The 57671-nt window shown below is 37.8% G+C and carries 60 protein-coding genes, 1 tRNA gene and 1 pseudogene (1 of these 62 running past the window's edge); 51 read left to right on the forward strand and 11 right to left on the reverse strand.

Annotation, left to right across the window (positions count from 1 at the left end; translation table 11 throughout):
• Nucleotides 1-150, reverse strand: a 150-nt coding sequence (locus tag BLS20_RS14085; protein ID WP_143010197.1) for a winged helix-turn-helix transcriptional regulator, incomplete at its 3' end; no start/stop codon positions are given.
• A 170-nt stretch (nt 151-320) separates the two neighbouring features.
• On the opposite strand from BLS20_RS14085, the pseudogene tnpA reads away from it, so the two are divergent.
• The 7 genes and pseudogenes from tnpA to BLS20_RS00050 all read left to right on the forward strand — a co-directional run.
• Nucleotides 321-581, forward strand: a pseudogene (tnpA, locus tag BLS20_RS00020) (IS200/IS605 family transposase); the annotation flags it as partial.
• 204 nt (nt 582-785) lie between these two features.
• Nucleotides 786-2255, forward strand: coding sequence for a glycerophosphodiester phosphodiesterase family protein (locus BLS20_RS00025; RefSeq protein WP_090170611.1), 1470 nt, complete (start codon nt 786-788; stop codon nt 2253-2255).
• A gap of 348 nt (nt 2256-2603) precedes the next feature.
• A complete protein-coding gene (modA, locus tag BLS20_RS00030) occupies nt 2604-3512 on the forward strand; it encodes a molybdate ABC transporter substrate-binding protein (RefSeq protein ID WP_176762209.1) in 909 nt (302 codons plus the stop codon).
• A 94-nt stretch (nt 3513-3606) separates the two neighbouring features.
• Nucleotides 3607-4311 carry a molybdate ABC transporter permease subunit gene (modB, locus tag BLS20_RS00035; protein WP_090170613.1) on the forward strand — a complete coding sequence of 235 codons (705 nt, stop codon included), beginning with the start codon at nt 3607-3609 and terminating at the stop codon, nt 4309-4311.
• A gap of 13 nt (nt 4312-4324) precedes the next feature.
• Nucleotides 4325-5368 carry a sulfate/molybdate ABC transporter ATP-binding protein gene (locus tag BLS20_RS00040; RefSeq protein WP_090170615.1) on the forward strand — a complete coding sequence of 348 codons (1044 nt, stop codon included), beginning with the start codon at nt 4325-4327 and terminating at the stop codon, nt 5366-5368.
• A gap of 277 nt (nt 5369-5645) precedes the next feature.
• Entirely contained in the window at nt 5646-7052 is a 1407-nt protein-coding gene (locus BLS20_RS00045) for a hypothetical protein (protein WP_090170622.1), read from the forward strand.
• A gap of 121 nt (nt 7053-7173) precedes the next feature.
• Nucleotides 7174-7246, forward strand: a tRNA-Lys gene (locus BLS20_RS00050).
• A 136-nt stretch (nt 7247-7382) separates the two neighbouring features.
• On the opposite strand, the gene BLS20_RS00055 is transcribed toward BLS20_RS00050, so the two are convergent.
• Nucleotides 7383-8132 (reverse strand): GTP pyrophosphokinase, encoded by a 750-nt coding sequence (locus BLS20_RS00055; RefSeq protein WP_090170624.1) that lies wholly within the window; start codon nt 8130-8132, stop codon nt 7383-7385.
• 208 nt (nt 8133-8340) lie between these two features.
• Here BLS20_RS00055 and BLS20_RS00060 point away from each other — a divergent pair, with 208 nt between their 5' ends.
• Nucleotides 8341-9198 (forward strand): DegV family protein, encoded by an 858-nt coding sequence (locus tag BLS20_RS00060; RefSeq protein WP_090170626.1) that lies wholly within the window; start codon nt 8341-8343, stop codon nt 9196-9198.
• 66 nt (nt 9199-9264) lie between these two features.
• On the opposite strand, the gene trmB is transcribed toward BLS20_RS00060, so the two are convergent.
• Nucleotides 9265-9906 (reverse strand): tRNA (guanosine(46)-N7)-methyltransferase TrmB, encoded by a 642-nt coding sequence (gene trmB / locus BLS20_RS00065; RefSeq protein WP_090170629.1) that lies wholly within the window; start codon nt 9904-9906, stop codon nt 9265-9267.
• Nucleotides 9907-10065: 159 nt separating this feature from the next.
• Between trmB and BLS20_RS00070 the strand changes: the two genes are divergently transcribed.
• Nucleotides 10066-11412 (forward strand): D-alanyl-D-alanine carboxypeptidase family protein, encoded by a 1347-nt coding sequence (locus BLS20_RS00070; RefSeq protein ID WP_176762210.1) that lies wholly within the window; start codon nt 10066-10068, stop codon nt 11410-11412.
• A 155-nt stretch (nt 11413-11567) separates the two neighbouring features.
• Here the strand turns inward: BLS20_RS00070 and BLS20_RS00075 are convergent, their stop codons facing one another.
• Nucleotides 11568-12086 (reverse strand): hypothetical protein, encoded by a 519-nt coding sequence (locus tag BLS20_RS00075; protein WP_090170635.1) that lies wholly within the window; start codon nt 12084-12086, stop codon nt 11568-11570.
• A gap of 252 nt (nt 12087-12338) precedes the next feature.
• Between BLS20_RS00075 and BLS20_RS00080 the strand changes: the two genes are divergently transcribed.
• Entirely contained in the window at nt 12339-12956 is a 618-nt protein-coding gene (locus BLS20_RS00080; protein ID WP_090170636.1) for a type IV toxin-antitoxin system AbiEi family antitoxin domain-containing protein, read from the forward strand.
• A complete protein-coding gene (locus tag BLS20_RS00085) occupies nt 12953-13798 on the forward strand; it encodes a hypothetical protein (protein WP_090170639.1) in 846 nt (281 codons plus the stop codon). Before BLS20_RS00080 ends, BLS20_RS00085 begins: the two co-directional genes overlap by 4 nt.
• Before the next feature lie 54 nt (nt 13799-13852).
• Here BLS20_RS00085 and mobB read toward each other — a convergent pair whose 3' ends face one another.
• Nucleotides 13853-15004, reverse strand: coding sequence for a molybdopterin-guanine dinucleotide biosynthesis protein B (gene mobB / locus BLS20_RS00090; RefSeq protein ID WP_090170643.1), 1152 nt, complete (start codon nt 15002-15004; stop codon nt 13853-13855).
• An 85-nt stretch (nt 15005-15089) separates the two neighbouring features.
• Here mobB and BLS20_RS00095 point away from each other — a divergent pair, with 85 nt between their 5' ends.
• The 7 genes from BLS20_RS00095 (at nt 15090) to rsmI (ending at nt 21277) form a co-directional block, all read left to right on the forward strand.
• Nucleotides 15090-16526, forward strand: coding sequence for an aminotransferase class I/II-fold pyridoxal phosphate-dependent enzyme (locus BLS20_RS00095; RefSeq protein ID WP_176762211.1), 1437 nt, complete (start codon nt 15090-15092; stop codon nt 16524-16526).
• The gene (locus BLS20_RS00100) at nt 16519-17097 is read left to right on the forward strand and encodes a nucleoside/nucleotide kinase family protein (RefSeq protein ID WP_090170651.1); all 579 of its coding nucleotides are present in this window, start codon (nt 16519-16521) and stop codon (nt 17095-17097) included. The genes BLS20_RS00095 and BLS20_RS00100 overlap by 8 nt, the downstream gene beginning before the upstream one ends.
• Nucleotides 17098-17162: 65 nt before the next feature.
• Entirely contained in the window at nt 17163-17597 is a 435-nt protein-coding gene (locus BLS20_RS00105) for a YaaR family protein (protein WP_090170654.1), read from the forward strand.
• Nucleotides 17598-17610: 13 nt separating this feature from the next.
• Nucleotides 17611-18606: a DNA polymerase III subunit gene (locus tag BLS20_RS00110; protein WP_090170657.1), complete on the forward strand. Its 996-nt coding sequence runs from the start codon at nt 17611-17613 to the stop codon at nt 18604-18606.
• 36 nt (nt 18607-18642) lie between these two features.
• The gene (locus tag BLS20_RS00115; protein ID WP_090170660.1) at nt 18643-19677 is read left to right on the forward strand and encodes a PSP1 domain-containing protein; all 1035 of its coding nucleotides are present in this window, start codon (nt 18643-18645) and stop codon (nt 19675-19677) included.
• Nucleotides 19670-20419, forward strand: a complete 750-nt coding sequence (locus BLS20_RS00120; protein ID WP_090170663.1) for a tRNA1(Val) (adenine(37)-N6)-methyltransferase — start codon at nt 19670-19672, stop codon at nt 20417-20419. The genes BLS20_RS00115 and BLS20_RS00120 overlap by 8 nt, the downstream gene beginning before the upstream one ends.
• Nucleotides 20420-21277: a 16S rRNA (cytidine(1402)-2'-O)-methyltransferase gene (gene rsmI, locus BLS20_RS00125; protein WP_090170666.1), complete on the forward strand. Its 858-nt coding sequence runs from the start codon at nt 20420-20422 to the stop codon at nt 21275-21277.
• 11 nt (nt 21278-21288) lie between these two features.
• Here the strand turns inward: rsmI and BLS20_RS00130 are convergent, their stop codons facing one another.
• Nucleotides 21289-21744: a MarR family winged helix-turn-helix transcriptional regulator gene (locus BLS20_RS00130; protein ID WP_090170669.1), complete on the reverse strand. Its 456-nt coding sequence runs from the start codon at nt 21742-21744 to the stop codon at nt 21289-21291.
• A gap of 177 nt (nt 21745-21921) precedes the next feature.
• On the opposite strand from BLS20_RS00130, the gene BLS20_RS00135 reads away from it, so the two are divergent.
• The 8 genes from BLS20_RS00135 to dnaB all read left to right on the forward strand — a co-directional run bounded on the left by BLS20_RS00135 (nt 21922) and on the right by dnaB (nt 28258).
• Complete coding sequence (locus BLS20_RS00135; RefSeq protein WP_090170672.1) at nt 21922-22647, forward strand: NAD-dependent protein deacylase; 726 nt, start codon at nt 21922-21924, stop codon at nt 22645-22647.
• Between the two features lie 85 nt (nt 22648-22732).
• Nucleotides 22733-22921 (forward strand): DUF951 domain-containing protein, encoded by a 189-nt coding sequence (locus tag BLS20_RS00140; RefSeq protein WP_090170676.1) that lies wholly within the window; start codon nt 22733-22735, stop codon nt 22919-22921.
• A gap of 146 nt (nt 22922-23067) precedes the next feature.
• Nucleotides 23068-23358 (forward strand): 30S ribosomal protein S6, encoded by a 291-nt coding sequence (gene rpsF / locus BLS20_RS00145; RefSeq protein ID WP_090170679.1) that lies wholly within the window; start codon nt 23068-23070, stop codon nt 23356-23358.
• A gap of 71 nt (nt 23359-23429) precedes the next feature.
• Nucleotides 23430-23891: a single-stranded DNA-binding protein gene (locus BLS20_RS00150; protein WP_090170683.1), complete on the forward strand. Its 462-nt coding sequence runs from the start codon at nt 23430-23432 to the stop codon at nt 23889-23891.
• A 30-nt stretch (nt 23892-23921) separates the two neighbouring features.
• A complete protein-coding gene (gene rpsR / locus BLS20_RS00155; RefSeq protein ID WP_090170686.1) occupies nt 23922-24182 on the forward strand; it encodes a 30S ribosomal protein S18 in 261 nt (86 codons plus the stop codon).
• Between the two features lie 197 nt (nt 24183-24379).
• Nucleotides 24380-26452, forward strand: coding sequence for a DHH family phosphoesterase (locus BLS20_RS00160; protein WP_090170689.1), 2073 nt, complete (start codon nt 24380-24382; stop codon nt 26450-26452).
• A 14-nt stretch (nt 26453-26466) separates the two neighbouring features.
• Nucleotides 26467-26916, forward strand: a complete 450-nt coding sequence (gene rplI, locus BLS20_RS00165) for a 50S ribosomal protein L9 (RefSeq protein WP_090170692.1) — start codon at nt 26467-26469, stop codon at nt 26914-26916.
• Between the two features lie 10 nt (nt 26917-26926).
• Complete coding sequence (gene dnaB / locus BLS20_RS00170) at nt 26927-28258, forward strand: replicative DNA helicase (protein WP_090170695.1); 1332 nt, start codon at nt 26927-26929, stop codon at nt 28256-28258.
• Between the two features lie 135 nt (nt 28259-28393).
• Here dnaB and BLS20_RS00175 read toward each other — a convergent pair whose 3' ends face one another.
• Nucleotides 28394-28564: a DUF362 domain-containing protein gene (locus BLS20_RS00175; RefSeq protein ID WP_090170698.1), complete on the reverse strand. Its 171-nt coding sequence runs from the start codon at nt 28562-28564 to the stop codon at nt 28394-28396.
• Nucleotides 28565-28817: 253 nt separating this feature from the next.
• On the opposite strand from BLS20_RS00175, the gene BLS20_RS00180 reads away from it, so the two are divergent.
• Entirely contained in the window at nt 28818-29021 is a 204-nt protein-coding gene (locus BLS20_RS00180) for a DUF1858 domain-containing protein (protein ID WP_090170702.1), read from the forward strand.
• Nucleotides 29022-29163: 142 nt separating this feature from the next.
• Here BLS20_RS00180 and BLS20_RS00185 read toward each other — a convergent pair whose 3' ends face one another.
• Nucleotides 29164-29958 carry an adaptor protein MecA gene (locus BLS20_RS00185; RefSeq protein WP_090170705.1) on the reverse strand — a complete coding sequence of 265 codons (795 nt, stop codon included), beginning with the start codon at nt 29956-29958 and terminating at the stop codon, nt 29164-29166.
• 258 nt (nt 29959-30216) lie between these two features.
• Here BLS20_RS00185 and BLS20_RS00190 point away from each other — a divergent pair, with 258 nt between their 5' ends.
• The 10 genes from BLS20_RS00190 to BLS20_RS00235 all read left to right on the forward strand — a co-directional run bounded on the left by BLS20_RS00190 (nt 30217) and on the right by BLS20_RS00235 (nt 41893).
• Complete coding sequence (locus tag BLS20_RS00190; protein WP_090170707.1) at nt 30217-31527, forward strand: serine/threonine protein kinase; 1311 nt, start codon at nt 30217-30219, stop codon at nt 31525-31527.
• Between the two features lie 85 nt (nt 31528-31612).
• Complete coding sequence (locus BLS20_RS00195) at nt 31613-32068, forward strand: hypothetical protein (RefSeq protein ID WP_090170709.1); 456 nt, start codon at nt 31613-31615, stop codon at nt 32066-32068.
• 42 nt (nt 32069-32110) lie between these two features.
• Nucleotides 32111-32308, forward strand: coding sequence for a hypothetical protein (locus BLS20_RS00200; RefSeq protein WP_090170712.1), 198 nt, complete (start codon nt 32111-32113; stop codon nt 32306-32308).
• Nucleotides 32309-32532: 224 nt separating this feature from the next.
• Entirely contained in the window at nt 32533-34254 is a 1722-nt protein-coding gene (locus BLS20_RS00205) for a glycosyl hydrolase family 18 protein (protein ID WP_090170714.1), read from the forward strand.
• Nucleotides 34255-34271: 17 nt separating this feature from the next.
• Nucleotides 34272-34709: an NfeD family protein gene (locus BLS20_RS00210; RefSeq protein ID WP_090170717.1), complete on the forward strand. Its 438-nt coding sequence runs from the start codon at nt 34272-34274 to the stop codon at nt 34707-34709.
• A 5-nt stretch (nt 34710-34714) separates the two neighbouring features.
• Complete coding sequence (locus tag BLS20_RS00215; protein WP_090170721.1) at nt 34715-35662, forward strand: D-2-hydroxyacid dehydrogenase; 948 nt, start codon at nt 34715-34717, stop codon at nt 35660-35662.
• 118 nt (nt 35663-35780) lie between these two features.
• On the forward strand, nt 35781-37175 hold the full coding sequence (locus BLS20_RS00220; protein WP_090170724.1) for a radical SAM/SPASM domain-containing protein: 1395 nt from the start codon (nt 35781-35783) through the stop codon (nt 37173-37175).
• A gap of 18 nt (nt 37176-37193) precedes the next feature.
• Entirely contained in the window at nt 37194-38222 is a 1029-nt protein-coding gene (locus BLS20_RS00225) for a lysylphosphatidylglycerol synthase transmembrane domain-containing protein (RefSeq protein ID WP_090170727.1), read from the forward strand.
• Between the two features lie 147 nt (nt 38223-38369).
• Entirely contained in the window at nt 38370-40394 is a 2025-nt protein-coding gene (locus BLS20_RS00230; RefSeq protein WP_090170730.1) for a hypothetical protein, read from the forward strand.
• Nucleotides 40395-40432: 38 nt separating this feature from the next.
• Nucleotides 40433-41893, forward strand: coding sequence for an HD-GYP domain-containing protein (locus BLS20_RS00235; protein ID WP_176762212.1), 1461 nt, complete (start codon nt 40433-40435; stop codon nt 41891-41893).
• Here the strand turns inward: BLS20_RS00235 and BLS20_RS00240 are convergent.
• Both BLS20_RS00240 and BLS20_RS00245 read right to left on the reverse strand, forming a co-directional pair.
• Nucleotides 41888-42751, reverse strand: coding sequence for a patatin-like phospholipase family protein (locus BLS20_RS00240; RefSeq protein WP_090170737.1), 864 nt, complete (start codon nt 42749-42751; stop codon nt 41888-41890). The genes BLS20_RS00235 and BLS20_RS00240 overlap by 6 nt on opposite strands.
• A 3-nt stretch (nt 42752-42754) precedes the next feature.
• Nucleotides 42755-44203 carry a L,D-transpeptidase family protein gene (locus tag BLS20_RS00245; RefSeq protein ID WP_090170739.1) on the reverse strand — a complete coding sequence of 483 codons (1449 nt, stop codon included), beginning with the start codon at nt 44201-44203 and terminating at the stop codon, nt 42755-42757.
• Nucleotides 44204-44465: 262 nt separating this feature from the next.
• Between BLS20_RS00245 and BLS20_RS00250 the strand changes: the two genes are divergently transcribed.
• Complete coding sequence (locus BLS20_RS00250) at nt 44466-45692, forward strand: MFS transporter (protein ID WP_090170742.1); 1227 nt, start codon at nt 44466-44468, stop codon at nt 45690-45692.
• Between the two features lie 111 nt (nt 45693-45803).
• On the opposite strand, the gene BLS20_RS00255 is transcribed toward BLS20_RS00250, so the two are convergent.
• Nucleotides 45804-46760 carry an alpha/beta fold hydrolase gene (locus BLS20_RS00255; protein ID WP_242870496.1) on the reverse strand — a complete coding sequence of 319 codons (957 nt, stop codon included), beginning with the start codon at nt 46758-46760 and terminating at the stop codon, nt 45804-45806.
• 126 nt (nt 46761-46886) lie between these two features.
• Here BLS20_RS00255 and thrH point away from each other — a divergent pair, with 126 nt between their 5' ends.
• The 13 genes from thrH to BLS20_RS00320 all read left to right on the forward strand — a co-directional run.
• Nucleotides 46887-47489 carry a bifunctional phosphoserine phosphatase/homoserine phosphotransferase ThrH gene (gene thrH, locus BLS20_RS00260; protein WP_090170749.1) on the forward strand — a complete coding sequence of 201 codons (603 nt, stop codon included), beginning with the start codon at nt 46887-46889 and terminating at the stop codon, nt 47487-47489.
• A gap of 369 nt (nt 47490-47858) precedes the next feature.
• Nucleotides 47859-48293 (forward strand): prepilin peptidase, encoded by a 435-nt coding sequence (locus BLS20_RS00265; RefSeq protein WP_242870504.1) that lies wholly within the window; start codon nt 47859-47861, stop codon nt 48291-48293.
• Nucleotides 48290-49243 carry a hypothetical protein gene (locus BLS20_RS00270; RefSeq protein ID WP_090170756.1) on the forward strand — a complete coding sequence of 318 codons (954 nt, stop codon included), beginning with the start codon at nt 48290-48292 and terminating at the stop codon, nt 49241-49243. The genes BLS20_RS00265 and BLS20_RS00270 overlap by 4 nt, the downstream gene beginning before the upstream one ends.
• Nucleotides 49237-50466: a TadA family conjugal transfer-associated ATPase gene (locus BLS20_RS00275; RefSeq protein ID WP_242870497.1), complete on the forward strand. Its 1230-nt coding sequence runs from the start codon at nt 49237-49239 to the stop codon at nt 50464-50466. The genes BLS20_RS00270 and BLS20_RS00275 overlap by 7 nt, the downstream gene beginning before the upstream one ends.
• A complete protein-coding gene (locus BLS20_RS00280; RefSeq protein ID WP_090170759.1) occupies nt 50467-51180 on the forward strand; it encodes a type II secretion system F family protein in 714 nt (237 codons plus the stop codon).
• Nucleotides 51181-51195: 15 nt separating this feature from the next.
• Nucleotides 51196-52458 carry a type II secretion system F family protein gene (locus BLS20_RS00285; protein ID WP_090170762.1) on the forward strand — a complete coding sequence of 421 codons (1263 nt, stop codon included), beginning with the start codon at nt 51196-51198 and terminating at the stop codon, nt 52456-52458.
• A gap of 12 nt (nt 52459-52470) precedes the next feature.
• Nucleotides 52471-52641, forward strand: a complete 171-nt coding sequence (locus tag BLS20_RS00290; RefSeq protein WP_090170764.1) for a Flp1 family type IVb pilin — start codon at nt 52471-52473, stop codon at nt 52639-52641.
• Nucleotides 52641-54158 carry a DUF5702 domain-containing protein gene (locus BLS20_RS00295; protein WP_143010200.1) on the forward strand — a complete coding sequence of 506 codons (1518 nt, stop codon included), beginning with the start codon at nt 52641-52643 and terminating at the stop codon, nt 54156-54158. The genes BLS20_RS00290 and BLS20_RS00295 overlap by 1 nt, the downstream gene beginning before the upstream one ends.
• Nucleotides 54159-54356: 198 nt before the next feature.
• Nucleotides 54357-55052, forward strand: coding sequence for a hypothetical protein (locus BLS20_RS00300; RefSeq protein WP_176762213.1), 696 nt, complete (start codon nt 54357-54359; stop codon nt 55050-55052).
• Nucleotides 55034-55468, forward strand: coding sequence for an A24 family peptidase (locus BLS20_RS00305; protein WP_143010201.1), 435 nt, complete (start codon nt 55034-55036; stop codon nt 55466-55468). Before BLS20_RS00300 ends, BLS20_RS00305 begins: the two co-directional genes overlap by 19 nt.
• Nucleotides 55459-55668 carry a hypothetical protein gene (locus BLS20_RS00310; protein ID WP_090170777.1) on the forward strand — a complete coding sequence of 70 codons (210 nt, stop codon included), beginning with the start codon at nt 55459-55461 and terminating at the stop codon, nt 55666-55668. Before BLS20_RS00305 ends, BLS20_RS00310 begins: the two co-directional genes overlap by 10 nt.
• A 10-nt stretch (nt 55669-55678) precedes the next feature.
• On the forward strand, nt 55679-56803 hold the full coding sequence (locus BLS20_RS00315; RefSeq protein ID WP_090170780.1) for a DUF6382 domain-containing protein: 1125 nt from the start codon (nt 55679-55681) through the stop codon (nt 56801-56803).
• Nucleotides 56804-57049: 246 nt separating this feature from the next.
• Nucleotides 57050-57671 carry the beginning of a hypothetical protein gene (locus BLS20_RS00320; RefSeq protein WP_090170784.1) on the forward strand. 1403 nt of this gene lie beyond the right edge of the window, so only the first 622 of its 2025 coding nucleotides appear in the window; its start codon is at nt 57050-57052; the stop codon falls past the right edge of the window.

A 57671-nucleotide genomic window follows, 5' to 3' on the forward strand; every position in this document is an offset into this window, starting at 1 on the left:
ATAAGTGAGACCGCATTCTTTACACTTGTTGATAATCTCACCTACAGTTGTTTTTGATACATCGGTAGCTTCAGCAATCTCACGGTATGTAAGATGCATTTCCTTCAAGCGAAGGATTTCTGTAATTATCATTGGTTCTAGACACCTCATTTCATTACCTCCTTAGAATGTATATACATACATTCTAAGAAAGCGATTTTAAGATGTCATCTTGTCCGGATAATTTAGGAACGTTGTCCGTAAGTTATAGGAATGCTTGTCCGGATATTTTAAGAATGTTTGTCCGAGTGTTATAAGAATGCTGTCCGGATGTTGCAAGAATCATCAGTATACCTCCGAAACTAAGTGTTTCACAGTTTATGGGGTATTTAAAAGGGAAAAGTGCATTGATGATATTTGATAAGCACGCAAACTTGAAGTATAAGTTTGGAAACAGACATTTTTGGGCAGAAGGATACTATGTGAGCACAGTAGGACTTAATGAAGCAACAATAAAGAAGTATATTCAGGAACAGGAAAAACATGATATAGCAATGGATAAATTGAGTGTGAAAGAGTACGAAGACCCCTTCAAGGGGTAGCCGGTATTACAAACGCCCTTTTAAGGGCTGTGACGAGTCAAGGGCGTTAAAGGCTTGAACAAAGTGAAAGCCAGCGTCTTTAGGCGCTGGCCGGTAACGGCCCCCTTATAGGGGCGAGCAAACCACCCGTTGGACGGGTGGTCATGATTAATACTAGAATTGAAGACATAGAATCATTCAATTCTAAATCTAGGAGGAATCTAAGTGAAATTGATAAAAAAAATAGAAGAAAGAAATAAATTGTATTTCATAACGATTATTCTTATATTCTTGTTATTAATTTTAATGAAACCTACGGATACACAGGCTGCATCAAAAATTTCTTTATACTATGGAAATAATGTAACAATGAATTCCGTAGGAATTAATAAAAAACTAAACTGGACGAGTCAAGACACATCGATAATAAAGATAAATGGAAATAAAATAAAAGCTGTAGGAATCGGGAAAACATACCTTACAGCAACAAAAAATGGAAAAACGGTAAAGAAGAAAATCGTTGTTAAAAAAGCTAAATATGTACTGAGTAAAAATAAATTAACCATAAATCTTAAATCCTCTAAGAAGATTACAGGAAAATATTATGGAACAATGTCGAAGAAGATTACTTATCAGTCTTCAAATAAAAAAGTTGCAACGGTTACCAAAAATGGAAAGGTGAAAGCAAAAAAAACCGGAACAAGCAAAATTAAAGTAACTACGTCCGATCAAAAAACACAAACGGTAAAAGTTAAAGTTGTGAATCCTTATCCTATTACATTAACTTCAGAGACGAAAAAGATGTTTGTGGGTAAGAAAGTAACGGTTCCATTAACAACAGCGAGTAAAAAATATATAAGTCACTTCACATTTAGCTCAAGTAACAAAAGTGTTGCAACGGTAAGTAAAAAAGGCGTGATTACAGCAAAAAAACGTGGAACAACAACCATTACAATAAAAAGTGATTATGAAACAAAAAAAATAACGCTTACAGTATATAATAATATAGACATGAGCTCCGCTAATTTTATTGCGCACAGAGGCTATCATGAGTATTATATTGAGAATACATTAGCGGCATATATTGCAGCTGTAGGAAAAGGTTATTATGGAGCAGAAACCGATGTGCAATCTACCAGCGATGGCGTATTTGTCCTAAGTCATAATACAAATCTTAAAAATACATATGGTATAGATGCTGAAATATCTGATTATACCTATGAAGAGTTAAAAGAACTTACTTCAAATGAATCAGAAAATGAGCAAATAACTACCTTGCAGGAGTATTTAAATCTAATGTCAAAGACCGATATGTGCCCGTTTGTTGAAATAAAGAGTACGATAACAGATGAACAAATCGGCGAAATTGTTGATATGGTAGAAGAGTATGGTCTTAAAGATGTGACGTATTTTACGGCAACAAGTTGGAAAAATGCGGTGTATCTAAGAGAATATGATGATACGATTAATGTTCGCTATATAACTTCTTCGGCATCTCCTGATCTTGATGCTCTTGAATATTACAATATGGGAATCACATGGAAATATACGGTAGCTTTAAATCATCCTGAAATAGTAAATGAGATGAACGAAAGAAAAATCAGTATTTCTGTATATTCCGTAACATCAAAATATAAAGTTGACGATCTAATTAATTGCGGAATTAATGTTATTTCAACTGATACATTGTTTTAACTCAGTCGGCGCGCAAGACTCGCGAGCGAGTCTTGACCTAAAAGTCGGAGGAATATCCATTATGATGGATTTTCCTCCGGCTTTTAATATTTAAGAACGATTGGATGAAATTTTGGACTGATGTTTTCGCTTTGGAAAAATTTATAAGGTGTATTGTAAGAAACACACAAAAAAACTTAAATACCAAAAGAATTTGAAAAGGATTATTAGCAAATTTTGAAAAAAAGAGAAAATAAACAAAACAATAATTGACAAAAAAGTGATAAAGACATTATAATAGTCATGTCTTTTGAAAAGGAAAGTATGAGAAGATACTTTCCTTTAATTTATCAATTGGAGGGTAAAATAATGAAAAAAAAGTTAATAAGTGTATTTATGGTAGCAGCATTTGGCGCTTCATTATTAGCAGGATGTGGAAGTAATGCATCAAATGATACGGCAGCAACATCCACAACAGAAGGTGCCACATCAGATACAACTGCAACAGAGGATGGCGATAAAACAACAATTACAGTTTTTGCTGCTGCATCTCTTAATACGGTTTTAGATGAATTAATTGAAATGTACAATGAAACAAATCCGGATATTGAAATTCTTACAAATTATGATAGCTCCGGAACTTTAATGGAACAGATCGAAGAAGGTGCATCTTGTGATGTATTTTTCTCAGCAGCACAAAAGCAGATGGATCAGCTTCAAGATCAGGACAATCTGGTTGTAGAAGGAACTCGTCATAATGTTGTAAATAACCAACTTTGTGTAGTAACATACCCAGATAGCGGAACTGAGGTAACAGGACTTGCAGATCTTAATAAGGCTTCATCTATTGCACTTTGCGATGGAACTGTTCCGGTTGGAAAATATACAAGAGTTGCTCTTATGAACAGTGGAGTTCTTGATGAAGTAGAAGATGCTTCCGTTTATACAACACAGGAAGTTTCTGATGCGCTTGGCGGTGTAGAAATTAATGAAACAGCCAATGTATCAGCAACAGCATCTGCAGTAGCAGAAGGATCTAATGAAGTTGGTATGGTATATTACTCAGATACATATGGTATCGAAGACCAGCTTGAAATCATTGAAGTTGTAAGCTATGATCTTTCAGGAAATATTATTTACCCGGTAGCTCAGATTGCGAATGAAGAAGCTACAGATGCTCAGTCAGAAGCAGCAGTAGCATTTATCAATTACTTAAAGTCTGACGAAGCTACAAAGGTATTCCAGGAACATTATTTTGATACAGATGTAGAAGATTAAACTGGAAAAATAAAAAAAATATTGTATAATAATACACATAAATAAGGGGCAGTTAAACTGCTCCTTATTTTAACATTGAAAAAGAGGATTTTTTATGGAAGACTTAAGTACATTGCTAAGTTCATTGGATTGGAGCCCGCTTTTAATTTCCTTGAAAACGGGAGTTGTAGCGACAATCATTTCGTTTTTTATAGGAATATTTGCAGCACGCAAAGTAGTACATGCAGGATATAAGGCAAAAGCAATTGCAGACGGTATTCTCACCCTTCCGATGGTATTGCCACCAACGGTAGCAGGATTCTTTTTGCTGTTATTATTCAGTAAAAGAAGACCGATAGGTATTTTTTTAAATGAACAATTTGATATTGTTGTAGTTCAGACATGGTTAGGTTGTGTAGTAGCCGCAACAGTAATAGCATTTCCATTAATGTATCGGAATGCAAGAGCAGCTTTTGAGCAATTAGATGAAAACCTGATTTATGCGGCAAGAACGCTAGGAATGTCTAATTTAAAAATATTTTGGCGTGTAGTAGTACCAAATGCAGGACCTGGAATTATTTCCGGAACGATTTTGACATTTGCAAGAGCACTTGGAGAATATGGAGCAACCTCAATGTTAGCTGGAAATATTCCGGGAAAGACGGGAACGATTTCTCAAAAAATTGCGATGGTTATTCAGGATGGTGATTATGTAACAGCTGGAATCTGGGTAATTATTATATTAATCATTGCATTTGGTATAATTGTGACGATGAATATTATCTCCGGTCGGAATTTAAAAAATGTTTCCCGATGGTAGATTGAGGTGAAAGATGTCTTTAAGTGTTGATATAAAAAAGAAAATTGGTAATTTTAATCTGGATGTCAAATTTGAAGCGGATATAGAAGTTTTTGCTTTGTTAGGAGCATCCGGATGTGGAAAGAGCATGACGTTGAAATGCATTGCGGGAATTGAAACGCCGGATTCGGGACGCATTGTGTTAAATAATACGGTATTGTATGATTCGGAAAAAAGAATTAACCTTCCTCCGCAAAAGAGAAAAGTAGGATATATGTTTCAGGATTATGCATTGTTCCCTAATATGAATGTGATGAAAAATATTGCTTCCGGGATGGGCAAAAAGCCAGATCAAAAGGAAATAAAAGAATATATTCGCAGATATCAATTAGAAGGACTGGAAAATCATCTTCCGAGTCAGTTATCAGGTGGTCAAAAGCAGCGAGTGGCATTGGCGAGAATGTTGGCTTCAAAGCCGGAAATTTTGTTACTTGATGAGCCTTTGTCAGCGCTAGATAGTCACCTTAAATGGCAGATGGAGGAAGAATTACTAGACCTGTTAAAAGATGTGAAAAAAACAGTACTATTTGTTTCACATAATAGAGATGAAGTATATCATTTGTGCGATCGTGTTTGCGTAATCGATCGGGGACAGGTAGAGACGATTCAAAAAAAGAAGGAATTCTTTGCAGATCCTAAAACACTTGCGGCGGCAAGAATTTCAGGTGTTCGAAATATCGAAGAGGCAAAGCGTGGAGGTACTCATGAGATTGAAATTCCGGGATGGAATATGTATTTGCACTTACAAAGAGAAATTCCGGAAGATGCAAAGTATGTTGGAATTCGAGCGCATTATATAAAAGCAAAGTCAGAATCGCAGCAATGTGAAAATGAGTTTTGTTTTACGGCAAAACATATATTTGAAGAGCAATTTGAAAGTGAGTTAATTTTGGATGCGGGAACCGGAAAGGAACATTATATTCGACTTTTGATGCCAAAGCAGGAAGTGGAAAGATTATATAAAGGGAAATATGTATATATCTATTTTCCTGAGGATTCATTATTGTTTCTTCGATAGTGAAAAGGCCATATTTATTATGGTCTTTTTTGTTTGGTCAACCAAGGGACAAACATCGGCAAAACGCGAGAAAAAACAATCTATCTGTAGATGCGGATGAAAGTTTAGTATACAGGACGGAGCGTATAATCTTAGAGAACAGAAAAATATAATATAGATAAAATTTTATGGATAAATCCTGAAAAATATGAAAGTAGGGATTGCTTATAGTAATAAAGTAGCATAAAATAAAACTAGCGATATATGCGAAAATACATAATTGGGAAGGGATTCGATTATGAAAGAGAAAAATAATACGGATAATTTAAAGAAAAATAATGATGGAATGGTGATTATCTTTTCTATTATTATTGCGGTTGCAGCAATGTTATTTGAAATTTATTTTATTTTAAATTATTCAAATAGTCTCTTATATGTGGGAGTATTCGCAATTATTACATTGATTGCAATTGGAATTTTTACTTCAGAATTGGTAAAGATGCATCATAGAACGATTCATCAGATAATCGATCATTATGAGCAAATTGAAAAAGCAGAAAAAGCATCTTATCTAATGGAAAGAAAGAGTTTTGGACAGCTAGATCATAATTTTGCATCGATCGATGAAAAAAATAAAAAGTTAATCCAGGAAGTTATGGCGAATGAAAGGTCTGTTGGTAAAGTTCTTCTCCAAAAGACCAATGCTCGTATAGATGAGATGGAACAAAAGATAAATGAGTTGGTTCCATCTGAAACTCCGGATATAAAAGAAGAGCTTGAAGTTCAGATTGCATCATTAAAGTCGGATTTGCAAAATGCTCTTAAGGAATTGGAATTGAATCTTCGAAGTGAGATTATGAATCATTCCGTTGCCGTTATGCCGGCTCAGACAATGTCTAGCCCGGTTATTACGCAAACAGCGCAAGCTGCTCAACCGGAATTATCAAAAGACCTTAGTGAAGAAGAATCCCTGATAGAAGTTACTACAGAAATAGAATCACAAGCAGAGAAAGAGGAAGTTTTGGATTTAGAAACTGAGTCCTTAATGGAAGAGGAAGCAGTAGCACAAGAAGAGTCGTTAGAAGAAACAAAAGTAGTCGAGAAAGAGCCAGAAGTAGAAATAGAAGCAATCGAGAAAGAGCCGGAAGTAGAAATAGAAACAATCGAGAAAGAGCCGGAAGTAGAAATAGAAGCAATCGAGAAAGAACCGGAAGTAGAAATAGAAACAGTCGAGAAAGAACCGGAAGTAGAATCGGAAACAGTCAAGAAAGAACCGGAAGTAGAAATAGAAGCAATCGAGAAAGAACCGGAAGTAGAAATAGAAACGGCTGAGAAAGAACCGGAAGTAGCAACCGAAGCAGCACCAACAATTAAGCCGGTATCAGATGATCCAAATAAGATGATGACACCGGAAGATATAGCAGCTTTATTAGAGGGAGCGAATGCGGCAGCCGAAGAAACACAGTCGGAGCCGGAAGTAGAAGAAGCACCTGCGATAGAGCCGGTATCGGATGATCCAAATAAGATGATGACACCGGAAGATATAGCGGCTTTATTAGAGGGAGCGAATGCGGCAGCCGAAGAAACGCAGCCAGAACCGGTAGTAGAGGAACCGGAAGAAGAAAAACCACCTATGCCGGATCTGTCTGATCCAAATAAGGTAATGACACCGGATGAAATAGCAGCATTATTAGCGAATATGTAAAGAATATATAAGAAAATCGGGGAATAAAAAAAATCCCCGATTTTTTTAAAAAAGGCTTGCAAAAGAAAAAGAATTACTATATAATCTATTTTGTTGTGACAAACAGTGACACAATAAATAAGCGCCTCTAGCTCATTTGGTAGAGCACCTGACTCTTAATCAGGGTGTGCAGGGTTCGAGCCCCTGGAGGCGCATTAAGAAAAAACGTTGGTTTCATAGACAATTGAGCTATGGGGTCGGCGTTTTTTATTTGAAAAAAATTAGCACGAATATCATCTACAAAATTAGCTGGCTCTTTGCAGAGTCAGCTAGTCTTGACTATTAAGACGATTATGAATCAATAATATTATAACTGGCATCCTTATCAAAGGATGGTAGTATATTGGCAATTCGTTGCATTCGTTCATCCGTATTGGCAATTACGGTTGCACAATCACGAAGTTCATTATAAATTTCGGCTGGAATTTCGAATCCTTGCTTATAAGCCATCTGGTGCTCCAAAGCGGCCCAAAAGTCCATAGCAATTGTTCGAATCTGAATTTCTACCGGAATTCGTTTCTTTTGTTCAGAAAAAAATACTTCAACATCAACAACAAGATGAAGTGAACGATATCCATTTTCCTTAGGATATTTGATGTAATCTTTTAATTCGATCAGGTGAATATCATCATGACTTAATAGAATATTGGCCACATCATAAATATCCGAAATGAAAGGGCAAGTGATTCTAACTCCGGCGATATCAAAAATCTTAGTCATAAGATTTTCCATGGTAACAGGATATCCCTTTCGTTGTAGTTTTTCCATTATGCTCATTGGTTCCTTTACTCTTGAGGAAATCGATGCAATAGGATTACGATTTTTCTTCACTTCAAATTCTTTATTTAAAATTTCAAGCTTTGTTTGAATATGATCGATGCCGGCTTCGTACATAACCATAAGCTGTTGAAGCTGCATTGAAGTATTTAAAACAACATCATAATTAGTAAAGGATACAAGTGTGGTCAGATCAGTATCTGTCTGGTCTTCGTTCTGCTTATTATCATATTCTATATATTCATCAATATTTAACTCTTCCATAAAAAATGCCTCATTTCTTTCAGTCGGCGTTATTCGAAAAACGAAATAACATGATTAGTTTTTGTTTGCAAGTGTATTGTACCATGTAATGGTTGCAATAATATGTCAATTTTTGTTAATAAAGAATAAAATTTCTATGAAGCTATATTGTGGTAGGCAAGGCTGTCTGATAAAATAACTAATAAGAATAATTAATAGGAGTATTTTAATGGCTAAAATTATTGTTACGACTGACAGTGGAGCAGATTTGTCAAAAGAATTAATTGAGGAATTTAATATAGAAGTGATTCCATTAGGTGTAATTATGGATGACACGGTATATATGGATGGAAGTATTCCAATTGAATCGGTCTACGAATATTACAATAGAACGAAAAAAATTCCTTCTACAACAGCAGCTAATGTACATCAGTATGAACAATTTTTTGATCGCATTAACAGAGAAAATCCGGGGTGTGATATTATTAATATTGCATATTCGTCAAATGCATCTTCTACCTGCCACCATGCAGAATTAGCTGCAAAGGAATTTGAAAACGTAACCGTTGTGGATTCCCTATCTGTTACCGGAGGAACGGCATCGATTGCAATTCGGGCAGCTGAAATAATTAAAGAAAGACCGGAAATTGCGGTGAAGGATTTAGTAGAGGAACTTAAAGATTTGGTAAAAAGAATCAAAACCACCTTTTTGCCAACAGCTCTTGAGTATTTAAAAGCCGGAGGACGGGTGTCGAATGCACAGTATCTTGGAGCGACTTTACTAAAGATTAAGCCGAAGATAGATATAGAAAACGGATTCTTAGTTGCGGGAAAAAAATATCGAGGATCCATGAAGGCGGTTGCACTTAACTATATGGAAGAGTTCATTAAGGAAAATAAGCTTAGTAAAAAAGTAATTTATTTGATGTCAACGGTCGGATTAGATTCTAGAATACTTGATATGATGACAGAAAAAGCAAAAGAGATGGGATTTGAAAAAATCAGATATACCGTATGTGGTTGCGTCATTTCTTGTCATGGAGGTCCTGGAGCGATTGGATTATCCGGATTTGCAGAAGAAGAATAAAAAAGTTAAGGCAAAGTGATAGGTATCATAAATCTTAGGTACCTATCAAAGCAGCCTTAACTTTTTTTATCTTGAAATGATCATTTTATGAATGGAATTACCAAGGTCAGAAAATTTTTTTTCATATTCCGTCATAACATTATCTTTGCTCAGAACCAGATCATGATGCAGATCCCAGGTAAAAGCATCAATATGCCAAATCTTTGATTCATTGGCTTCATCTAGGGAAAACTGAAATAAGTCATCATTATCTGTCTTAAATTCTATTCTTCCATTTTTTGCCAGAAAGGTATCATAACGTTCTAAGAACTGATGAGAGGTTAGGCGTCTTCTGGCATGTCGATCTTTCGGCCAGGGATCAGAAAAATTAAGATAAATTCGATCAACATCATTTTCTCCAAAATAATCACATATGTATTCTGCATCCATACGAATAAATCGAACATTATCAAGCGGATCAATTTCCATTTTCTGCAGACCTCGCAGCAGAACAGAAGAATATTTTTCTATTCCGATATAATTAATATCAGGATGAAGTCTGGCAAGATCCATAAGAAAACGACCTTTACCCATACCAACCTCTATGTGTAGAGGATTGGAATTGCCCCAAAACTGGTTCCAGTTATTTTTATATTGCTGGGCATCGTGAATACAAAATTTATTTTGAGCGATTTCTTCTTGTGCGCCCGGAATATTTCTTAATCGCATAATTGACTGACTCCCTTCATCAAAATCTATCTTATTGTACAATATGAAAAGTGTTTCGAAAAGGGAGATATCGAAAAAATTGGGTTGCACGAGATAGGGGTAAATAATATACTTAACACAGTCGGGTATAATTACAAATATGGAATGAGGGCATTTAAATTGAAGAAACTTATAGCGATATGTGGATTAATTAGTTGTATTTTGTTAAGCGGTATCATGATGCCGATGGACGCGCAGGCTGAGACGTATTGGCCGGATGATGTAAGTGTGGAAAGTGCTTCCGCAATCGTCATGGATGCGGATACGGGAACCGTACTTTATGAAAAGAAAGCGGACACGAAACGATATCCTGCGTCTATTACAAAGATTATGACAGCATTATTAGCCATAGAAAATGGAAATTTAGAGGATACCGTAACATTTTCTTCCGATGCCGTATATAAGACGGAAGGATCAAGTATTATGCGAGATGTCGGAGAAGAATTGACCCTAGAACAGTGCTTGTACGGTATGATGCTTGAATCGGCAAATGATTGTGCTTATGCAATTGCAGAGCATGTGGGAGGCGACTATGACACTTTTATTAAGATGATGAACGATAAAGCGACGGAGCTTGGATGTACAGGAACTCATTTTGTAAATCCGAACGGGCTTCCGGATGAAGATCATTATGTGACAGCCAGGGATATGGCACTGATTGCAAAAGCTGCATATCAAAATGAAACTTTTCGAATTATAACGGGAACAACAGAATATAAGCTTCCGGCAACAAATAAACATGATGAGGCACTTACTATGCATAATCATCATGCTATGATTTATCCTTATCACACCTCTGCATACTTAACTGATTACTGTACAGGAGGAAAGACAGGATATACGATTGCAGCAGGATCAACGCTTGTTACATATGCGGAAAAAGATGGAATGTCATTGATTGTTGTAGTGCTAAAAGCACAGACTCCGGCGCATTATACAGATACCATAAAGCTTTGTAATTATTGTTTTGATAATTTTCAGATATTAAATGTATCTGAAAATGAGACAACCGAAGATATTTCAGAGATTGCAGGTAACTTTAATACAAATGAAGAATATCTTGAAATCGATCCGGATGCGACGGTAATAGTTCCAAAAACAGTATCATTTAGTGATTTGACAAGGACTGTAGATACGGATTGTGAGACAAGTGAGATTGCTGGAAAACTGGTATATTCTTACGGAGACAAAGAAGTTGGTAGCGCTTTGGTTCAGTTGACCGGAGCACAGATAGAAGAGTTTGAATTTAACGACGGTGTGCAATCGTCTGATTCGTCTTCAAGCGAGGATTCGCAATTGTTCCGAAGTCAGATTAATTGGCCATTGCTGATTATAATTATTGCGGTAATCGTAGTTGTATTAATAATTGTATTATATATCCTAAGAAATGGTTTACCGAAAAAGAAAAAGAAAAGCATTATCATTAAGGATAATTATAGAAAAAAACGTCGAGGAAGAAGAAGATAAGTCTTTATTATCAAAATAAGACGAATAATGAAAGTGATATAATAAGAAAGAGACAAGAAACTTGAAAATTCTTGTCTCTTTTTTACAATTTAGACATACTTTAAAAGGGGTTATATTTTCAGACGATATGGTAAAATGAGCATACAATAAAAGAATTATTTGATTTTAGAGAACAAATCAGTCAAAACTTTATTAAGATCTTCCGGTGTATTTGTATAGAATAAAAGTCCATTATGAGCCGGAAGGAGAACTTCATATTTGTTATCAAAGGAAATAGAATGAGAGATTAAATCCATCAAGGCTTCCTTATAAGCATCGTCGGTTTTTAAAAAAACCGGTGTTAGATCTTCTAGGAAAACTTGCTTAGCATGAGATAATGCGAGAAGATTTTGAATTGCGTGTTCTTCGTCTAATTGTTTGTGTGTTTTATTGATAATGAAATATCCGTTTTCATCCTTTGGTAGATCCATAGATTTGACTGCTCTTTGAATCTGTTTGGTTAATGCTGCCGAAGCAGGATATAAAGATTCGAAATAGGCTAGGAAATCGGATGCATTTTTAAAATGGGAATTAGACCCATTTTCTAAAAGCTCAGTGATAAGAATACGACGAATTACCTGTTCACATTGTTCACGTGATGGATTTTTTCGAATATTGCTGACCGTTTGATCCATAAGATTCTCCTTTATTGATTACGTAGAAACTGCCACACTTCTAATATGCAAAGATAAAACAAGATTGCCATTGCAGAAAATTATGTCGTGCAATAAGAACTTGAGATATCTTTGCATAAAAGACGATAATTCATATAACGACAATAAATTATGTCTTTATTATAATAAAATACAAATAAAAGTCAAGAAAATGGGGGTGTTGTTGATTGTGAAATGTGATATACTTACCGTATAAAAAGAAGGAGAAATGTTATGGCTGAGAATAAAATTCGTCGAGCACTCAATGAAAAGCTCGAACAAAGCCGGCAACAGGGAAAAGTTATATTAAAATCCCAGGAACTTTATGAAATGGGATTTTCCACGAGAATGCTTCATTCTTATGTGGAAGAAGATATCTTAATGCGAGTAAAAAGTGGAATATATTGTCTAAGCAAAGAGCGTCCCGAAGAAGAAGACATGATATGTGAATTATTTCCGGATGGTGTCTTATGTATGGAAAGCGCACTATACGAATATGGGTATTTAAGGCAAAGACCGTTGAAATGGCAGATTGCAATAGATAAAGATACATCAAAGGCAAGATTTAAGATGGATTATCCACAGGTCAAACCTTATTATACAGAGGCGAAGGTCTTATCTATCGGCGTGACGGAAATTGCGCTTGGAAAAGGAACTATGAAAATCTATGATAAGGAACGATTAATCGTAGATTGTATTCGATATGAGAATCAGCTGGAACATGAAATACTGAAAAATGCTCTAAGACATTATTTGGATGAACCAAATCAAAACATCAAAAACCTCTTAAAGTATGCAACAGAAAGAAAAGTAATCTCCAAGGTAAGAGCAATGATAGGAGTATGGTTATGATGGAGCAGGAAATTCTTTTGCAATGGCTGAAGAAGGATGCCGCTGTGAATCAGACGGAGTTGCTGGATCGAATATTTGGATACATCGTTGCGCAGATTTTGAAAAATCAGGCGGAAAAAGAAGAAAAGGAACAATTTTTCCTGACAACAGAACTAGAGGACATATTAGAAAACAGTCCGGTTACCTATCGAAGAAAACTGGTTTTTTGGAATCCAAGTGGATATTTATCAGATGATAAAATTAAAGAAAATTTCCAAATAGACGATTTTGAACTGTCGTTTGAACAGGAAACGACAGATAATAAGCAGAAATTAAGTCTTAACTACAAAATAGAAAAGTATAAGATTCCACTGGAAATAGAGCTGAAACGGCTACAAGTAGAAGGGGAAAGAATACGAAGCAGGGTAGTGAAACTGCCATATTCAAAAAAAGAAGTTACATTATTTGAATTTCTAGCTGAAGTGAACATGGCAGAGGATTATCTATATTTATTCACATATCTGGAATTGGCTAATGAAATGAGTTATTTTACAGAATTATATGAAATCCTAATGACGCAATCTGTAAGTGGAAGACTATTCATTAAGTTTTTAAAAATGGAAAGTGAAAAAAACCAGATTGCAATAACACAGGATTTGAAAGATCTTATGAAAGATTATGAAGATAATCCTTATTTGAAAAAGAAATGGATGGCATATCGAAAAAGAAATCGGATGCCGGAAGTTACATGGAAAGAAGCCATGAAACTGTTTCATCAATTCTTTGACGGAATCTGGCAGGCGTATATACAAGATGAGATATTTATGGATGAATGGATGCCGCAATTAGGTAGATTTTTATAAAACCGGAAGACAACGGGGGGTGGTTGTTCTTCCGGTTTTTTTCGAAAAAAATTATTAACGTATTTGGTCAGATTTAGATGAGGCACTATAATTATTGATATAATCGACAATAAAAGGGACGATCTCTTCGGGTTTATTGATATTAAAGACGGGTAAATCTGTCTTTATGTCGAAATCAGACACATAGCCAAGAAGGTTTACAGGATTGGCAAGAGGTGTTTCAGAATATCCTTTTCGTAGAAGTTCAAACTTCTTTTGTTCGCCATGTTTATAACCTTCTGTAATAATCAAATCTACCTTATCGATTTTTTGAATCATTTCATCAAAGGAATAAGATTCCTTATGTAGTTCCACCATTGCTGTTTTCGTCTGACTTGTGATGAGTACTTTATCTGCACCGGCAGCAGTAAAACGATAGCTGTCTTTGCCGGGTTTGTCAATTTCAAATTTGTGCGCATCATGTTTAATGACACCTAATTTGAGTCCTTTTTTCTTTAAAAGACCAATTAATTGCTCAATATATGTCGTTTTCCCCGTACCGGATTTTGCGGAAAATGCAAGAACAGGGATGTTATGGAGCGAAGCCGGAAGAATATTGATTCTACGAAGTGCAGAATAATAGTCTTGACGGGTGTTCATATTAAAGAAACAAGTTTCGATATCAGCATCAGAGAAAAAGTTATTATCGCTGTTAAATAACTTAGAATCATCGAGATATCCGGTATTGGTAATTTCGTGAATGGCTTTTAATGCATAACGATGCTCATCAATACATTGTTTTACCTTAGGAAGAGCACTTTTGGCATATACGGAAAATAAGGATTCGATTTTTTGAGAAGCCCGTCTTACAAGTGAGACTTCATAATCAACGCTAAATTCGGCCATACGTTTAGCTGCTTTAGGATCAGCAAATGGCGTATCCACAGAAACAAATAAAGCATAATCCTCTTCGATGGAAGATAAGATGCTATAGATTCCTCCAATAGGACCACAGTCTACAATCTGATCTTCAATCATCGGAACCTGGATATTTAAGGTTTCATAGTTATTTTTATCCTTCACGGAAAGATAGATTCGATCAAAGGTTGGAGAAAATCGGTCAATCATATATTCCACAAGTGATTTGTCTCCAAAGGGAAGATGAGCTTTATCCGAACCCATGCGAGAACTCTTTCCTCCACATAAGATAACAAGTGCACAATTCATAGTAGAGCCTCCTAAATAGTAAAACAACTTCTCGTTGTTTGTTGTGAATACAAATATTATAATGAAATTACAAGGAAAAAGGAATATGAAGTCAATAAAAGAATATATTGAAGAATATGATAAACAAGGGATTTATCCCTTTCATATGCCGGGGCATAAAAGACAACTGGATAATCAAAATCCGTTGCAAGCCGGATTTTTCTATGATTATACAGAAATTACGGGATTTGATAATCTTCATGAACCGCAAGGAATATTAAAGGAGTTGCAGGAAAGAGCATCGAACTTATATGGAGCAAAACAAAGCTATGTATTGGTAAATGGAAGTTCCTGTGGCATATTGGCAGCGATTAGCGCATGTTGTCAAGCCGGTGATACCATATTGCTCGACAGGGGTAGCCATAAGGCTGCTTATCATGCAGCATATTTGCGAAATGTCAAAGTAAAGTATCTGTATCCCAAATTTTTAAAAGAAGGTATTGCCGGAAGTATTGATCCTAAACAGGTAGAAGAGATGTTATCGAAACATCCACAGATAAAGGCGGTATTTATAACGTCTCCGACGTATGATGGGATTACCAGCGATATAAAAACCATTGCGAAGATAGTTCATGCATATGAGGCTGTTTTGATTGTGGATGAAGCACATGGAGCACATTTTGGATTTCATCCGGATTTTCCGGATACGGCTGTTCATCAAGGCGCCGATCTTGTAATTCAAAGTATGCATAAAACACTTCGGACTTATACACAAAGTGCGCTTTTGCATCGAGGTAGTGATAGGATAAGCGATGATAGGATTATGCGATATCTGGATATTTACGAAACCAGTTCGCCATCATATCTGTTAATGGCTTCGATGGACGAATGTTTGGGAGAACTTAAAGCGAAGAGCCGAGAAATATTTGAAGCATTTTCCGGAAAACTTCATGAGTTTTATAAAAGCATTGATAACCAGGAAAGAGTCAGGGCATACAAGCCGCAGCAAGGCGAGGTGTTTGGCAAGGACCCGTCGAAAATTCTAATCTATGATGCAGCAGGTCGTGTTGGGGGAAGGCAGCTTTTTGATTGGTTGAGAGATAAGTATCAGCTAGAGCTAGAGATGTGTGCAGGGAATTTTGCAACAGCATTATCCACCTATTGTGACAGTACAAACGGGTTTATGAGGTTGTCTGCAGCATTGAAAAGTATAGAACATAATCTACAAACACAAACGAATCATAAAGAAAATAGGTCCGCAAAAACCCTAGAACAATTGTATCATCAAAAAGAACAGGTGATGCAGTCTCAAGAAACGGAAAAGCATAAAACCTGCCAGATTCCTTTTTCAGATTGCGCGGATAAAATAAGTGCAGATTACATGTATTTATACCCGCCCGGCATTCCGTTTATTGTTCCCGGGGAAAGAATTTCAAAAGATGTCCTTAAGAACTTAACGAATTTGACCAAGGAAGGATATGTGATTGAGGGCTTATCGGACCGGACTAAAAAAACAGTAAAGGTAATACGGGAAAATGGGTAAATTGTTATGCCTGATGGGAAAGAGTTCATCGGGAAAGGATACAATCTATAAGAAAATAAAGGAACAAAGACCAAATCTGATTACGGTGGTTCCATATACGACAAGGCCTATTCGCGAAGGAGAGCAAAACGGGCGCGAATATCATTTTATTGATGAAGAAAAGATGTTACAGCTTGAAAAACAGGGGAAAATCATCGAAAGCCGTTGCTATGAGACCGTACATGGTCCATGGTATTATATGACGGTAGATGATGGTCAGATCAATCTCCAAGAAGGAAATTATCTATATATAGGTACGATTCCGGTCTATGAAAGCCTAAAAAACTACTATTGTGAAGAGAGTATTGTGCCGATTTATATAGAAGTAGATGATGGCATCCGTCTTAGTAGAGCGCTAGAGAGGGAAAGAGGCCAAAAGAGCCCGAAATATGCAGAGATGTGCAGGCGTTATCTTGCAGATGAAGAGGATTTTTCTCCGGATAATCTAAAAAAAGCCGGAATTGACCATTTTTATAAAAATGAAGATCTGATGGTCTGCGTAAATGAAATTCTGGCGAATCTGGAAGTATAACGAGGTTAGCAATGTTGTAGTAAATATGGTATACTAAGTCAGTATGCATAACAGGAGTGATGGACATGGATATAAAAGTAAACCAGACCAATCCGGTTGCGCCGACACAACAGACCAATCAAGTGGAAAAAGGGGATGGATCCTTTAAGTTCACACTTGCGAGTAACGTGGAAGAGGCGCAGGAAACACTGAATAATATGCTTAAAGATATCACGAAAATGGGAGAGCATATTGCGCGCCATATGGATATACGTGATATGAAAAAATATCGTGAACTTGTGAAAGGATTTTTAAATGAAATTGTTTCTCGTTCGCACAAATTTTCCAGAGAGAATTTTTTGGACAGGAGAGGTCGTCATAGAGTATATGGCATCATTAAGCAGATCGATGATAATCTGGATGCACTGGCCAAAGAACTGATAAAGGATGAATCCAATCATTTGGACATATTAAGCCGAATTGATGAGATTCGAGGAATGCTGATTGATATTATTACCTAAGGAGTACAAAAAAATGGCAGATTTTTCCAAGATTATCGGACATGAAAAGATTAAAGAGCATATGACAAATGCGGCAGCAGCCGGAAAGGTCTCGCATGCTTATATCTTAAGTGGAGAAGACAAATCTGGAAAAATGATGTTGGCGGAAGCATTTGCCCAAACACTACAATGTGAACAGGGTGGTGCAAAGCCTTGTAATGAGTGTCACTCCTGTAAACAGGCAATTTCGCACAATCAGCCGGATATCATATACGTTGAGCATGAAAAACCAAATACGATTTCTGTCGAAGATATTCGACAACAAGTTAATGCGGATGTGGTGGTTCGGCCATATAGCAGTAAATATAAGATTTATATCATTGATGAAGCAGAGAAGATGAATACACAGGCTCAAAATGCTTTGTTAAAGACGATAGAAGAACCACCGGAATACGTAATCATCTTGTTACTTACAACAAATGCAGAATTATTTCTACCAACGATTTTATCAAGATGTGTTACGTTAAATCTCCATCCGGTAGATGCGAAGTTGCTGCGAAGTTTTCTTATGCAAAATTATGAGATTCCGGATTATCAGGCAGATATATGCGTGGCATTTGCGCAGGGAAATGTCGGAAAAGCGATTGATTTGGCATGTTCATCTGAGTTTAATGAGTTAAAAGAGCAGGTTCTTCAGGTATTAAAACGAATTGATCAGATGCAGGAATTCGAAGTAATTGATGCGATTAGAAGAATACATGAATATAATCTAGAGATACGAGATTATTTTGATCTTATGATGGTATGGTATCGAGATGTATTATTGTATAAAGCAACGGCTGATGTGAACGGACTGATTTTTAAAGATGAAATCTACGCAATTAAAGATCAGGCGAATCGATCGGGATATGAACAACTTAATGAAATTTTAGAAGCAATAAAAAAAGCCCAGGCAAGAGTGGTTGCAAATGTAAATTTTGACTTGGTAGTAGAATTGCTTTTGTGGACAATTAAAAGAAATATGGGATAAAGAATCCTAAAAAATACAGCTGGAGGAAAACCATAAATGGTAAATGTAATTGGCGTAAGATTCCGCCAGGCAGGGAAAATCTATTTTTTTGATCCGATGGATAATCAGGTAACTCTTGGGGATCATGTAATTGTAGAGACTGCAAGGGGCGTAGAATATGGACGCGTTGTTGTGCCAAATCGGAAGATGGCCGATGATGAGGTCGTACAGCCTTTAAAGCCTGTGATGCGAATTGCGACAAAACAGGATGATGAAAAGGTAGAAAAGAATAAAGAAAAAGAAAAAGAAGCATTTAAGACTTGCAAGGAAAAGATTCGCAAGCACGAGCTGGAGATGAAACTTGTAGATGCGGAATACACATTTGATAACAATAAATTATTGTTTTATTTTACAGCAGATGGAAGAATTGATTTTCGAGAGTTGGTAAAAGATCTTGCGAGTGTTTTTCGCACTAGAATTGAGCTACGCCAGATTGGAGTTCGAGATGAAACCAAGATCATGGGAGGCCTCGGAATCTGTGGACGACCTATGTGCTGTCATACATATCTAAGTGATTTTGCACCGGTTTCCATAAAGATGGCAAAAGAACAAAATCTTTCCCTTAATCCGACCAAGATATCCGGAACATGCGGAAGACTTATGTGTTGTCTTAGAAATGAACAAGAAACCTATGAATATCTAAACAAACGCTTACCAAATCCGGGAGATAGAGTTCTTACACCGACCGGTGAAAAGGGCGAAGTGATACAGATAAATGTTCTTAGACAGCTTGTAAAAATAGTAGTTGAACATGACGATGAAAGAGAGATTCTAGAATATCCGGTTGCGGACCTAAAGTTTAAGACAAGAAAAAAGAAAAAGAATCTGGAACAAGAAGAAGAAACGGAAGTTTGTGAAGAGGAAATAACAAGCGCAAAGGATAGTAATAAAAACAACAAAAATAATAAAACTAAGAATAAAAATAAGAATAAGAATCGTCACAAGAACAATAAAGATAAAACAAAATTGACGGATGAAGAAAAAGAACTTCAAATGTTAGAAGATACAGACGGAGGCTCTAAGCTTGACTGAGTTCATGAAGGAAGGCGAGCGACTTGATGATCTTGAGATAAAAGGATATCAAATTATCCAACATCCTCAAAGGTTCTGCTTTGGCATGGATGCAGTACTACTTAGCGATTTTGCTAAGGCAAAACCGACGGATAAGATTGCCGATTTGGGAACGGGAAATGGCATTATTCCAATACTATTATGTGCCAAGGACAAAGGTGCACAGATAACGGGGCTCGAGATTCAAAAAGAAAGCGCGGATATGGCACGCCGAAGTGTCAGATACAATGATTTGGAAAAACAAATCCAAATAGTGATTGGAGATATGAAAGATGCTGCTAATCTGTTAGGAGCATCTTCTTTTGATGTCGTGACAACAAATCCGCCGTATATGATTGCGCAGCATGGACTAAGAAATGTGCAAGAAGCCAAGACGATAGCGAGACATGAAGTGGCTTGCAATCTCGCGGATATCTTGACACAAAGCGCAAAACTATTAAAAGTAAAAGGACATTTTTATATGGTACATCGCCCCTTCCGGTTGGCAGAAATCATGAATGAAATGGTGAAGGCGAAACTTGAGCCAAAAAGAATGCGGCTTGTATATCCGTATATCGATAAGGAACCGACAATGGTTCTTATAGAGGGGATAAAAGGAGCAAAGTCGCGAATAACGGTGGAAAAACCATTGATCGTTTATGAAAAAAATGGTGAGTACACAGAGGAAATATACAAAATTTACGGTAAACAAAAGGGAAAGTAGATGGAAGAAAAACATGGAGGCACACTTTATTTGTGTGCGACACCAATTGGCAATCTCGAGGATATCACCTATCGGGTGGTCCGCTTATTAAGAGAAGTTGATTTAATAGCAGCAGAAGATACAAGAAATTCTATAAAATTGTTAAATCATTTCGAAATCAAGACGCTAATGACAAGTTATCATGAATTTAATAAGATAGAAAAAGCGCACCAACTGATTCACCAGCTCAAGGAGGGAAAGAATATTGCGCTGATTACCGATGCCGGAATGCCGGGAATCTCCGATCCTGGAGAGGAATTGGTTCAAATGTGCCATGAGGCTGGCGTGACGGTTACAATTGCACCCGGAGCTTGCGCCTGTGTAAGTGCGTTGGCATTATCCGGAATGCCATCACGCAGGTTTTGTTTTGAGGCGTTTTTACCAAAAGATAAACAATTAAGGCGTGATATCCTGAATCAGCTTAAAGTGGAAAGCCGCACCATTATCCTTTATGAGGCACCGCATCATTTAAAAAAGACGTTGAAAGAACTATCTGAGGAATTGGGAAACCGAAAGATAACCTTGGTAAAAGAAATAACAAAACGCTATGAAAATATTTTTGTTACAACGATACAAGATGCGCTTGCGCATTATGAGACTCAAGAACCTCGAGGAGAATATGTATTAATCATAGAAGGAAAGAGCTTTGAGGAGCAAAAACAAGAGGAGCAAAAACACTGGGAGAAGATGAGTCTTAAAGAACATATGGCAGTATATGAAAATCAGGGAATCGCCAGAAAAGATGCGATGAAGATGGTAGCAAAAGATCGTGGTGTTAGTAAACGTGATATTTATAATGAACTGCTTAAGGAAGAATAAAGCGAACCGCACTAGCTGTTAGTGCGGTTCATATAATTTTTAAAGAAATTGCTAAGATTAGATAATGCAGTAACAAGAACCTGACGGTTCTCATCCGTAAGACCTTCAACGGTTGCTTTGACCATTTCATCATGGAAATTTTTATGATGATAGAAAGCATTTTGACCTTTTTCAAGAAGCGAAATCAACACAACGCGCCGGTCTTTTTCACTTCGAACACGATTAACATAGCCTTTCTTAACCAGATTATTAATTGCAATGGTAAGCGTTCCAACTGTGACATTAAGTCTATGTGCAACAGAAGACATGCTTTGCGGTTCTTCGCAACCAATGGCTTCAATAATATGAAAATCGTTGTTGGAAATATCTTTAAATTCTTCTGTGATAATTGCTTGTGCCTCTATATCGGTAATATCATTAAATAATTGAACCAGAATCTCATTAAAGGTATCATAGGTATTTCCCATGCAAGCCCTTCTTTCCCTAAAAATTGAAAATTTCTTACTGCATATTTATGAAAATATTATAATAGAAGACAGGAAAAGAAACAAGATATCTTGATAGTCAAAACATCAGAGCGTTCGTAGATTTTTAATCTGAAACAAGCTATAATAAAACAAATAGATGTGGAGGAGGAATCGCAAGTGTCAGCAGAAATTGAAACATTGCAAAGGATGATAGATGAATCAGAGCGAATTGTATTTTTCGGTGGCGCAGGTGTGTCGACGGAAAGCGGAATTCCGGATTTTCGAAGTGTGGATGGGCTTTATAATCAAAAGTATGATTTTCCACCGGAAACCATTTTAAGTCATACCTTTTATATGCGTCATACGGATGAATTCTATCGCTTTTATAAAGATAAGATGTTGTGTCTGGATGCAAAACCTAATGACGCACATAAGAAATTAGCGGAAATGGAAGAAAAAGGGAAATTAACAGCTGTTGTTACACAGAATATCGATGGCCTTCATCAGGCAGCAGGATCAAAGGCTGTCTATGAATTGCACGGAAGTGTGCTTCGCAATTATTGTACGAAGTGTAAGAAGTTTTATTCTGCATCCTATATATTGGAAAGTATAGGAGTTCCAAAGTGTGATGCGTGTGGGGGAATGATTAAACCGGATGTTGTATTGTATGAAGAAGGATTAGATAATGATACGATTACAAAATCAATCAAAGCTATTTCACAAGCAGATATGTTGATTATCGGTGGAACATCACTTGCAGTATATCCGGCAGCAGGATTAATTGACTATTATAATGGAGATAAGCTGGTGCTGATAAATAAAACGACAACACCTATGGATAGTAAGGCGAATCTGGTCATTAATGATAGTATTGGACAGGTGTTTAGCGCAATCAAGATATAACTTAGCCGGACAAAGTCCCCAGATACAAGCATGAGGCAGTCGGGGAAGAAAACAACAAAGGATAGCCTTACAAGGAGGAAGCTAGATGGATATCCGAGTGGGAGATATTTTGCAAATGAAGAAGAAGCATCCTTGCGGAAGCGATGAATGGGAGGTGCTTCGCATTGGTGCAGATTTCAAGTTGAAATGTGTTGGATGTGGACGACTTGTTATGGTGGCAAGATCAAAATCGGAAAAGAATATAAAAAAAATAATTTCGCAAGAAAATAAATAAATATATCTTGAAGTTCAAGGGGAATTGTGCTAATATGAATTTCCGTGGTATAAATTAACACAGCTATCCGATTGACGGATAGAAGAAAAATTTCCTTGCTTTCTGCTAGGACAGAAGGCCAGAGACCAAAAGGAGGTACGATTCGCATGAACAAGTATGAATTAACACTCGTTGTTAGTGCAAAAATCGAGGACGATGCAAGAGCTGCAGTAGTTGCTAAAGCACAGGACTACATCACTCGCGCAGGCGGAACAGTAACAAACGTTGAAGACTGGGGTAAGAAGAGATTAGCTTACGAGATCCAGAAGATGAGAGAAGCGTTTTACTATTTCGTACAGTTTGATGCTGAGGCAGATGCACCTGCACAGATTGAAGAAAATGTTCGAATCATGGACAACGTTCTTAGATTTTTATGCGTAAGAGCAGACGAGGCATAAATCAAAGACTCTAATCGCGTAGATTTCGATAGAAATTTAAGGAGTCTCCACTTATAAGGAGGAGAACAAGTATGAATAAGGTAATACTCATGGGCAGATTGACCAGAGATCCGGAAGTCCGTTATTCACAGGGCGAGAACTCTATGGCAATCGCACGATATACATTAGCAGTAGATCGTAGATTCAACAAAAACAGTGATCAGACAGCAGATTTTATTAATTGCGTTGCGTTTGGACGTAGCGGTGAATTTGCTGAGAAATATTTCCATAAGGGAATTAAAATCGCTGTTACCGGAAGAATCCAGACAGGATCATATGAGAATAAAGAAGGACAACGCGTTTATACAACTGAAGTTGTCGTAGAAGATCAGGAATTTGCAGAAAGTAAAAATGCTTCACAGCAGAATGCAGCAGCATTTAACGGAGGAGGAGCACCAATCCCATCATCCGCACCTGCAGCTCCTACAGAAGGTCCGGGAGAAGGATTTATGAATATTCCGGAAGGAATTGATGAACAATTACCGTTTAACTAACAATTTAGAATTCAAACGGAGGTAAGAAAGATGGCTTACGATAAATCTAACAGATCCGATTCTCCAATGAAGAGAAGAGGCGGACGTAGAAGAAGAAAAGTATGTGTATTTTGTGGTAAAGACAATGTCATCAACTACAAGGATACAGCAAAGTTAAAGAGATATGTCTCAGAGAGAGGTAAGATCCTTCCTCGTAGAATAACAGGAAACTGCGCAAAACATCAGAGAGCTCTTACAGTAGCAATCAAGCGTGCTCGTCATATCGCTTTAATGCCATACGTAGCTGACTAAAGATTTGATAAGACTCAATCATCATTTTGATGGTTGAGTTTTTTTTCCTTTACAGCAAGTTGTAACATCTGATTTACAGCCGAAATTTCGTGCCCTGAAATTGTGTCATAATCTGTTTCGTGGTATAATTCATGTTGGTATATTTTCTTTTCCTATAGGGGAAAGAAACCTCAGATAAGTCTGGGTGAGGAGGAAACATGGGAAAACAAAATGAGTTGACAGCGAGCCTTCGGGCGCATGTACGCTGGCCACTCCAGGTGGTAATAATATTTGTAGTTGCAGATATTATCAGTTATTTTCTAAGTCCATATGCGGGAGCAGTTGGAAGTATTGCGATTGGAATTTATCTTGTATTTACAATACCGGCATATATAAGAAGCAAAAAACAGATTCAAGAATTGCTGGTAGAATTTGCAACACACTATGGAACAATGCAAAAAAGACTTTTGAATGAATTTGAAGTTCCGTATGCTCTTTTAGATGAGAATGGAAAAATCCTTTGGATGAATAAAAAATTCCAAGAGACTTCCGGACGGGCGCGAACCTATCATAAGTCAATTAATGCCATTATTGGAACCATTACAAAAGAATGGTTGCAACGTGAGAATGTGTACACAATGGAACAGCATATAAATCTAGGAGACAGAGATTATCGCGCGTCTATTCAAAAGGTTTTTATGCAGGAAGTTCTTCCACAGGCAGAAGGTGAATCACAGGGGTCAAAGGATATAAAACAGCAGAGAAAGGATTATATTTTCACCTTATATCTGTTTGATGAGACTCGTTTAAATGAATATATTCGAAAGAACGAAGAACAAAGATTGGTATCAGCACTTGTTTATATAGATAATTATGATGAGGTTTTGGATAAGACGGCAGACATGAAATCAAGTATGGTAAGTGCTATCGTAACAAGACAGATTTCGGATTATTTTTCGAAATATGATGCCATTGTAAGACGAACGGAACGTGATAAGTTCTATGTTGTCTTTAAGTATGCTAATTTACAAAGTCTGATCGAAGATAAATTCTCATTAATTGAATCTGTAAAGAAAATTAAAGCAGGAAATGAGATGTCTTTGACGCTCAGTATAGGGATTGGTGTAAATAAGACAACCTATGTACAAAATTATGAGTATGCAAGAATGGCAATAGACCTGGCATTAGGACGTGGAGGCGACCAGGTTGTAATCAAGAATGGGGATCAGATTTCGTATTTTGGAGGAAAAACACAACAAATCGAAGTAAATACTCGAGTAAAAGCACGAGTAAAAGCACACGCACTCCGTGAGATTATAGAAAGTCATGAACATATTTTAATAATGGGACATAAAATAGGAGATGTAGATTCTTTTGGCGCGGCGATTGGATTGTATGTTGGTGCTAAGGCGCTTGGAAGAACTCCAAAGATTGTATTAAATGAGGTGACATCTTCTCTAAAGCCGTTTAAAGAATTTTTTACAGAAGAAAATGGTTATGAAGAAAATATGTTTATTAATGGTGAGACAGCAATCGATTTTTGTGATGCTAAGACGGTTGTCATCGTTGTGGATACAAACAGACCGGCACATACCGAGTGCGAAGAAATTTTGAAAAAATCAAAGACCGTTGTGGTATTTGATCACCATCGCCAGGGTAATGAGAGAATTGAGAATGCAGTGCTTTCGTATATTGAATCCTACGCATCTTCAACCTGTGAGATGGTTGCGGAGATTTTACAATATCTGACAGATGGGATTAAACTAAACCATCAGGAGGCAGATAGTATTTATGCCGGAATTTTGATTGATACGAATAACTTTATGACCAAGACCGGTGTTCGAACATTTGAGGCAGCAGCATATTTGAGACGAAGCGGTGCAGAAGTAACTCGCGTACGAAAGCTTCTTCGAAATGATATGAACGATTATAAGGCAAGAGCAGAAGCAGTACGACATGCACAGGTATATAAGGGCGTATTTGCCATTTCCATCTGCCCGGCTGACGAGCTTGAAAGTCCAACAGTTGTCGGCGCTCAGGCTGCAAATGAACTTTTAAATATTATAGGAATTAAGGCTTCGTTTGTATTAACGGAGTATAATGATAAGATTTATATTTCATCTAGATCGATAGATGAGATTAATGTCCAACTGATTATGGAACGATTAGGTGGTGGTGGTCATTTGAGCGTTGCCGGAGCGCAGTTAGAGCATGCAACGTTAGAAGATGCGGAAGAAGCATTGAAGATGACATTGAATGAATTAATTGAAGAAGGACAGATTACATTGTAAGGAGCAGACTAATTATGAAGGTAATATTATTACAGGATGTAAAATCCCTTGGAAAAAAGGGAGAAATCGTACAAGCAGCAGATGCATATGCAAGAAATCAGTTGATTCCAAAGAAGATGGCAGTGGAAGCAACTCCCAAAAATATGAATGATTTGAAGCTGCAAAAGAAAAATGATGACAAAATTGCTCAGGAAAATTATGAGGCAGCCGTTGCACTGAAGAATAATCTTGAGAAGGAAGATACGATTGTAGAAATTAAAATGAAATCTGGCACAGGAGGAAAACCATTTGGCTCCGTATCCACCAAAGAAATTGCGCAAAAGACGAAGGAGCAGTTAGGTCTTGAATTAGATAAGAAAAAAATGGTTACGGAATCACTTAAGAGTTTTGGTGTCCATGAGGTGACCATAAAACTTCATCCAAAGGTAAAAGCTGTACTTAGAGTCAAAGTGACAGAAGAATAGGAGACATAAAATGGAAGAGGCATTAGTTAGAAAAGAAATGCCGAATTCCTTTAACGCAGAGCAGTCTGTTATTGGAGCAATGCTCCTTAATAAAGACGCAATTGTTGAAGCTGCAGAAATTCTAACAAGAGATGATTTCTATCAAAGTACATATGGAATTTTATTTGAAACAATGGTAGAAATGGTAAATGCAGGAGAAGTTGTAGATGCAGTCACTTTGCAAAATAAGTTAAAGGAAAAGGGAGTACCGGATGAAATAAGCTCCATGAGTTATGTGGCAGACATTATTCGCCAGGTACCGACATCGGCAAATATAAAAGATTATGCTAAAATTGTTTATGAAAAAGCAGTTTTGCGCCGTTTGATAAAAATTAACGAGAACATTGCCAATCAATGCTATGCCGGTAATGACAGCATGGAAAATATTCTTAATGATACAGAAAAACAGATATTCCAGCTGTTAAATGTGAGAAGCGGCGGAGATTATGTACCGATTCATACCGTTGTTGTAAATGCCCTTGAACGCATAGAAAAAGCATCAAAGGTACAGGGTAATGTAACCGGTATTCCGACTGGATTTATAGATTTGGACTATCAATTATCGGGATTTCAGCCTTCTGACCTGGTGATTATTGCGGCTCGTCCGTCTATGGGAAAGACTGCATTTGTACTAAATGTTGCACAGTATGTTGCGTTTCATGAAGATATGACAACGGCGATCTTTAGCTTGGAAATGTCAAAAGAACAATTGGTAAACCGACTGTTTTCGTTGGAATCAAGAGTAGATGCACAGGCACTTCGAACTGGAAATATGTCGGACAGTGACTGGGAAAAATTAATTGAAGGAGCAGAAACTATTGCTTCTTCTAATCTAATCATAGATGATACTCCGGGCATCAAGGTATCGGAGCTTCGCTCAAAATGTCGTAAATATAAATTAGAGCATGATTTAAAACTCGTAATTATTGACTATTTGCAGTTGATGAGCGGTAGTGGAAAAAGCGAATCTAGACAAAATGAGATTTCGGAGATTTCTAGATCATTAAAGGCATTAGCCAGAGAACTGAATGTTCCGGTTATTGCTTTATCACAGCTATCTAGAGCAGTTGAACAAAGACCGGATCATAGGCCAATGCTTTCGGATCTTCGTGAGTCCGGAGGTATTGAGCAGGATGCCGATGTGGTAATGTTCATATATCGAGATGATTATTATAATCATGATTCAGCAGATAAAGGATTAGCCGAAATAATTGTTGCAAAGCAAAGAAATGGTCCTATCGGAACGCAGAAGCTTGTCTGGTTACCGAAGTATACAAAATTTGCCAACAAGGAGAGAAAATAGTTACTTATGGAATTATAGGATTCACTGGAGAATCTATGAAAAAAAGGTTCTGATAATTTCAGGACCTTTTTCATTGCAAAAAAAATAAGCTTCCCGCATAATAAAAGCAGGAAGCTTATATAATTACTTGATAAATTAACCCTGAGCGATAGCACCTGTTGGGCAAGTACCAGCACAAGCACCACAATCGATGCAAGATGCAGCATCAATTTCGTACTGAGAATCACCAGCTGAAATTGCTCCTACTGGACATTCTCCTTCGCAAGCTCCACAGCTAACACAAGAATCAGAAATTACATAAGCCATGATTAAAATCCTCCTTTAAAATCTTTCCAAATATGAAATATAATATTGATTATTGTTATCATATATCAGGAATATACGGTTATTCAAGCATAACATTTGTTATATTTGTAAACGATGATTAGGCATATGATTTGCTTATCACGAGTAAAAGAGTATTGCCATATCGCAAAAAACATTATATAATAAACAAACTAGTTGATTGCGCACAAGTAATTATGAAGTTGAAAAGTTTCACACTTAGGAGGTTTACACTATGGCACAGGTAATTGAGAAAACAACCAAGATTGGTGAATTATTAAGAATGGAAAAGGACGTATCTCCAATTTTGTTAGGAATTGGTATGCATTGTCTTGGATGCCCATCTTCACAGATGGAAACAATTGAAGAAGCAGCATTGGTTCATGGATTAAATCCAGATGAACTGGTTGAGACAATTAATGATTTCATGAATGAATAATCACATGATGGTTAGGCAGCTACTTTCGGGTAGCTGCTTTTTTTGGGGGTTATACTATGATTAATAAAAAGAAACGATTTGTGTTTGACACGTTCTGATAAAAAAAGGTATGCCATCAGGAGATGACATACCACAAGAACAATTATAATTTAGAAAGTGATAAAAGTGCGTGATCTTGAATGATTACGTCAAAATGCTCATCAAAGTAAGCTTGTGTAGCAATCGAATATTTCTGATTATGGCCATACTCTGCTAGGATATTACATAGCTTTGTAAATTCGTCAAAAGTATGATCGGATTTAGAAACGACTAAATAATAATTGCCGGAAACCGGATTTTTGTACAAAGTATTTTCTCCATGATAGAAATTAGAAACTACACGGCTAAGACGCACTAATTCATCCAAATTAGGAAATGTGAACAATTTAAAAATATTCACGTGTGCCTTAGGAGCTGGCTCCGGTTGTGTCTTGAATCCATTGGAAACAGCTTGACCTAGTGGAGTAAAATGAGGTTCCTTTCGTTCTGAATTTTTCTTATCCTGATGTTGTTCCCGCATTTTTCCAAATAATCCCAATGCTTCCTCCGCATCTGTAGGATAATCCTTGGAAAGATGGTCATCAAAACCGGTAAAAGAATCCTCTTCGTTCATTGGAGAAAAACTTGAAAATCGCGTATCAAGTTCTTCCGGATATTCCACCTTTGTAATCAATAATACAATCTTATCTGCAGACATAGGAATTGCCTCAACAATAATCGGAATATTGCTTGAATCAAATCCAAATTCGTAAGAAGCCTGTTCCATCATATCGCGAAATAACAAATTCGTTTTTTCAGAACCATAAGCCAATTCACTTATTTTAAGCTGCCTGGTATCAAGATCTTCTTTTGTGAGAATGCAACGAATTTGGTTATCTGAGATTTTTTCTATTTTCATGAGTAAATCACCCCATTTCAGTCGTAAAAATAGCTAAAATACACAATTTGTAAAGTAAACGTAGTATAAACAATCTTGGCTCGATAGTCAAGAAGGAGGACTAATTTATTAGCAAAATTTAACAAAGTTAAAAATAGGACTTGTCAAATAGAAAAAAATTGTGATATAAATGTAACAAGATGTCTGCGACGCGACTTACAAGAAAGGAGTGTCAGACAGATACAAAATGCATATATTTCTGAAAGATACCGGCTACTTATGCCGTTAGGTTCAGGAGGAAGTAGCAAGGTGTATCTGGCAGAACATAATAAGTTGAAGGATTATCGAGCGATTAAGTGTATTTCTAAGACACGTTCAACGCCGCCTTCACTGCTTCAAGAAGCAGATCTATTAAAGAATCTTAGACATCCGGGAATTCCAATCATATATGATGTTGAAGAAGACAATGAGTACTATTATATCGTAGAAGAGTATGTACAAGGATTGTCATTGCTTAGGTATTTTGAAGAAGAGCAAGAGGTGTCACAGGAAGTTATATTGGATTTTGCAATTCAGTTATGTGATATTTTAGACTATCTTCATTTACAAAAGCCGCAACCGATTTTCTATCTGGATTTAAAGCCAGAGCATATCATATTGAGCGGAGGGCAATTAAAGCTGATTGATTTCGGAATGGCTACGATTGGGTGCAGGAAAGAAAATACAGTTGGATTTACATGTGAATTTGCTGCGCCTGAAAAATATTCCGGAAAGGACATGGATTGCAGGACAGATATCTATGAACTTGGCAGTGTCCTTTTTTATCTAATCTTTCACCAGTATTATCCCGGAAAATCAAAAAAGTATCCCCCAAGAAGGAAAGTAATTTCCAAAAAATTAGAAAAAATTCTAATAAAAATGCTACAGGAGAATCCGAATAAAAGATATCAGTCCATACAGGCGCTGAGAATGGATCTTTTGAAGCTAAAACACCACGGATCGGAAGGCAGACATCTTAAAAAAGACATTTTTATTATGGGTTGTGCTCCACGCGTCGGGACAACACATATAGCGATTTCTTTAGTCAGTTATTTAAACAAACAACAATCAGACAGTGCGGTATACGTAGAGGAAAATTCATCCGGTTTATTAAGAATGCTGATGGAGACCTTTATGGACATAAAAGAGTCAGGAGGTATTATTTTCTTTGATCATTTTGTGGGAATACCTCAATATGGAGAGTCTTTTCAGGTTGAAGTAAATGCACCGCTTCAGGTAAAAGATTACGGGACGCAAAGACTTAGGCTTTGCATGAGTGCGAAAGATGAGGCGGAGCGAGAATTGCTGATTTACGTAATGGATGGAAGTTGTTGGTTATGGTCAAAAGCCGCTGAGGAACTGAAGGAATTGGAAGAAATGTTTGAAGTAAAAGTGGTACTAAACAGTGAAGATGCAGTACTAAAAAAACGACTCGAAAACTATCTGAAAAAGGATGTCCTATCATTTAACCGACAATCAAACCCATTTTATTTAAGTAAGCAACGGGTTCAGTTTTGGGAGTCATTTAAGAAAGGAGGTATCGTGAATTAAATTTCATAAACGGACAGGGAAGCAGCAAATAAGAATCGGGGTATGCGGCGCTTCTAGGGGGCTTGGAACGACGCAATTAAGTCTGATGATAAGCGAATATACAAAAGATATAAAAGGGAAAAAAACTATAATTGTAGATGAAAGCGAAAACAGACAGTTAGTTCAATCCGGTTTTTTGAAGAAAGGAATTGTTGTGCCGGAAGAGGAAGAGAAATTATGCACGGAATATGAGTGTGTAATATTTGATATTGGAAGCCGTATGGATAAATATCTGGAACGGGTGAATTATTTAGATGTTAGAATTATCGTAAGCAGCATTCTTCCTCGGAAGGCAGCAATAACGGGAGAATTTCTCGAAAGAATGAAACAACAAGGAGAACAAAAGGACGAAAAAATTGTAATACTGTCAGGAAGCAGAAGTTTGCAAAAAGCATATGAAAAAATGTATGGTGTCAGACTAATTAGAATGCCGTTCATTGAAGATCCGTTTCGAATCAATCAGGAAAGTTATCGGTTTTTACAGTTATTGTTACCACTATAAACTTCTACTACAAAGCGAATAGTACCAGGAGGGGCATGGAAAATGGATGGAAAGGAATTAGAAGTGGAACTTAAAGATTATGAAAATCATGGAGTAATTATTCGATTATCTGGTCGTTTGATTACAGCGCATAATATATCAAAACATCTTTGCGTAAAAGATGGGGGAGAGTACATGCGAGATTACGTGTTTGAAGGGGGGAAATTAAAGGAAATCCGATTTGATTGGATTACAGAATAATTGTAAAAAAAGGACTTATATACCAAAATGTAACTTATTAACAATCAGAAACTAGGAGAAGGATTTGGATTGGAAATAAGATTATAGATTTTTAAGATGAAACAGGCGGCTGCACAAGAGAAGAATACTTTTGTGTAGCCGCTTTATGTATAGATAGATTATGGGAAATACAAGAAGTATGATATAATCGTTTCAGATTAATAGGGGAGCTAAGGAGGAGCATCATGGGACGCAGAAAAAAAGCCCAAAGAGCGCGAAAGAAAAAATTGTTGATCGCACTGGTGATTGTTGTCATAGTCGTTATTGCGGCACTGGCTTTTCTGGTGAAAAAGTATACACCAACCAGTGAAACAGTTGATTTGAATACTTACTATAATATAGAAGAAGAACAGGATATTGCACTCATAATTGATCGGGAGAAGAATGAGACGCTTGGAAAATATATAAATGGAGAAGTATATGTTCCATATGACATTCTGCAAGAGTCGATAAATGAACGCTTTTATTGGGATTCAAATGAAAAGATATTATTATATACAACGGCGAATGAAGTAATTAAGGCAAATGCAAATGAAGCAGCTTATACAGCGGGAAAAGAAGTTATACAAACTTCTTACCAGGTAGTGATGATAGAGGAAGATGAAACTTATGTAGCTTTGGATTTTGTTGAAATCTATGCAAATGTAACACACCAGGCTTATGAAAGTCCGAATCGCGCTGTTATTACATCGAAATGGGAGACCATCACGCAGGCAACTGCAAAAAAGGAAACACCGATTCGAGTAAAAGGCGGAATAAAAAGTAAGATTGTAGATACCTTAGAAAAGGACGAAGTCGTAACGATTATAGAAGGTGGAGAAAACTGGACAAAGGTTATGACAGAAGATGGCATGATTGGATATATGAAAAATTCATTGATGTCGGATACAAAAGAAGTCACATTGGCAAATGATTTCCAGGAAGAAGAAATCAGTCATAACTTAAAGGATGAGAAGGTTAATTTGTTATGGCATCAGGTTACGAACCAATCAGCTAATAATTCTATATCCACAGTGCTTGCGCGTTCAAGTGGAATTAATGTAATATCTCCGACCTGGTTTTATATGAATGACGAAAACGGCGGTATTGCATCAATTGCGAGTCTGGATTATGTACAGACATGCCATGAAAATGATGTGGAAGTATGGGCACTTGTCAGTAATCTGGAAAATACAGATATTGATTGCGAGAAGGTATTAACCACAACATCACTTCGAACCAATCTGGTAAATTCGATTATGGCAGCAGCGATTCAATATGGATTAGACGGAATCAATCTGGATTTTGAGTCCTTAAGTACACAAGGAGCGCTGGGATTTGTACAATTGATTCGGGAATTATCTATAAAATGCCGTGCAAATGATGTCATTTTATCCGTGGATAATTATGTGCCGTCCGGATATACAACCGCATATAATAGAAGTGAACAGGCAGCGTTTGCAGATTATGTAGTCATTATGGCCTATGATGAACATTATGCAGGAAGCGATGAAGGCAGTGTTTCTTCTATAAATTATGTAACAGAAAGTGTAACAAATACATTAAAAGAAGTGCCGGCCGAACAGATTATTCTTGGACTTCCGTTTTATGCAAGACTTTGGGAAGAAACACCGGATGAAGATGCTGAAAATGGCTATACGCTAAGTAGCACGGCAGTGGGAATGGATGAAGCCGATACTATTTTAGAAGAAAATGATGCAAATAAGACATGGAATGAAGAATTACAACAATATTATGCAGAATATGAAGCAGATGGAAAGACTTATAAGATCTGGATGGAGGAGGAAACATCTTTAGAGGCTAAGCTTAAGATATATCAGGAAAATAACCTTGCAGGAGCAGCCTTTTGGAAGTCTGGATTTGAAAGAAGTACCATATGGGACCTTGTCAATAAATATGTTCAGTAGTAGAAAGAAGGATGAATATGGAACCATTATTAATCGTTTGGCTTGTAATTATAGTGGCTTGTGTCGTGATAGAACTTGCGACGGTTGGCTTGACAACAATCTGGTTTGCCTGCGGTGCAGGAGTAGCAATGATTATTTACGGATGCAAATTGGCATTTGGATGGCAGTTGGCCGGATTTGTCATAGTATCTTTGATTATGTTGTTCTTTACAAGACCATTTGCGCTTAAGTATATTAACCGTAAAACTTTTAAAAGTAATGTTGAAGGTGCCATAGGAAAATCGGTTATGATTACGGAGACTGTTGATGCACAAAAAGGAACCGGAAAAGGAACATTGGACGGAATGGAATGGACGGTTCGCTCTAAGGACGCTAAGGTAACATATGAGCCGGGTGAGGAAGTGCAGGTTGCACAAGTTTCCGGCGTAAAACTAATCGTAGAAAAAAGGAAATAAAGAAAATGGAAATTGTGTTTTTAGAAAGAAACTCTGTTGGCGATGACGTGGATTTATCAGCATTTGAAAAGCTTGGAAATGTGAGAATGTACAGTCTGTCAAAGCCAGAAGAAATCGAAGATAAAATTGATGAAGCCGATATTGTTGTTGTCAATAAGATGCCAATGAATGAAATCACTTTAAAAAGAGCAAAACAATTAAAATTAGTTTGCGTCACGGCAACCGGTACTAATAATCTCGATAAAGCCTATTTGGAGAAACGAAACATTGCATGGCGTAATGCCGAGGGTTATTCTACGCAATCCGTTGCGCAGCATACATTTGCCATGCTGTTTTATCTGCTGGAAAAACTAGATTATTATGATAAATATGTCAAATCAGGAGCTTATATTAATAGCGATTTGTTTACACATATGGGAAAACCTTTTGCACAGCTTAGCAAAATGACCTGGGGAATTATAGGCCTTGGACAGATTGGCCGCCGTGTGGCGGAACTTGCCAGTGCGTTTGGATGTAAGGTGATTTATTATTCCACAAGAGGAAATCATGATGATGCGGAATATATGAGAGTTTCTTTTGAAGAACTTCTTAGAAAGAGTGATATTGTATCCGTACATGCGCCTTTAAATGAAAAAACACAGGGCTTAATGAATGCAAAAGCGTTTGAGGCAATGAAGAAAAATGCAATCTTTATTAATGTAGGAAGAGGTCCGATTGTGGTGGAAGAAGATCTGGCAAATGCGCTGAAGCAAGATGAGATTGCCGCAGCAGGATTAGATGTACTGTGCAAGGAACCGATGCACAGGGAAAGTCCGTTTGCAAAGTTAAAGGATTCCACAAGGCTTCTCATTACGCCGCATATTGCATGGGCTGCAGGAGATGCAAGAGACCGCCTGATGCAGATTATTCATGATGAAATGAAAGAATATATCGAATCTTCCTTAGATGAATAAATGAAAAATTTTTCTAAACAAGTGGCTCATATTCTTGACGGGCATCATAAAAAAGAGTAAGATGCTACAATATGTAGATTGATAAGAGAAAAGAAAGTATGGTAATTGGAGGTAGAATATGAGAATTCCACAAAAGTTGGAAAGAAAAGCCTTTAGCGTTGCAATTGATGTAGCATTGAAAAAGGTAAATAAGGATCGTGAAAAAGGACTTTTAGAAATTATAGATCTTGCAGAGAAGTTTATGGGAGATCAATTTCGCAAAGATGCATATGAAGGTGCAAGAGCTATTGTTAAGAATCCGGAACATAAATGGATGAAGTTTGTAAATAAGATGCTCGATGAGGTACATCCGAATGTTGCAAAAATGACAGCTTTAAACCTCGGATATCAGGCAGCTTTCCATGGAACCAGAATGATTCGTGAAAACCGTGAAGTCTATAATTGTAATATACCATGGCTGATTTTGATGGATCCAACTAGTGCATGTAATTTACGATGCACCGGTTGTTGGGCAGCAGAATATGGATATAAATTAAATCTGACATTTGAAGAAATGGACAGTATTGTAACGCAGGGAAAAGAGCTTGGCATATTTTTCTATATGTTTACCGGTGGAGAGCCGCTTGTAAGAAAAGACGATTTGTTAAAGCTTGCCAAAAAGCATAGTGAATGTGCCTTCCATTCCTTTACGAATGGTACTTTGATTGATGAAGAGTTCTGTCAGAAAGTACAAGAACTTGGTAACTTCTCATTCTCCATATCCTTAGAGGGATTTGAGGAGGCCAATGATTTTAGACGTGGAGACGGCATATACAAGAAAGTTCTTCATGCGATGGATCTTATGAAAGAATATGGATTGTTTTTCGGAACAAGTGTCTGTTATACAAGAAAAAACATGGAAGCTGTTACTTCCGATGAGTTCTTTGACCTGTTGGTGGAACATGGATGCCGCTATGCATGGTACTTCCATTTTATGCCGGTTGGAAATGAAGCTGACAAAGAATTGATGCCAACCAAGCAGCAAAGAGAATATATCTATCATAGAATCCGCGAAGTACGTGGAATGGATTCTGGTAAATCCATCTTCGTTATGGATTTCCAAAACGATGGTGAGTATGTTGGAGGATGTATCGCCGGAGGAAGAAATTACTTCCATATTAATGCAAATGGTGATGCAGAGCCTTGTGTATTTATTCACTATTCAGGTGCAAATATTCGAGAGAATACCTTATTAGAATGTCTCCAACAGCCTTTATTTATGGCATATCGCGATGGACAGCCATTTAATGACAATCATCTTCGTCCATGTCCGATGCTGGAGAATCCGGAGAAACTTCAAAAGATGGTACAGGAAAGTGGAGCGAAGTCCACAGACCTTCAGTCACCAGAAAGTGTGGAACATTTATGTGGTAAATGTGAGGAGTACGCAAAGGACTGGGCTGATAAGGCAGATGAACTTTGGACAAAAGGCCATTTTGAGAAGGTCGGATACACCAATTATAAGAAAAAATAAAGCATAGGTAGTGGCAGTATGAAAAAGACATTGGCAAAAGTCATTTTTGTAATAATTTTAATATTGATCGTGATATACACATTCCACGATTCTGCGGGAACTATTATGCAACAAATCGCACAGACATCGCTATGGCTTATCATAGCGGTGTGTCTTGTGTCTGTGATATACCACCTTTTCGAAGGTGGTATTCTGTTTTTATTAAGCAGAGTTCATAGTAAAGACATCCATTACGGTCATTGTGTGGCATGTGCATTTTATGCCGCGTTCTATAGAGTGGCGACACTCGGAGGTGGCGCCGGGGTGGCAGCCGTATATTACCTTGATAAGAAGGGGCTTGAGTACTCAAAAGGAACGGGTGTCTATACCATGATGTATGTCTTTCATAGAATCAGTATCATGCTGTTTACCACAGTGTTTTTTCTGATCAGTTGGAAGTTTATGGCAGAGCATTACAGCACCTACAAGGGGTATTTGATAGTTGGCTATGTTTTGACATTTGGTATATGTCTGGGAATTACGCTGCTAGGCTGCTGGCCCAAGGCGCATAGTATAGTAGTTGGTTTGGCAAAAAAGATAAATAAAAGCGGAAAGTTTGATGCACAGATAGCACTTTTAGAAGAAAATGTTGTGGTTTTAGAAGAGTCCTTTATGGATATGATAAAACGAAAAAGTCTTATCTTGAAGATGATCGTACTTAATTTTCTAAAGCTGGCTTGTTGGTATTCCATTCCTTATATTTTGATGTATCAGTTTACAGATCTTACAATTGTGCAGTCATGGGCGATAACGGCATTATCGGTTATGATTGCAGCTGTAATTCCGGCACCTGCCGGAGTGGCTTCCACGGAATTTGTCTATACGATGCTTTATGGCGTTGTAGTTGGTGTATCGTATGCAGGATCTTCCGTATTGCTATATCGATTTGCAACATTTATTGTACCGTTTTTAATTGGAATTGTATTTGTGATTTTGCATCGGAGAGATAAAGGGGAAAGTGGATTTAAACAATTTAAAATAATAAACGAAGAAGAGTCAAGGCAATAAAAGGACGTGAGAAATGCGCTCATGCCTGTAGAAACAAGGAAGGATATTTTTATAAAGTAATCATCTAACATTCATGAAACAATCACATAAGGAAATTACTATGTGTATAGTAGATATACATAAGAACATGAATGGAGGAAATTTACCATGAAAAATACAAAAAAAATGCAATGTCTGCTTTTGGCAGGAGTGATAGCTTCTGCTGGAGCTATGATGGCGGGATGCAGCAGCAGTTCAAGTAATGTATCAATTACATCCACGGAAATAGTAGGTGAAGTAACTGCGGTAGATGGTGATGAAATAACCGTAACAGTAGGAAGTTTAAGCAGTGGTATGGGCGCAGGCCAGGGAGGAGAAGCACCTTCTGGTGAAGTGCCGGAAGATAGCAAGGATTCTTCAGAAGAACAATCGAGTGAAGATAAATCATCGGAAAGTTCCGGTTCTACAGAGGATAGTTCATCTACAGATAGCAGTACAGATGAAACTTCATCTACAGACAGCAGTAAGACAGCTAAGACCATGAGTGATACAAAGGAAGAAGCTTCTGAGGAGACAGAGTCTGATAAGAGCACTTCTACTTCAGAATCAGAAGGTGGACAAGAACCACAAGGAGAAGCGCCGGAAGGTGGAGAGGGTGCAGCCGGTTCACAGACCTTGATCGAATCGGATACATCTATGACATTTACCATTTCGGATGAATCTGTTTTAGAAGATGATGCATCAATGGATGATATTACAGAAGGAACGGTTGTAGATATTACGATTGATGGAAGTGGAAATATAGAAAGTGTTACCATCTTGACAGATGTTCAGGTATCGTCAAGTTCATCGAACCAAGAGCAAGGAGAAAGCACTTCATCAACGGATGTTTCATATAGCGGAGTGACAGAATATACATCAGATACACAGGTAAGTGATGAAAGTTATACCTCGACAGGAACGGATGAGGAAGCTATTTGGGTAAGTGAAGGCGCAAATGTCTCTCTTAGTAACATTACAGTAGATAGAACTTCTTCAGATAGTACAGGCGGAGACAATTCTAGTTTTTATGGCGTTGGTGCGGCTATTTTAAATACACAGGGAAATCTCTTTCTATCAAATGCCAGTATCACAAGTGATAGTGCCGGCGGGGCAGGAGTATTTTCATATGATAGCGGTGTAACATATGTAGCAGATTCGACGATTACAACGCAGCAGGATACTTCCGGAGGCATTCATGTTGCAGGAGGCGCAGCTCTCTATGCATGGGATCTTAGCGTGGAGACAAATGGAGAATCGGCAGCAGCGATTCGAAGTGACCGTGGAGGCGGAACGATGGTTGTTGACGGAGGTACTTATACTTCTAACGGTACGGGCTCTCCTGCAGTTTATTGTACCGCAGATATTACCATTAATGACGCAAAACTAACTGCAACAGGTTCAGAAGCTGTCTGTATTGAAGGCTTAAATTCTTTACGATTATTTGATACAACATTAACGGGAAATATGCCGGATGATGAGCAAAATGATAACACCTGGACGGTTATTTTATATCAGAGTATGTCTGGTGATTCTGAGGTCGGAAACAGTGATTTTGAAATGGTAGGAGGAACCATCAATTCAGAAAATGGTGGTCTATTCTATACAACAAATACGGAAAGTACAATCTTATTATCTGACGTTGATATTAATTATTCGGATGATAATGACTTCTTCTTACAGGTAACCGGTAATACCAATGAGAGAGGTTGGGGAACGGAAGGTGAAAATGGTGCCAACTGTACTTTTACCGCTGATGATCAGCAGATGCAGGGCAAAATCATTTATGATAGTATTTCAACGCTCGACTTTTATATGACAAATGGTTCTTCTTTAACCGGATGTTTCGTAGACGATGAAACTTATGCCGGTGATGGTGGAGATGGATATTGTAATGTATATATTTCCGAGGATTCTACTTGGACCGTAACGGCAGATTCTGAAGTGGATGATTTGTATAATGCAGGAACAATTACCGATGAAGATGGTAATACTGTTTCTATCGTTGGAGAGGATGGAACTGTATATGTAGAAGGTGATAGTTCTTATACCATTACTGTTGGTTCTTATTCTACGGATGATAAGACTTCGAATGCACAGGAAGTTCCATCTTATTCTGATTATGAGGTAGACAAGCCATCAGAATTGGAATAATCTATAAGTATATAGATGATACTAAGGGGATGAGCTGTATGGAGAAAAAATCTTCTTTAGAAGTCATAGAGGCAATCGCAAGTTTGCTGGATGCGAAAAATACAGAGACAGAGGGTCACTCGAAACGAGTGGCCCTGATTGTCGTGATTATGGGAAAACAGATGGGGATGAAGGGCAAAGACTTAGAACAGCTTGAGAGAATGGCTCGTCTTCATGACATTGGAAAACTCGGAATTCCGGATAATATTCTGAATAAACCGTCCATGTTGACGGAAGAGGAATTCACAATTATGAAATCGCATACGGTAATTGGTGCAGACATTTTAACGAATCTGAATAATAGCAAACTCTACGTGATGGCCGCCAAATTTCATCATGAGAGATATGATGGGAAGGGGTATTACGGAATGTATTGCGAAGAACTTCCACTTTCCATTCGGATTCTTGCACTTGCGGATGCGCTTGATGCCATGACCTCGTATCGTCGATATCAAAGAAATGTAGACACGAAGGAAGCTATTGCAGGAGAACTATTAAAGGGGAGAGGAACGCAGTTCGATCCGGTTGTGACAGATGTTGCAATTTCTTGTCTTCGAGATGGACGATTTGATGCCATTTTACAGGAAGCCAAGGATATTCATGAAAAGCAAATGAGGATGGGTGACAGAATGCATTATGTGGGCTGGAGCCTGGATTCTTATACGCCAAAATGTTGGAGTCGGTTTGTTCCCTTAGAATATATGGCGAAACAGATAACCGAATATGAACGACTTAGTTCATTTCATGGGATTCTTGGTATTATGGAAATGGATAATTTTGATGACTTGATTGCAAATGAAGGGCATCGCGCTGCGGATTTAAAACTGTTTTCTTTTTGCGATCGTGTTTGTGAAATATTGAATTCCTCTGAGATTATCAGTCGGGTTAGTGAAAATCGCATTCTCGTTTATATGGAGAACAATCATAAATTGAAACTGCGCTACCAGGAGATTCAAAAAATGGCGGACATTCTTGGAGTTTCTATTGTGGCCGGACTAGCTGTGAATGAAAAGAAGTGGAACTTTAAAGCAGCTTTGGATCGCGCAAGATGTGCACTATACCATGCTAAGCTTTGTAATTTGAAGTTATATATGGAAGAGAATGTGAAGAAAGATTTGCCGAAAGATATCGGACTTGAAGCGGATCGAAAGTTAATAGAGCGTGAAATTCCGCTATCGGAGCGTGTAGGTAAAACGTTGGCGCTGATTACGATTACGCCAATTCGTAATGACGTTTTTGACATGGAGCGTATGGATGAGGTCGTTTATACGCTAGAAGATAATTTTATCCGAAAGCTTGATGATACGATTCGCACGAAGCGGTTCTCAAGTAACCAGATTGTTCTGGTGAAAGAGACGATGAACAAGGAGGATGTGGAAGAACTGCTTGAGTGGAATATATCAGAGTATTTTCGGCTGTCACAGATTACGGAATTTGAAATACAATGGGAGATTCTATAAAGAAGTATTAAGAAATTGAAGCAACATTTCTTTCCTATTATCATAATCTTGTAGTCCGATTTCATAAAATTCTTTGAGTAATGTAGCATTTTTAGTATAAGGCGTAACTCCGGGGTCATGAGATGGTGTAAATAAAAACGCTTGCCCTTTTTTTTCCAGCTCAAAACATTTACTACGGGAAGCTTCATAAACCAGATGTCGCTTATCAAGAGCTTTTGCGACTAATGGATATCGGTGAAGAAGCATATGATAAAGAAGAGGGTATTTTTGCGAAGTCATCTTGTAATCACGTGATTTTGAAAGAAGTACAACTAATTTGTCGCAGCCTTTAAAGAGAGCACGCGCAACAGGAATTGAGTCGACAACACCACCATCATAGTAGATACGACCGTTATGGGAAGTGGGTTTGCAGACAATGGGGATAGCACACGAAGCCATGAGAGCCCAATAGTCATCTTGTGCAAGATCATCCTTGGTCAAATATTCCGCGGTTCCATGATGGGCATTTGTGGTCACCATTTCAAGTTCGCAGGGATTATCCATAATGTTACGGTAATTTAAAGGATCGACGCCGTCATGTATAATCATGTCATGATAGATATGAGACAGATTAAAAAATGATCCATTTCTCAGAAAGCAACGAGCTCCAAAATAATCTGGGTCATTTAAATGAATCGAATAGAATCGAAAGTTACGGTCACGTTGCCCGCCAAGATAAGAGACAAGGCAACCAGCACCGGCAGAAACACCAATGGCATAGTTAAAAGAAATGCCATCATCTAAAAATTTATCTAATAAGGCAGCGCCATATGCACAGCGCATACCGCCCCCTTCCATAATTAGTCCTACTTTTCCCATAATTTAATCCTCAGAAACATAAGAATATGCATTTGAAACCTTGGCATTTTCCGATGTCAGCTTAACGGTATCGCGGTAGAAAGCAATTACCGGAGTTCCGGTTTCAATATTTTTATAGATTTTTTTTGCAGCTGAGGCCGGAACATTGATACATCCATGAGAGCCGGATGTTTTATAGATAGAACCTCCAAAGGAACTTCGCCAACTTGCATCATGGATTCCAACATTGTAAGCAAATGGCATGAAATAGGTTACATCAGAGGAATAATCTTCTCCGACAAGCGTAGCCGGCGACTGTTTGTAAACGATTTTAAAGATACCATCCGGAGAACCATTTCCTTTGCTGATATTGCCGGATACAATGTCTGTTTCAACAATAAGTTTACCCTCTTTATAATAGTATAAATGTTGGTTGGAGTAGTCGATTTCCACATAAGTATCTTGAATTTCCTGCGATCCTTCATAGGTTGCTTCCTGTGAATACTGCATTTCTCCGGTTATGGAACCGCCTGTATTTAGATCTTCAAGTAATTGTTTTACCATAGCCTCTTTGTCAACAACCCAGCCGTAGTCACCGCCTCCAATGGTAATAGTATCACCTAGAGTTGTTTTGAATTCGCGCTCATCGCCATAAGTATTATAAGTGCTGGCAAGCGACTGAACATAATCGGTTACAGCCTCTTCACTGATACTGACGCTTCCGTCGTCTGCAATGGAAAGGAGTGATTGAATAATCGAACTGTCAATAACCAGATTCTCGTCACTGCTTTTTAAGGTATAAGTGATCGTAGTGTCAGTGTATTTAGAAATTTGTGATAACGTAGTGTTAAGGCTTTCGTCATTGGAATAGACGGTTGGGTTTTCATAATCTTCATCTGTAAGTTCTAGTGTTGTCGTACCATCATTTAAACAATCAAGAACTTTTTGGCGGGCACTGTCTAAAAGAGTAGTACCCATAACTTCTTCTGTGATGACCCAGCCATCTTCTGTCTGTGTAAGGGCGGCATCTTGTGGTGCGATATAGGAATCGGTATCAAACAAAGCAAGTTTAGAGATTGCATTTTTGGCATCCGTTTCTTCATATGAAGCAGACACATCAAGCGTTAGTTCGTGTTGTTGTGAAATCTGCATCGGCCAGGCAAAGCCGCTTTGCTCTTTCAAAAGCGTTTTAGAAGAATTTGAAAGAGTATAAGAATATCCAAAGTCAGCGCCGATTAGTTCATAGGAATTACCATCGCGATCGGTAATGGTTAGAACGTAACTGTCAGCAGCGTTGCGAAGGATTTGATCCACTTCTTTTGCCGTCATGAAAGACGCATCTTCACCGTTTACTGTTGTATTTGAAAAGAAATGTGATGAAAAGTAAATGCTGATGCCAATGTACACTGCAGCTAGAATAATTACAATCAGGATTAACACAGCACTGCCTTTATGAGCTTTTATGTATTTCATAGAATCACCTGTCTTTCTGTAAGCATTATAACGAGAAAAGGCGGTTATTTCAACTAAGTAGGGCTTGACGTTACAAAGTTAAAGGTTGTGTATTTGATGTATTCAACGGGATAAAACAGTCATATCATATGAAAGAAAGGACAGGGAGAAATGCTTGAAGTTTCAAAAATAATCAACTATAATACAAAGGTTGAATTCTACTTTTATGTGGAATATTTATAATGTAAAATTATTTTTATATTTGGCTTAGGAGGAATTGAATATGAAAAGCTTGAATCGCTGGGTGTATGCAGTATTCGGAGTGATTGCTTTATTAATGGCAGGACTTGTTTATGCATGGTCGGTAATGTCAAAGCCGATTGGAGCTGCGCATACAGATTGGACAGCAGCGCAGCTGTCACTTACATTTACATTGGTAATGGTATTTTTCTGTTTAGGGGGATTGATAGCCGGAATCTTATCAAAGAAGATTCCAACGAGAATCTTCATTATCATAGCCGGAATCTTATTTGTAATTGGCTTCATGGTTGCAGCAATGGCAGGGGATTCGCCGGTTTTATTATATCTGGGATTTGGAATTATCTGCGGTCTTGGAGCTGGATTTGCTTACACGCCGGTAATGGGAACGGTATCAGCATGGTTTCCGGATAAACAGGGTTTGATTTCCGGAATCTTATTAATGGGATTTGGACTTAGTAGTTTCATTGTCGGAAAGGTTTATACTGCTTATACGCCATCGGATGGTACGGATGGTTGGCAGGCAACTTTCCGTGTTATGGGAATTATAGTTGTAATTGTACTTGTGATATGTAGTATTTTCTTAGTAAAGCCGGATGCTGATTATAAACCAAAAACAATTACGGACAGCTCTAAGAAAAAGGAAGTAAGAGAGCCTGCAAGTGAAAAAACACCGGGCGAGATGCTTCGACATCCATCATTTTGGTGTTATTATATATGGGCAATTGTTGTTTCCGGAGCAGGTCTTGCACTTGTATCGCAAGGAAGTGGTATTGCAACAGAAGTTGGCCCGAATGTTTCCGCAGGAACAATCGCTACGGTTGTTGGTTTAATATCTATTTTCAACGGAATCGGACGAGTGATTTTTGGTGCGATTTTTGATAAAAAGGGACATAAGTTTACAATGATTTTGGATATGATTGTTTTTATCATTGCAGCATTGATTATTATTGCATCACTTGCGACAGGTTCCTTTACGGTATTAACAATTGGATTTATTGTTGGTGGAATCGCATATGGTGGAGTAACGCCGACGAATTCAGCCATCATTAGTGATTTCTTTGGACGAAATAATTATCCAACAAACTTCTCACTGATTAATACAAACCTTATTATTGCATCATTTGCATCAACAATTGCCGGTAGATTATATGATTCAAGTCAGTCATATTTTTCGACAATGATTATGATGATTATTTTAACGGTAGTAGGATTTGTAGTATTCTTCGGAGTAAGAAGACCGAAACAGTAAAAAAGATAAGAAAAATAAAACCCCATAGGATTTTACAGACTGTTGTCTTTAAGATCCTATGGGGGATTTTTATATATAGCGTTATGGCATCTTGAAAAGATCAGGAAGTGTCTACACCAAAGGTTCGGATCTTTTACCTTCTAACCAGCGAAGTAAATCGCAAAAGACGGTATCTTTATCGGTTTCATTTAGAATTTCATGACGATCGCCTAGATAAAGGCGCATCGTGCAATCACTCATACCGATTTTTTTGAAAAGCTCGTATAATTCATTTACCCCGCTTCCGAATTGTCCGACAGGATCATCACCTCCGGAAACTAAAAAGAGAGGAAATGTCGATGGCGTTTTAGCAATATTTGCCTGATTTTTTGCAGCCTCAATGCTAAGAAACATATTGTAATAGCCGTTAAGTGTAAAAACAAAGGTACATAGAGGATCTTGCAAATATTTGTCCACAACCGCGTTGTTTTTCGTAAGCCAGTCAGCTGACATTCTGGTTTGACCGAATTTTTTATTATACGACCCCATAATGAGATTGTTAAGGAAACGGCTTCGATAATGCCAATTATGAATGCCGGCAATGATTTTACATAACATCTTTCCAAACTTTAAGGACCCATCTGTCGGCATACCGGTTCCCATAATGATGCAACCGGCAAGACCTTGAGAGTAATCTTGAATATATTGGCGAATCAAGAAAGAACCCATGGAGTGTCCCATAACAAAATAAGGAGTCTTAGGATAGGCTGCTGCAGTTTTTTTGCGAAGGGTATGAATGTCGCTTAGCAAGCATTCATTGCCATTTTCCCGGGCAAAAAAACCAAGGTCTTCTTCTGAGCGGATAGATTGTCCGTGACCAAGATGGTCATGACCGGCGACCAAATAGCCGTGTTCATTTAAGAACAAAGCAAATTCTTCATATCGCTCAATGTATTCGTCCATACCATGGACAATCTGAAGAACTGCTTTTATCTCACCATTCGGAATCCAGTAAACTCCATGAATTTTAGTAATGCCGTCTTTTGATAAAAATGTAAATTCCTCTTTCAACTGTTTATATCCTTTCACCTCTCGTTGTTATGATATAAATTTTAACAGAAAAAATATTACGGAACAAGAAAGAGGTCGTTGACAAAGCAGGGGATACTTCACTATATTATAAAGGTAAAGTATAAACGTGCGGAGGATATAAGAATGGATATTGTATGTTTGGATATGGAAGGGGTACTTGTACCGGAGATTTGGATTGCATTTGCCAATGCGACCGGTATTGAAGAACTTAAGAAAACAACGAGAGATGAGCCGGATTATGATAAGCTTATGAAGTACCGTTTAGATATTTTAAAAGAGCATGGACTTGGATTAAAAGAGATTCAGAAAGTAATCGCAACAATTGATCCGATTCCGGGAGCTAAGGAGTTTTTAGATGAGCTTAGAAAAATCACACAAGTTGTGATTATCTCTGATACATTTACGCAGTTTGCGATGCCGCTGATGAAAAAGCTCAACTATCCGACATTATTTTGTAATGAACTGGTTGTTGCAGATAACGGAGAGATTACCGATTATAAAATGCGTTGTCCAAAGTCTAAGTTAACAACGGTTAATGCACTTCACGATATGGGATTTGAAACAATTGCAAGTGGTGATAGTCATAATGACCTTGCCATGATTCAGGCAAGTAAGGCCGGTTTCTTATTTAAGAGTACGGAACAGATTAAGAAGGATTATCCGGATATTCCGGCATTTGATGAATTTGACGATTTATTAAATGCTATCAAGGGTGCACTTGCATAAGAGATGGAAAAGGAGCTGAAACAGCCAATGTTATTGGAACATAATGACATTGCTGAATCAGCTTTTTTGTTTTCATCTCTTTCTTTTTCCTCTTTTTTGTCCGTATTTTTTGATGTTTTTTGACATCAAAAATCCAGTATTTACAAGCATAGACAGGATTCAGCAAGTGAAGAGAGTCAAAATTTTTGTGAGTAATGTTGAATAGACAAATGATAATTTAGTTATTATAATTCAGACTACAACAAAAGAACGTAGCTGCAGGGTAAGCATTCACAATAGGGGAGGAGGTGAAGCTTTCTGGCAGCAGTTCAGATAATTCTTCTGCTTTTTTTATCAGGAGCAGTCATAACGGATCTTAAGGCAGAGCGAATCGATCATGCCATAATCATTGGCGGTCTTTGCTGTGGATTCGTATACCAGATCAGTTTATATGGCGGTCTAGGTATCTTATATTGTGCCGGAAGCGCAATGATTCCGGTTATCATATTATTTCCATTATTTATTATGCGTGCACTTGGAGGCGGCGACTTAAAGCTATTGGCCGTAGTAGGGGCATTTACAGGATTTTCACAGGTCATACATTGTATGATGGTGTCATTTATTCTCGCAGCTGTCTTTTGTTGTTGGAAACTTATAAAAAACAAAAATGGATGGGCCAGAATTGCGTATTTTTTTGAATATCTTAAAGAGGCGGTAGTAGAAAGAGCAATTCCGGTATACGATCGTGGAGGTCGAGAAAATCTGATTCATTTTTCTGTATTTATCCTATTTGGATATGTTGTTTGTCAGGAGGTAGGTATTTGAGTATAAAACAGATTGTTATCTGTGATACGCAGAAGGTTTATGTAGACCGGCTGTTAATGCGTTTACAACAGCAAAAGGAGCGACATCTAAGTTACATTGGGATCACGAATCCGGATGATTTTACGAAGGAAGATGCCACGAGTTCCTTATATCTGATGGCAGAACCTTTTTGGATACCGGTGCTGTTAGAAGGAATTGAGCACAGAACTATTTTGCTTAGTGGGGATTATGTTCCAAAGTGGTTGATGGGGTATCCGGTAATTAATAAGTATCAGGATTATCAGAATATTCTCAGAGGAATATTCGGCAGTGAATTATGGAATGATTTTTTTGCGCAGGACAATAAGGCGTTGCAAAGTTCGTTATCCATTACCGGCATATATTCACCTTCGGCACATCCGGATGTTGTGTATTATGCAATTTCCTATACGAAGCGTCTGCAAAAAAAATCGCTGTTTATTCCGGTTTTGCAAAATGGATTTTACATATTTTGTTCGCAATATGAAGTGCAAAAGGATTTGCTGGATGTTTTGTATTTGATGGATATGAAGGGGGAAAATTTTGATCTGCGAGGATTTATCCACAAGGTGTTTGATGTGGATGTTATTCTTCCACCGTTTGTCAGCGGAGCAGCATCCAGGCTTGGAAGAGAGCAGATTGTAAACTTGTTGCGATTGGTACAGCAAAGAACCGATTACGAAGAAGTGGTACTGTGTTTTGACTGTTTGGCGGAGGATTATTACGAATTATTTGATAGTTTTTCTAAGAAAATTTTGCTCGAATCTAACGGGCCATATGCAAGACATGCTCAAAAGCAGTTTCAGGAAAATATCAGATTGCATTATGGAGCAGATCGCGAAGATGATTATGTGCATGTGGAATTACCGGTGACGCAGGTTTATGATCCAGACCAGTTATGCGTAAGTGAGATGGAGGAAAGAATATGTTAGGGGAGATGGAGTTGATAAATGAGATTCGCCAGGAGGTGATAGGAACTTTTCAACTAGAGGATACTCTTGATGATGATGAAATCAAGCAAACCATTTATGAGGTTATGAATCAGTCCGATAAGGTGCGAATTATGGATTTACATAAAAGAAAGAGGGTTGCATCGGCAGTCTTTAATTCGCTAAGGAAGATGGATATCTTGCAAGATCTTTTAGAAGATTCACAGATTACAGAGATTATGGTTAACGGACCGAATCATATTTTTTATGAAAAAGGTGGTCAGCTTTACAAATGGGATCATACATTTTCTTCTACTGAGAAGTTAGAAGATGTAATACAGCAGATTGTTGGAAGGAATAACAAGATGGTGAATGAAAGTGTGCCGATTGTGGATACTAGACTTGCGGATGCATCCCGTGTCAATATTGTACTTCCTCCGATTGCGGTAGATGGAGCGGTCATTAGTATACGACGATTTCCGAAAGAAGCTCTCACAATGAAAAAATTAATCGAGATGAATTCAATTGGAGGAGAAGCTGCCATGTTTTTGGCAAATCTTGTGAGGGCAAGGTACAACATTTTTATTTCGGGTGGAACAGGGAGTGGAAAGACAACATTTTTAAATGCTCTTTCTATGTTTATTCCAAAGGACGAGCGCATTGTAACGATAGAAGATTCGGCAGAGTTACAGATTCAGGGAATTGAGAATCTGGTTCGTCTTGAAATTAGACGTGCTAATTTTGAGGGAGTTCAGGAAATTACAATGACTGATCTTATTAAAACGGCATTAAGAATGAGACCGGACAGAATTATTGTAGGGGAGGTACGGGGACGTGAAGCTTTGGATATGTTGCAGGCGATGCAGTCTGGACACGACGGAAGTTTAAGCACCGGTCATGCGGATTCGCCAAAGGATATGGTGCATCGACTTGAAACTATGGTTCTGATGGCAATGGAGCTTCCGTTACAAGCGGTTCGAGCACAGATTAGTAGTGGTATCGATATCATGGTTCATTTGGGGAGACTTCGAGATAAGAGCAGGAAAGTATTAGAAATCTGTGAATTGATTGAAGGAGATCGAGGCCAGATTATCTATTCACCACTATATCAATTTGTGGAAGAAAATGAGCAAGAGGGGAAAATTATAGGAAAATGGGTGAAGAAAAACAGTCTGCAAAATAAGACAAAGTGCAAGTTGGCGGGAGTTGTACCGGAGGTATTGTAGATGGGAAAAAAAACACGAATCTTATCGTTTTTAGAAGGAATTGGAATAAGCGTTCTTGTTGCTCTTATCTGTTACCGAAGCATCTGGGGAATGGCAGTTGGGATTGTAATCATACCGATGTGGTACAAGTTTCGTATGTTGCAGTATGAAAAGAAACGGCTCGATAAAATGCGAAAAGAGTTTCAAGAAGCGATGCAATCGGTCAGTGGAGCATTGTATGCGGGCTATTCCCTGGAAAATGCATGGAAAAGTGCCAGAAACGATTTGTTCGTGATCTATGGAGAAGAGACGCAGATGATTCGAGAAATGGACAACATGTTAAAGCAACTTTCTCTTGGAAGAAATTTTGGAATAATTTTGAGGGAATTTGGAGAACGTAGCGGTCTAGATGAGGTAAAGGTATTTTGCCAGGTGATGGAATTTGCAATGAAAAGCGGTGGTGATTTTGCAGGAATGATTGGCGCTTGTGTAAGAAGAATCTCGGATCGTTATGAGGTACAAAGGGAGATTGATACGATTACGGCGGAGAAACAATTGGAGTATCGCATTATGATGTTGGTTCCGATTGGGATCATCGTTTATATCTCAATGTCTTCGCCGGGATATCTTGATGCAATGTATGAAACGCTTCAGGGTCGATGCGTGATGACAGCGTGTCTCGCTGGATATGCCGGTGCTGTTTATCTTGCAGAAAGATTGATTAAAAGAATATAGGGGGAGGAAGCTAGAATGCTACTGTTATTAATCATTCTTGTTCTGGGGTGCGTAATGTGGCCGATATGGAAGAAAAAGCAGAGGATGAAACGTTTTGGTTATTTGCCAAAGATTATGATTGCGATTTCGTGTCTTGGTCTTGTGACATTATCAGCGGATGATTCTACTGTGCAGAAGGGAACCTTGATAAGGGGAGATGTTGGTGAGAAGGAGCAGATTTATGAGCTGGAGTTAGAGGTGCCCGGGGTGCTTAAGAAAGAACCTTATGAGATTACTTTGCCGGCAAGGCAGTATACAAAGCAAGAGGCTGAGAAAGCAATAAAAAAAGCACAGGAAGAACTTGAGCTGAAAATGAAGGGGAAGAATAAGAGCTTTGAAGAAATTACAGGCGATTTGAATCTTCCACAAAGTTTGTGTGGTGGAGCGGTGGAGGCTTCGTATGAATGTTCAGATTCTACACTCTTAGAGTCGGATGGACATATATTATATGAAAATACAACGAAAGAAGGCAAGCTTGTAACTTTATATGTGACGATGACTTGTCAGGACCTAGAGCAGGTGCTGGAATATCCGCTTGTGGTAAAGGAAGATCAATCAGACATTAAGAAACTGATAAAAAAGAAAATTACGAATGCTATTCAAAACGAGATGGAGGAAACATCATTAAGTCGGCAAGTTCATCTTCCGCTTAAAATCGGGGAATATGAAATAAAATGGTCGGATTCAGCGACAGTCAAACCGCAGGCATTTTTATTGCTGATGATTTTAATTATTGGGGCAATAGAAGTGGCGCGCATATCAAAACAAAAGGAAGCGCAAAGAAATAGAAGAAAGCATCTTTTGATGGAGTATCCGGATTTTTTGAATACGCTGACTTTGCTTCTTGGAGCCGGGATGAATGTCAGGGGAGCTATTACCAGGATTGTAAAAAAACAAGATGAATACAAGGAACAAGAAAGTGAATTGCATAGGGAGCTTAAAATAACATGTATGGAGATGGCAGGAGGCATCACGGAAATGCAGGCATATGAAAGGTTTGCAACAAGATGTAATGTGCAGCAGTATCGTAAGCTGGTGGGATTACTTTTACAGAATATGAAAAAAGGATCTAGGAAGCTAAGGGAGTTACTAGATGGTGAAGCAATTCTTGCGCTAGAAGAGCAAAAGGCATTAGCTCGGAAAAGGGGAGAGGAAGTTAGCACAAAATTACTGCTACCGATGATGATACTGTTGGCCATTGTAATGGTAATTTTAATGTTTCCAATGACACAAATTTGAGGAGGAAAAATTATGTTAGATCAGATAAAAGCATTTTTAATTGACGAAGAAGGAATTGGAGTTGTAGAAGTAATTTTGATATTGGTTGTTGTAATTGCTATGGTGGCTATTTTTCGAGACAAGATAAAGAAAGTAATCAATGATGTCTTTGTCACGATTAATTCAAATATCAGTAAGCTGTGATGATGAAATATCGAGCAAAAGCAAGCGTATCCATTTATGTAGTGTTGATGTTGGTATTGATTGTAACACTGTTGTTTTCCGTATTAGAAGCCGCAAGGGTGCGGGCTGTGGGTGGAGCCACATACAAAAAAGCCTTGCAGGAGACCGAGTCCGTCTATGCGGCTTACCATTTGGAACTAAACAAACAATATGGATTGTTTTTTTTGGAAGGTGATGGCCAAAAGTCAAAATCGGTTCCGGTCATGGATAGCATCATTTACGAAAGCGAGGAGAATGAAGATTATGATTTTTTGGGGAGTAGATATAGCTCGGTAGTTCTGGATGCATATTTATTGGCGACCGATTATGAAGGGGAAGTTTTTCGAACAGAGGCGGCAAACTGTGCGAAGATGACTCTGACAAAGGATGCCATCGAAAAAGTGACGGACAGCTTAACGGAGACACAAAATGATACGCAGTTGGAGCAAAAAAAAGAGGATGCATTAGAGCTTCTTGAGCAGATCGAGGATGCATCGCAAAAACCAGTACCGATAGACGCTGAAAAAAAGGCGAGGATGGGGGAGGAGGAGGCAGCAAAGACAGAACCGACAAAAGAGCAAAAGGAACTTGTAAAAAAATATGGAAATCCTTTAAAACAATTAAAAAAATGGGGGTCTGATGTGGGGTATAGCATGATCATAGAAGACGTTTCTAAGATATCCAATCAGACAATTGAGAATAAGAATCTGGTATCTCATAGGACCCTTGCAACCGGAAAGAAGAAATCTACGTTGAAGGTTGCAAAAAGTCATAAACAGACAAATGCAGCTAAGGATATTTTGTATATTGCCTATTTAAATCACTATTTTCAAAGCTATATGGGATGTGAGGAAGAAAGACCCCTTTGTTATGAACTTGAGTATATTTTGAATGGCAAGGATTCCGATCGGAAGAATTTGAATGCAACTCTTACGAAATTGTTTTTGCTTCGAGAAGGATGTAATTATGCGACGATTCTTAAAGATCGTAAAAAATGCGAACTTGCGTATGCGCTGGCAAGTGCAATTCTTGCACCGACTGGATTACAAGGGATGGCAACATTGCTTCAGCAGGGAATTTTGCTGGCATGGGCATACGGAGAAAGTATATTAGATGTTCGAGCGCTCTTAGCCGGGAAAAAGATATCTTTGATGAAGACGGTAGATGAGTGGACATTGAATTTGGATGATTTAGGAAAGATTACGGATGTATCTTTTCAGGCAAAAGAGAATAAGAATGGAATTTCTTATCAGAACTATTTGTGGGCATTATTGTATTTGCAGAAAGATAAAGTGCAGACGTATCGAACAATGGATCTTGTGGAATTGAATGTTGCAAAGACGACAGGGAATGGTTCCTTTGCAATGGATCGCATGATATTGTCATCGAAGATGACATATTGTTATGAAGCAAAAGGACTTTTCTTGTCATTACTGTGGACAACCGGTAAAGAACCGGGAAGTCATCTGGTGGAGCAAAAAGTGGAATATTCATACTAAGAAGGAGGTGGGTATAATATGGTGTCTCTTAATCCAAAAATATTTATAAAGAAAGGTTTTAGGTTTATTTTCTTACTATACACAAAAGTTAACGTTACATTGTCTCTTTTCAAATCTCATATTCCCAAAGAAGAGACACCATATTATGCCCACCTGAAGGCATCATATACGCTTGAGGCAGCAGTTGTGCTCCCCATTATGGCAATGATTCTTGTAATGGTGCTTTATGGATTTCGAATATTACAAGTACAAACCTGTGTAGAAAGTGCGTTAGATCATGCAGCAAGGCAGACCGCAGTATATGCAAAGGCAATTGAAAATGATGAAACCTTGCTTCTGTGCGGAAGTGTGATAGCAAAAAAATCAATAAAAAAGGCAAAGGCGCCTACAGAATATGTCTCAGGAGGGCTAGCGGGAATTACTTTGATAAATTCGAAAGCATCCGGAGATTATGTAGAATTGGTGGCTACTTACCGAATGAAATTTCCATTTCCTTTCTTTTATAAGAAAACGGCTACGATAATTCAGTCCTCAAAAAGCCGAAAATGGACTGGGTACAATAAAGAAAATATCGGTGAGGATGATGAAACATATGTCTATATTACACCCAGTGGCAAAGCATATCATGCGAATATAGAGTGTACTTATCTAAAATTGTCAATACGCACTGTGTCTGTATTGGAACTTGATCGTGTACGTAGCAAGAATGGAAATATCTATTATGCTTGTCCTTTGTGTGGGCGCGGAGTAAAGACGGGAATGGTATATATCACAGATTATGGGGAAAACTATCATAAATCCCTATCATGTAGTGGACTAAAAAGAACGATTTATCATGTGCCGATATCTGAGGCTGTTGAGAGGGGGTATCACAGTTGTGGGAAATGTTATTAAACGAAAATACGAAAATAATAGTTTGGATCATTTTGCTTGTAATTGCATCAATACAAGATCTTCGTTGGCATTCGATTCATGTGGCAATACCACTTGTTGCAGGATGTGCAGGAGTATTGTTACAGATTGTGTGTGCCAAAGAGGCGGGATTCACCATCGTGAGCGGTATTATTGTTGGGATGGTGTTTGTGGGCATTTCCTTGCGGACCGGGGGAAAAATCGGACTTGGGGATGCACTAATGATTATGGCAGCGGCATGTTATTTTAGCGGGGAACGCTTTTTGTGGTTGCTTATGGCAGCAGGGGGATTGTCATTAGTTGGATTTTGGATATTGCATTTGACAAAGCATAAGCAAAGAGAGATTCCATTCTTGCCATTTTTATTGGGAGGGAGCGTGGTGGCCATATGTATTTAAAAGGATCCTATACGATAGAAGCGGCACTGATATTTCCACTTATTTTGATTGTTCTAGCATGTGCCGTGAAGATATCGGTTGATTTTTTTAGGGAAGAGATGGTTTATGTAGAAAGGGTTAGTGAAATAGTGGATACAAAGCCTGTAAAGACGATTCGAACAAGTGAGATAGCAAAAAAAGTGATGGAAATTGTGAAGTAGAGGGGGACATATGGAGATTCGTTATCAAAGAGATTTAAATAAAAGTTATATGGTAATACAACGAGATGGTATTGACTGGGAAGAGTTTGAGCTGCGTATGATGCAACAAAATCGGATACCGGGATTGTTAGAGGTATTCCAAATGGTGCAAGATCAGAAATTGTCATTTCTATATGACATTTCCGGAATGCAGTCACTAGATGTTTATTTGAATCGAAATGAAGTTTCAAGACAGCTTTTGGAAAAATTAATATTTTCATTAAAGCAGATGTGCTACCGGTTAGAAGATTATCTATTAAATGAAGATGATTTAGTGCTTTCAGAAGAGACGGTGTTTATAAAGGGAGAGGAATTGAGATTTGTATATCTTCCGGGAAGCGAACAAGGGGCAGGTCTTGGACTTATGCATCTTATGGAATTTATATTGGGAAAGATAGATCACAGTGACAGAAACTGCGTGGAGTTAGCTTATCGTCTTTATCAAAAAACAACGGAAGAAAATTTTAGTTTTGTCAGTTTTTTAGAAGAATTTAAACAGGATACTTCTTGTGATTCGATACAAAAAAGGACGATAAAAACACAACCGGAAGACGGTATATTTCCTATAGATGAAAAAAGTGAAGCAAAGGAATCCAAAATCAAACCTCAATCAGAACGGAGAAAATTCTCAATTTCAAAAGGTATCAGTAAATGGTTATTAAAGGATCAAAAAAATAAACCGGAAGATATCTTTTCGGAGGAAGACTCTACACAAATCGAATATGCTTATGTGGCAGAACAAGGAATACCCTTTGGAACAAAGGAAAGTTCGCATCCGACAATTTATATAAATACTCAGCAAAAAGAGATAGGACAGTTCCAGTACCAAGGGTATGGTGATGAAAAGAATTTTTTTGCGAAAAAAGAAAAAAATTATATTGGTAAGCAAGAAGATGCGGATATTATATTGCAGTCAGAAAGTGTCAGTCGGTTACATGCACTGATTACACGCGAAAACAGTAGCTTTTATTTGGAAGATTTGAACTCGACAAATGGAACATATGTAAATGAAAAAGAAGTGCAATATAAGGAAAAAGTTATGCTTCGGCGAGGAGATGAAATTCGCTTTGGTGATGCAAAATATGCATTTTATTAGATGAAAATTGTAAAATTGTTAAAAATCCTATCGTTCAAAGAGGATATAATATAGTTATGTTGTGTATAATGATGCAATAAATATGATAAATAATAAAAATCGGAATATAACCATTTAGTTTGGTTGACTTTTGTTCGGTATTATGATACTTTGTGAACCAGGGGAATGAGGATCATGCGTGATAGGCATCTATCAGTGGGTGGTCCTTATACTTTTTATACACTCTAACTATCAAGGAGGAAGAACATGAGAACAGTTAAGAAAGCATCACAAAAGATTGCAGCATTTGGACTGTCTGTTTCAATGATTGCCGGGGTGGGTGTTACATCATTTGCAGCAGATACAACATATGATGCACCAACAAGTCCGGTATCTATCACAAGAAATACAGATCACAGTGCTTCTTGGGGAGATAGTACAACAGAATATATTACAGCGACAGCGCATAGAGCGGCATCACCGACGCTGGGTATGATGGGACTGACGGCAACTTCAGGATTTGGAATGATTAATGGAGGAGCACCTGCGTCATTGTCAGACGCACAGTCTTCAGCAGCAATTGGTATCTGGGGAACAACGCTTAATACAAGTTATGATCCATATTATTATAATTATTTTTATAATTTTTATGCATCGGAAAATGGTTCAGAAACGACGGATGATGCGTTAATAAATTCAAGTGTAGCAGCATCTCCGATGCAAGCAGATACGACCCTGTCGTACGAAGGCGGCACAGTATCCGTATCTTTATATACAAGACCACAGCTTGCATTAGGAGTTTCTTCATCAAATGGAACGGATACGGATGGATATACAGCCCAGCTGGAAACAATCAACGGTAGAAGCAATACGGATGAATATTACCAGG

This window comes from Eubacterium oxidoreducens, from assembly GCF_900104415.1.
Classification (GTDB): domain Bacteria; phylum Bacillota; class Clostridia; order Lachnospirales; family Lachnospiraceae; genus Eubacterium_C; species Eubacterium_C oxidoreducens.

Bases quoted from the DNA above. Each gene is read 5' to 3' on its own strand.
- modA (WP_176762209.1), top strand. From the start codon at position 2,604: ATGAAAAAAAAGTTAATAAGTGTATTTATGGTAGCAGCATTTGGCGCT.
- modB (WP_090170613.1), top strand. From the start codon at position 3,607: ATGGAAGACTTAAGTACATTGCTAAGTTCATTGGATTGGAGCCCGCTT.
- BLS20_RS00040 (WP_090170615.1), top strand. From the start codon at position 4,325: ATGTCTTTAAGTGTTGATATAAAAAAGAAAATTGGTAATTTTAATCTG.
- BLS20_RS00045 (WP_090170622.1), top strand. From the start codon at position 5,646: ATGAAAGAGAAAAATAATACGGATAATTTAAAGAAAAATAATGATGGA.
- BLS20_RS00055 (WP_090170624.1), bottom strand. From the start codon at position 8,132: ATGGAAGAGTTAAATATTGATGAATATATAGAATATGATAATAAGCAG.
- BLS20_RS00060 (WP_090170626.1), top strand. From the start codon at position 8,341: ATGGCTAAAATTATTGTTACGACTGACAGTGGAGCAGATTTGTCAAAA.
- trmB (WP_090170629.1), bottom strand. From the start codon at position 9,906: ATGCGATTAAGAAATATTCCGGGCGCACAAGAAGAAATCGCTCAAAAT.
- BLS20_RS00075 (WP_090170635.1), bottom strand. From the start codon at position 12,086: ATGGATCAAACGGTCAGCAATATTCGAAAAAATCCATCACGTGAACAA.
- BLS20_RS00080 (WP_090170636.1), top strand. From the start codon at position 12,339: ATGGCTGAGAATAAAATTCGTCGAGCACTCAATGAAAAGCTCGAACAA.
- BLS20_RS00085 (WP_090170639.1), top strand. From the start codon at position 12,953: ATGATGGAGCAGGAAATTCTTTTGCAATGGCTGAAGAAGGATGCCGCT.
- mobB (WP_090170643.1), bottom strand. From the start codon at position 15,004: ATGAATTGTGCACTTGTTATCTTATGTGGAGGAAAGAGTTCTCGCATG.
- BLS20_RS00095 (WP_176762211.1), top strand. From the start codon at position 15,090: ATGAAGTCAATAAAAGAATATATTGAAGAATATGATAAACAAGGGATT.
- BLS20_RS00100 (WP_090170651.1), top strand. From the start codon at position 16,519: ATGGGTAAATTGTTATGCCTGATGGGAAAGAGTTCATCGGGAAAGGAT.
- BLS20_RS00105 (WP_090170654.1), top strand. From the start codon at position 17,163: ATGGATATAAAAGTAAACCAGACCAATCCGGTTGCGCCGACACAACAG.
- BLS20_RS00110 (WP_090170657.1), top strand. From the start codon at position 17,611: ATGGCAGATTTTTCCAAGATTATCGGACATGAAAAGATTAAAGAGCAT.
- BLS20_RS00115 (WP_090170660.1), top strand. From the start codon at position 18,643: ATGGTAAATGTAATTGGCGTAAGATTCCGCCAGGCAGGGAAAATCTAT.
- rsmI (WP_090170666.1), top strand. From the start codon at position 20,420: ATGGAAGAAAAACATGGAGGCACACTTTATTTGTGTGCGACACCAATT.
- BLS20_RS00130 (WP_090170669.1), bottom strand. From the start codon at position 21,744: ATGGGAAATACCTATGATACCTTTAATGAGATTCTGGTTCAATTATTT.
- BLS20_RS00140 (WP_090170676.1), top strand. From the start codon at position 22,733: ATGGATATCCGAGTGGGAGATATTTTGCAAATGAAGAAGAAGCATCCT.
- rpsF (WP_090170679.1), top strand. From the start codon at position 23,068: ATGAACAAGTATGAATTAACACTCGTTGTTAGTGCAAAAATCGAGGAC.
- BLS20_RS00150 (WP_090170683.1), top strand. From the start codon at position 23,430: ATGAATAAGGTAATACTCATGGGCAGATTGACCAGAGATCCGGAAGTC.
- rpsR (WP_090170686.1), top strand. From the start codon at position 23,922: ATGGCTTACGATAAATCTAACAGATCCGATTCTCCAATGAAGAGAAGA.
- BLS20_RS00160 (WP_090170689.1), top strand. From the start codon at position 24,380: ATGGGAAAACAAAATGAGTTGACAGCGAGCCTTCGGGCGCATGTACGC.
- rplI (WP_090170692.1), top strand. From the start codon at position 26,467: ATGAAGGTAATATTATTACAGGATGTAAAATCCCTTGGAAAAAAGGGA.
- dnaB (WP_090170695.1), top strand. From the start codon at position 26,927: ATGGAAGAGGCATTAGTTAGAAAAGAAATGCCGAATTCCTTTAACGCA.
- BLS20_RS00175 (WP_090170698.1), bottom strand. From the start codon at position 28,564: ATGGCTTATGTAATTTCTGATTCTTGTGTTAGCTGTGGAGCTTGCGAA.
- BLS20_RS00180 (WP_090170702.1), top strand. From the start codon at position 28,818: ATGGCACAGGTAATTGAGAAAACAACCAAGATTGGTGAATTATTAAGA.
- BLS20_RS00185 (WP_090170705.1), bottom strand. From the start codon at position 29,958: ATGAAAATAGAAAAAATCTCAGATAACCAAATTCGTTGCATTCTCACA.
- BLS20_RS00190 (WP_090170707.1), top strand. From the start codon at position 30,217: ATGCCGTTAGGTTCAGGAGGAAGTAGCAAGGTGTATCTGGCAGAACAT.
- BLS20_RS00195 (WP_090170709.1), top strand. From the start codon at position 31,613: ATGATAAGCGAATATACAAAAGATATAAAAGGGAAAAAAACTATAATT.
- BLS20_RS00200 (WP_090170712.1), top strand. From the start codon at position 32,111: ATGGATGGAAAGGAATTAGAAGTGGAACTTAAAGATTATGAAAATCAT.
- BLS20_RS00205 (WP_090170714.1), top strand. From the start codon at position 32,533: ATGGGACGCAGAAAAAAAGCCCAAAGAGCGCGAAAGAAAAAATTGTTG.
- BLS20_RS00210 (WP_090170717.1), top strand. From the start codon at position 34,272: ATGGAACCATTATTAATCGTTTGGCTTGTAATTATAGTGGCTTGTGTC.
- BLS20_RS00215 (WP_090170721.1), top strand. From the start codon at position 34,715: ATGGAAATTGTGTTTTTAGAAAGAAACTCTGTTGGCGATGACGTGGAT.
- BLS20_RS00220 (WP_090170724.1), top strand. From the start codon at position 35,781: ATGAGAATTCCACAAAAGTTGGAAAGAAAAGCCTTTAGCGTTGCAATT.
- BLS20_RS00225 (WP_090170727.1), top strand. From the start codon at position 37,194: ATGAAAAAGACATTGGCAAAAGTCATTTTTGTAATAATTTTAATATTG.
- BLS20_RS00230 (WP_090170730.1), top strand. From the start codon at position 38,370: ATGAAAAATACAAAAAAAATGCAATGTCTGCTTTTGGCAGGAGTGATA.
- BLS20_RS00235 (WP_176762212.1), top strand. From the start codon at position 40,433: ATGGAGAAAAAATCTTCTTTAGAAGTCATAGAGGCAATCGCAAGTTTG.
- BLS20_RS00240 (WP_090170737.1), bottom strand. From the start codon at position 42,751: ATGGGAAAAGTAGGACTAATTATGGAAGGGGGCGGTATGCGCTGTGCA.
- BLS20_RS00245 (WP_090170739.1), bottom strand. From the start codon at position 44,203: ATGAAATACATAAAAGCTCATAAAGGCAGTGCTGTGTTAATCCTGATT.
- BLS20_RS00250 (WP_090170742.1), top strand. From the start codon at position 44,466: ATGAAAAGCTTGAATCGCTGGGTGTATGCAGTATTCGGAGTGATTGCT.
- thrH (WP_090170749.1), top strand. From the start codon at position 46,887: ATGGATATTGTATGTTTGGATATGGAAGGGGTACTTGTACCGGAGATT.
- BLS20_RS00275 (WP_242870497.1), top strand. From the start codon at position 49,237: ATGTTAGGGGAGATGGAGTTGATAAATGAGATTCGCCAGGAGGTGATA.
- BLS20_RS00280 (WP_090170759.1), top strand. From the start codon at position 50,467: ATGGGAAAAAAAACACGAATCTTATCGTTTTTAGAAGGAATTGGAATA.
- BLS20_RS00285 (WP_090170762.1), top strand. From the start codon at position 51,196: ATGCTACTGTTATTAATCATTCTTGTTCTGGGGTGCGTAATGTGGCCG.
- BLS20_RS00290 (WP_090170764.1), top strand. From the start codon at position 52,471: ATGTTAGATCAGATAAAAGCATTTTTAATTGACGAAGAAGGAATTGGA.
- BLS20_RS00295 (WP_143010200.1), top strand. From the start codon at position 52,641: ATGATGAAATATCGAGCAAAAGCAAGCGTATCCATTTATGTAGTGTTG.
- BLS20_RS00300 (WP_176762213.1), top strand. From the start codon at position 54,357: ATGGCAATGATTCTTGTAATGGTGCTTTATGGATTTCGAATATTACAA.
- BLS20_RS00310 (WP_090170777.1), top strand. From the start codon at position 55,459: ATGTATTTAAAAGGATCCTATACGATAGAAGCGGCACTGATATTTCCA.
- BLS20_RS00315 (WP_090170780.1), top strand. From the start codon at position 55,679: ATGGAGATTCGTTATCAAAGAGATTTAAATAAAAGTTATATGGTAATA.